Below are 57,671 nucleotides of genomic sequence, written 5' to 3'. Positions count from 1 at the left end.
GCGCATTTCCCGGCAGACGCGATTGCGGCCTGCGCCTCTCCGAGGGTCGATGCGCTCTTCCGGGTCGGAGCCTCGATCAGCGGCTTCGCGCCTTGTCCGGGCAACGTCGCCGAGCTCATGGCGGACAGCGATGCGACCATCGACGCCATCGTCGCCGACATCGATGCGGCGGCGGATCACGTCCACCTGATCTTCTACATCTGGGTCGCGGACGGCAACGGGCGCAAGGTGGCCGAGGCGCTCATGCGGGCGGCGCGGCGCGGGGTCACGTGCCGGGCGATGGCGGATGACATCGGGTCGCGCCGCCTGATCCGCTCGCCGCTCTGGCACGAGATGCAGGAGGCCGGGGTCAGGCTGGCCTCGGCCTACAAGGTCGGCAACCCGCTGCTGCGGATCTTCAACGGTCGCATCGACCTCCGGAACCACCGCAAGATCGTCGTCGTCGATGGCCGCACGACCTACTGCGGCAGCCAGAACTGCGCCGATCCGGCCTTCGTGCAGAAGGCGAAATACGCCCCCTGGGTCGACATCATGCTGCGCATCGAGGGGCCCGTCGTGCAGCAGGCGCAGCGGGTCTTCGCGGCCGACTGGATGGAAGCCGTCGACGAGGACATGTCCGCCTTCGTCGGCACCGAAATTGCGCCGATCCCCGGCGGCTGGCCGGCTCAGGTCGTGGCGACGGGGCCCAGCGTGCGGACCTCGGCCATGCCCGAGATGTTCACCAGCCTGATCTACGCCGCACGGCACGAGCTGGTGGTGACGACGCCCTACTACGTGCCGACCGAGGCGATCCAGTCGGCGATCTGCGCCGCCGCGAACCGGGGCGTGAGGGTGACCCTCGTGCTGCCTGCCCGCAACGACTCGGTCTTCGTCGGCGCGACCGCCCGCAGCTACTATGCGGGCCTGCTCGCCTCCGGGGTCGAGATCCGCGAGTATCTTCCCGGCCTCCTGCACAGCAAGACGCTGGTGGTGGACGGCAGGATCGCCCTGATCGGGTCGGCGAACTTCGACCGGCGGAGCTTCGATCTGAACTACGAGAACAACATCCTGCTGGTGGACGAGGCGACCTGTGCCGCGATCCGGCAGCGACAGGACAGCTACGTAAGCGATGCGCGGGAGGTGACGTCCGAGGAGGTCGCCTCGTGGTCGCTCATACGCCGGCTGGGCCACAACGCGGCGGCGATGATCGGTCCGATCCTCTGAGGCTTGTCTTTGCCGGCGCGGGTGATCGCCGCGACGATGTCCGCGGTCGCTGCGCTGGTTGTGAGCGGCCCCCGGTGCCAGTCCTGGTAGGGCGGGTCTCACGGGAAGCCGTCTCCGGCGACCGGCATCGTGTCGGAGGCGATCGCCCCCACGGCATCGTCAGCCAGTCGACGATGGCCTCCGGCGCCATCTTGCAGACCCGCACAAGCCGCGCCGGGTTCTTCCGGATCGTACCGGCGCGGTCCCGGTTCGAGATTGTGCGGAACTGCACCGCCTTCGACAGGCGCTCGGCGCCCTCGAAGTCGATCTCGACCGTCTCGGCATCGGTCATCCGGAGCGACGGGAACGCCGCCTGGCGTGCGCCGGGATGCCAGGCGCGCCACACCGGTTCCGATTTCAGGGCGAGGGGCATCTTCCGCGCGCGGAAACGGCCTCCGAAGCATGAGCCCTGGCCATCCCGCAAGACGCTGAGTCAGGCAGCGCCTGCGCCTCTTTTCCATTTATAGTTGTGCGACTCGGGCCGCATGCGTATCTTTGCAAGCAATTGAAAACCCGGTCGGAGGCCTTCTCGGGCGCGCTTTCCGGTGATTTTGCCGGCATGAGTTTTCAGGTTTCCGGCCCGTCGGCATTGTCCTTGAATTTATTCCATTGGGGAGACACGCCATGCCCGTGAACCCGACTTATCCCGGCGTCTACATCGAGGAGATCCCCTCCGGCGTGCGCAGCATCCGCGGGGTCGCGACCTCTGTCGCGGCGTTCATCGGCACCTTCGACCGGGGGCCCGAGAACGAGGCGGTGCGGGTGCTGAGCCTCTCGGATTTCGAGCGCGAATACGGCGGTCTGACCCGGGACAGCGAGGCCTCCTACGCGGTGCAGCAGTTCTTCCTGAATGGCGGGTCCGAGGCCTGGATCATCCGGGTCGGGCATCCGGGCGAGGAGGATGCCATCCCCGCGCTCACGGCGGCGACGGCGGCGATTGCCGATCTCGCGGGCGGTACCGACCTGCTCGACGTGGTCGCCGGGCGTCAGATCCGTGGTGAGCCCGCCCGCAATCCCGGCGACTGGGGCAATTTCCTGCGGCTCGAGATCAGCCACAATTCCAATGCCGCCGATGCCACCTTCAACCTCGGGATCAAGGAGGTGCGCGTCGACGGCGACCGCACCAGCGTGGTGCGGCAGGAGGTCTTCCGCAACCTGACGATGGCGCCCAACACCGCGAACAACGCGGTCGAGGTGGTGAACGCGGGGTCGCTTCTGGTCCAGCTCGCGGTCGACGATGCGTTCGGGACCGTGGACGAGGAGGACCTTCCCGAGGTCACCGGCACGCTCGGCGGCGATCTCGCCGCGGCACTGCCTGCGCTGTCGGCGGCAACCGCCGTGACCATCGGGGTAAATTTCGGCGGCGCGATCCCGAATATCGCGCCGGTCGCGGTGGATTTCGACGGTGCCGGGACGCCGGCGAGCCATGCGGCCTTCGCAGCGATCCTGCAAGAGCGGCTGCGGGCCACGGCCACCGATGCCTCGGTGCCGGTGGCGCTCAGGCCCTACCTGTCGGGCATCGTGGTGACGCTGACCGGGGAGGGCACGACCGCGGATCCGCGCCGGTTCCACATCCAGCTGGGGCAGGGCGGACGGCCCCTCGTGCCCGCGGCGGTCTTGGTCTTTGCCGGGGGCGATGCCGGCGCCTTCGGGCTCGACACGCCAACGTTCGAAGGGCCACTGCAGGTCGAGATGGGCGGCGGCAACAATGGCGGCATCGTGGATGCGGACGGCGTCTACCTGATCCCGGTGGCGTCGTTCACCGGCAATGCCGGGGCCCGCACCGGGCTTTATGCGCTCGAGGACGTGGACCTCTTCAACATCCTCTGCATTCCCGACGCGCCGCGGATCGACACGGCGAACAACGGCGCACTGGCGGTCTACAGCGAGGCGCTGGCCTACGTGACCGACCGCCGGGCGATGATGATCGTCGACATCCCCGAGACCGTGACGCGGATCGGGCAGATGGAGACCTGGCTCGGGGAAAACGCCAACCTGCGCTCGCCCAACACCGCCGTCTACTTCCCGCGGACCTTCAACCTCGACGCGCTGAACCAGAACCGGCCACGCTCCTTCGCGTCGTCGGGCACCATCGCCGGGCTCTGGGCGCGCACGGACGCCTCGCGCGGCGTCTGGAAGGCGCCCGCCGGCACCGACGCGCGGCTGAGGGCGGTGCGCGACGTGGTCTACGCGATGACCGATTCCGAGAACGGCGTGCTGAACCCGCTGGGCTGCAACTGCCTGCGCCAGTTCCCGATCTACGGCAGCGTCTGCTGGGGCGCGCGCACCCTCGACGGGGCCGACCAGATCGCCTCGGACTGGAAATACGTGCCGGTGCGCCGGACCACGCTCTTCATCGAGGAAAGTCTCTATCGCGGCACGCAATGGGTGGTGTTCGAGCCCAACGACGAGCCGCTCTGGGCGCAGATCCGGCTCAACGTCGGGGCGTTCATGCACGACCTGTTCCGGCAGGGCGCGTTCCAGGGCACCATGCCGCAGGACGCCTACCGGGTGAAATGCGACGCCGAGACCACCACGCAAAGCGACATCGACAACGGCATCGTCAACATCGAGGTCGCCTTCGCGCCGCTGAAACCGGCGGAATTCGTCATCCTGAAAATCCAACAGATCGCGCGGCGCGCGGATAGCTGAGGGAGGGAAGCCACATGGCCCAGTTCACCGTCAACCCGCGCCGTTTCGATCCCTACAAGGATTTTCGCTTCCGCGTGAAGTGGGACGGCCGCTACGTCGCCGGGATCTCCAAGGTCTCGGCACTGAAACGCACCACCGAGGTGGTCGAGCACCGCGAGGGCGGCGATCCCACGATCAGCCGCAAGTCGCCCGGCCGTTCGAGCTACGAGGCGGTGACGCTGGAGCGCGGCGTGAGCCACGATATCGAGTTCGAGCGCTGGGCCAACAAGGTCTGGAACCTCGAGGCGGCGGCGGGCGGGCAGGTGTCGCTGGCCGATTTCCGCAAGGAGGTGATCCTCGACGTGTTCAACGAGGCGGGGCAGCTGGTGCTGTCCTACCAGATCTTCCGGGCCTGGGTCTCGGAATACCAGGCGCTGCCCGATCTGGACGCCAATGCCAACGCCGTCGCCATCCAGATGCTGAAGCTGGAGAATGAGGGCTGGATCCGCGATGTCTCGGTGGTCGAACCCTCCGAGCCGAGTTTCGATGTCCCGGCATGACACCGGCGCGATCACGGCGGCGCCGGGGCAGCGCGTCACGGTCCCGCTGGCGCCGCCCCGCGGCGTGGCGGTTATGCACCCCCTGACCGGGGGCGACGAGCTCGATCTCTCCGACGCTTTGGGACCGCTGACGCCGGTGGCGGCGGAAACCGCGCTGCTGCTTGCGGGGGGGGCGGAGCTCGACGGGCAGCCGGCCGATGGCGGGGCGCTGGATGCGCTGGTCGCGGGTGACCGCAACCGCCTGCTGCTGGCGCTGCTCTGCGCCAGCTACGGCGCGCCGGGGCATCTCATCATGACCTGCGAGACAGAGGGCTGCGGCGCGGTGCACGAGGTGCCGTTCGAGGCGGCGATGTTCCTCGGCGCCGTGCCCGACGTGTCGGACGGCACGGTCGAGACGGAGGAGGGGCCGCTTGGTCTCAGGCTTCCCACGGGGGCGGACATTGCCGCGAGCGGCGGCTCGGCGGCGCGGCTGCTGGCGCTCTGTGCCGGCGGGCCGGTGGCGTCCGGCGCGGTGGCGCAGGCCGAGGTGTGGCTCGCCACCGCCGACCCATGCGCGGAGATCGCGCTTGCCGCCGAGTGCGACGCCTGCGGGGCGGCGATCGGCGGGCGGCTCGATCCGCTGGAGCTGCTGCGCGCCGAGATGGGCCGCTGGGGCGGGGTGCTGGCGGAGTTCGACCTGCTCGCCCGCCGTTATCACTGGAGCGAGGCGGAATTGCTGGCGATGCCGGCCCACCGCCGCCGCCGCTACGTGCGCATGGTCTGGGCCGAAGGCGGCGCGACCGCGCGGGGGGCGGCATGACCGGGTTGCTCGGCCGCCTCGCAGCCCGCGCGACCGGGCAGAGCCCCGGCGGGCCACCGACCCTGCGCGCCGCGGTCCCCCCGCGCTTCGCCACGCCAGAGGGGCTGGGTGGCGGCATGGGCTTCGGTACGGAGATCATGGCGGAGACCGAGGCGTCCGACGCAGAGGGCGGCGCAACGGCGCGCGGTGAGACCGGGCGCGATGCGGTCCCTCCACCGTCTCCGGAGCGTTCGGGGGAGGCGCCGGGAGCGCGTCGGGCGCCGACCGCCGGAACCGTCGTCACATCGGAAAGGGCGCAGAGGGCAGAGCCGGGCGGAGACCATCGGGCGATGTATCCCGAGGGGGCTAATCCGGCGGTTCCCAGGCAGGACATGCCACAGGCTGGCTTGGCGCAAGGGAGGCGAGACCCCCTGTCAGGCGCAGAGGCAGCGCGGCCCGAAGAGCCGCCGCACCCATCGTCGCCGGAGGGTCGCACCATGCCTGACGGTGCGATCCCGACCGGCACCGCCGAAAGGACGGCCGAGAGCCACACCGACGCCTCCAACCCTGTCTTTGCCCCCGCACCCAACACCGCCCGCAGCGCGCGCAGGGACCAGGGCACAGAGCCCCCAAACCGCCTCACCAGCGGCGAGAGCGCGCATCCGGCCCGAACCACCAGCCCCTCAACCGCCCAGCCCCCCGGTGTCCCGGCATTCCGCCATGAACCCACCGCGCCAGACCAAACGCCCCACGCCGACCTGGCTCCGCCCCCCGTTCTGAGCATCGGCCGCATCGACGTCACCTTCGAGGCCCCGGCACCGCAGCCCTCCGTCCCCCGCCGCAAGGCGCCCGAGCGCACCCGGGGCTTCGAGAAATACGCCCGCGCGCGGCTCGGGCAGCGGGGTTAGGGGGCGGCGATGGCGAGCTATCAGGTCATCGCCGCCGCGACCCGTTCGATCCGGACCCTGCTGCGCGACCGGATGGCCACCGGCGTCGGCGTCACGGTAGCGCCGCCCGACCAGACCGTCACCGGCTTCGATGGCGCGCGGGTGAACCTCTACCTGATCCAGGTGCTCGAGAACGCCAGCCTCAAGAACGACCACGGCCCGCATCGCGGCCCGCCGGGCAGCTACGGCCGTCCGCCGCTATCGCTGAACCTGCGCTACATGCTGACAAGCCATTCCGACAGCGAGGTGATGCCTGAATCCGATCTGACCGCGCAGGAGATCCTTGGCGACGCGCTGCATGTCCTGCACATGTTCGGCGCCCGGATGCACGAGCTGATCCAGGAAAACCTCGTGCCGCCCGCGCTCAACGAGCCGATCCTCGACCCGCTGCTGACGCAGGAACCGGAGCGCTTCAAGCTGACGCTCTATCCCGCCTCGCTCGAGGACGTGACCAAGATCTGGTCCGCGCTCAGCGAGGAGAACTTCCGCCGCTCGGTGATCCTCGAGGGCACCGTCGTGCAGATCGACGTCACCGAGCCGGTGCGGGTCGCGCCGCCGGTGACCGAGCGCCGGATCTTCGCCACGCTCGCCCGGCGTCCCACCATCGAGCGGGTCTTTGTGACCCCGCCGCCGGGCCAGCCCGAGGCCGAGATGCGCGTGGCGGTGGGCGAGGAGATCACCATCGTCGCGCGCGATGCCGCGGCGGCGCGGATCTTCGTGCAGTTCGGCGATCTGCCGCCCCTGCGCGTGGTGCCCGCGCCGGACGGGCGGATCAGGGTGCGGGTACCCGACGCGGTGCTCGACGTAGATTTCGACCCGCCGCTCAGCCAGCCGATCCTTCCCGCGCAGCAGCTCCAGCCCGGCACCCTGCAGATCCGCCTGATCGCCGAGCTGACGGTCGAGGGCGTCGCCGGGGCGCAGGGCCGCGGCACCCGGATCGAGGAGACCCGGCGCGTGCCCTCGAACATCGCGGTGATGCAGCTGGTGCCGCAGATCACCGCGGTGACGCCCGGCAATGGCGATGCGGGCACCGTTCTGACGGTGACCGGCACGCGGCTCTGGCACCCCGGCGCGCACGAGGCGCAGGTGGTGCTGGGCGACGCCGGGATCGAGATCAACCGCCCGCCGCCCAGCCCGCTGCTGCCGCCGGCGCCCGGTTCGGTGCAGGTGCCAGTCGCCGATGCCGGGCTGCCCGCGCAGGCGGGGGGCGACCCCGGCTACCGGGTCGCGGTGCTCGTCGATGGCGTGCGCAGCCGCGACGACGGCTTCACCTTCCACCTGGATCCCTGAGCGATGCCCGAGGCCGTCCACAAGCTGCGCCCCGCGCCCGATGCCGCCACCGAGCTGCCGCAGGTGCTGCGCTGGGTGCGGGGCGTGCTGGCGGGCAGTCCCGACGATGCGCTGCGCGAGGGGCTTTCGCTGCTCGACCCGCTGGCGCGGCAGTTCGCGCTGGCGCCGGTGGACGAGGACCTGCTGCTCTTCGCCCTCGCGCACCGGGTCGACGGCACCGTCGCCGCACTCTGTGCCGAGGTGGCGGGCGACCCGCGCCAGACCTACGTTACGCCGCACCTGCTGACCCGGCTGCGCGGCGGCTCGGCGCCCGAGTTCGCCGCGGCGCTCTTCGACCGGCTGGCCCCGGACGCGCCGCTGCGGCGCTGGGCACTGATCGAGATGCGCGAGACCCACGCGCTGGCGGCGATCTCGCTGCCCGAGGACCTGGCGCTGCGCCTCACCGGCGGCGGCGCGCCGATGTGCCCGCCGGGCTGCCTGCCACTTTCTCCGGTGCCGGGTCTTGCGCGGGTCGACACGCTCGCGGCGGAACTTGCACCGCAGCTCGCCCGGGGCGTCGCCCTGATCGGCCCCGCGGGCAGCGGACGGCGCGCGCTTGTGGCGGCGATGGCGGCGCAGGCGGGCTGCGGAGCGGTGCTGCTCGAGCCCGGGCGCGTGCCCGGGGACGAGGCGGGCCGCGACGCGGTCCTGCGCGCCGTCGCCCGCGAGGCGCGGCTTGACGGGCTGGTCGTCGCGCTCGAGGTCGAGGGCGACGCGGTGGCGCGGCGGTTGCTGCCGGGGGAAGAGGACGGCTCCGCGGCCCGCGCCGGTGTTTCCGGGCGCAGGCTGGCCGAGGCTGCGGCGCGGATCTTCGGCGGCGGGCTCGTGCTGCTGGCCGAGGTGCCGACCGGTCTGCCAGACGGCTTCCTGCGCGAGACCCTGCCGCCCTTCGACGCGCCGGAGCGGCGGGTGCTCTGGCAGGCCGCCCTGCGCGAGCCGGTCTCGGACGGAGAGCTCGACGCGGTGGCCCAGCATTTCCCCTACGGCCCCGCCGAGATCGCCGAGATCGCCGCAAGCCTGAGCCCCGGCGACCCGCCCGGCACGCTCTGGCGGCGCTGCCGCGGGCGCGGTGGCCGCGGGCTCGAGGCGCTGGCCCGCAGGATCGTGCCGCGGGTCGGCTGGAAGGACCTGATCCTGCCCGAGCCGGCGAAGCGCGAGCTGGCCGCCATTGCCGACCAGATCCGCCACCGCGCGCGGGTCTATGACGACTGGGGCTTCGGCGGGCGCATGCCCTCGGGGCGCGGGGTGACGGCGCTTCTGGCCGGGCCCTCGGGCGTGGGCAAGACCATGGCCGCCGAGGTGCTGGCGGGCGAGCTGGGGCTCGATCTCTACAAGGTCGACCTGTCGCGGCTGATCTCGAAATACATCGGCGAGACCGAGAAGAACCTGCGCCGGGTGTTCGATGCCGCCGAGGAGACCGGCGCCTGCCTGTTCCTCGACGAGGCCGACGCCTGCCTCGGCAAACGCTCCGAGGTCAAAGACAGCCACGACCGTCACGCTAATATCGAGGTCAGCTACCTGCTGCAGCGGATCGAAAGCTACAGCGGCCTGTGCCTGCTGGCGACGAACCTCAAGAACAACATCGACACCGCGTTCCTGCGCCGGCTGCGCTTCGTCATCGACCTGCAGCTGCCCGATCAGGGCGAGCGCCTGAGGATCTGGGAACGCGCCTTTCCGCCCGAGACCCCGACGCAGGGGCTCGACATGGTGGCGCTGTCGCGGCTCGACATCAGTGGCGGCTCCATCGTGGTGATCGCGGTCAACGCGGCCTTCCTCGCGGCCTCCGAGTCTCGGCCGGTGACCATGGGCGACATCGCCCGCGCCGCGCGTGGCGAGTACCGCAAGCATGACAGGGCGTTCCGGGCGCCCTGGGTGGAGGGCGCATGAGACCGCCCCCGAAACCGACCCTGAAACCGACCCCGGCCGCCGCCGCACAGAGCGTGCGCCGCGGCGTCGAGCGCGCGGCGGCTGCGCTACCCCCGGGCGTGTCGGGGCATATCCCGCGCCTGCGTCTGCGGGTGCCGCAGGGGGCAGGACCCGAAGAGATCGCGCAGGCGATGCGGAGCGCGCTCTCCCGTGCCCGCCGCGACGGGGAGGGCGGGGCATGACCGGCTGCGCCTGTTCCGTCCTGTCCGGTCGCCAGATCCGCGTCGCCCCGCGCGACAGCCGCGAGGAACGCCGCGCCGAGGCCATGGCCGATGCCGCCATGACAGGCCGTCCGGTTACGCATGGCGCGGGCGGGCGCGTGGACACGGTCTACCGCGCCTGCGCCGCCTGTGCCGCCGGCGGCAAGCCCTGCGCAGATTGCGAGGAAGAGGCGTTGCACCTCTCCCGCGACGGCACGGGCAGGGATGGCTCCGCCGCTGACGGTGCCGCTGCCGCGATCGCGGGCGGGGGAAGCCCCTTGTCCGGCCCCCTGCGGCAGTATTTCGAACCCCGCTTCGGTGCCGATCTGGGGACCGTGCGCGTGCACCGCGACGCCGCCGCCGGGGCCGCCGCGCAGTCGATCGGCGCGCGGGCCTATGCGCACGGCACCCACATCGGCTTCGCCCCCGGAGCGTGGGCGCCCGAGACGCAGGACGGCCGCCACCTGATCGCCCACGAGCTCGCCCACACGCTGGGCGCCGACGGCCAGCTGCACCGCGCCCCCGCCACCGACGAAGAGACGGCGCCGCGCCCGCCGCGCGACATGGTCCGGCCGGTGCCGAACGTGCATTCGGAGTCCTTCGAGGACGATGCGGGCGGCGGCGGCACCTCCTTCGAGGAGATCCTCGAGACCGAGCCCATCCGCGCCGGACACCACGTGCAGGGCAAGGTCCGCCGCCGCGAGATCGCGCCCCGCACCGCCACCGAGGACCGCGAGGTGATTGCCGACCACAAGGCGCTGGTCGATTTCAACACTGACACCTGCGAGGTGCGCCTGCCGTTCCGCTTCGGGTTCAGGCGCTCGGCCGGGGACCCGAACAACCACAATTGCCAGGGCGACCCGATGTCGGGCCGGCCCGACATCGACGCCATCGCCGCGCGCTACATCGCCGCCGTCAACAGCAGCCTCAACGACCAGTTCAAGGTCCGGCTCACCGGCTGCGAGAACGACTGCGCCGGGCGCGACATCCCGATCCGCGTCAGCGTCAGCCGCGACGACACCGACGCCGATAAGACGATCGAGGTGGTGCCGCGCAGTGGCCGGGGCAGTGCGCGCTATCTCTGCGCCGGCAACTTCGAGGAAGGCTTCGCCGCGCACGAGGCCGGGCACCAGGTGCTGGGGCGCGGAGACGAGTACCCCGAGACCGACCCCAAGTCGCTCGAGGCGCATCGCAACCGGCGCCGGACCGAGCGGGTGCGCCGCGACAACAACCGGATGGGCGAACGCCGCCGCTGGGGTCGCTTTGGCATGTTCCACGAGCGCGATTTCCGCCACGTGACGGTGTTCCTCAACCACATCTTCCCCGGCTGCACCGCCGAGCTGGTGCCGATCCGCCCCGTCATCCCGGAATTTCGTCCCTTCCTCCGGGCCGGGCTCGGCAGCCTCGACGGTGCGCTCTCGGGGCAATTGGGGGGCGGTCTCGACGTCGGCCTGCCGGTGACCCGCGACCGGCGCTGGCTGGCGCTGGTCGGGGCCGAGGCCAGCTATCTCGCCTCGCTCGACCTCGACAAGCGGCGCCTCGTGCTGGCGGGGATGCGGCTGGGGTTCGAGCGGCAGGTCCACACCGCCGGTCCCACGCTTCGGCTGTCGGGCATCGGCCAGTTCGGCGTCTCGCACGAGTTTGCCCGCAGCGAGTCCGCGGGCTTCGGGGCCGACATCGACCATCCCGACCGGACAAGCGCCTATGCGGGCGGCGAGCTCGGGTTCGGCATCCAGCCCGGGGCGGGGCTGTCGGTCGACTTGCGCCTGGGCGCGGGCGGCGAGCTCGGCAACGACCCGCGTGCGGCGCACTGGATAAACATCGGTCTCGCGCTCGGAGGGCGGTTCTGATGGCCGCCGCCGCCGCCCCGGCACAGACCAGTGCCGCGCCCGCGGTGCGCATCGCCCCGGCCGACAGCCCGGCCGAGCGCGAGGCCGACCGCATCGCAGACGCGGTGATCCGGGGCGGCAGCGTCTCGGCGCCGCCCGCGGCACCCGGCGGTCCCCCCGCGATCCACCGCAAATGCGCGGCCTGCGCCGCCGGTGGCCCGCCCTGCGCCCATTGCGCCGAGGAGGAGCTGATGCGCAAGGCTGTGGGCACCGCGATGCCCTCCGCCGCCGACGCCTCTGCCGCCGCGGCCGCGATCTCGGGCGGGGGCCAGCCGCTCTCGCCTGCCACGCGCAGCTACTTCGAGCCGCGCTTCGGCGCCGACCTCTCCGGCGTCCGCGTCCACACCGAGGCCCGCGCCGCGCGGGCCGCACGCGGCATCGACGCCAGGGCCTATGCCATGGGGTCGCACGTGGCCTTCGCACCGGGCCGCTACGCGCCGTCCACGGGCGAGGGCCGCCGGCTGCTCGCGCACGAGCTGGCGCATGTGGTGCAGGGCCACGGGACCGCCGGTCACGGGCCGTCGGTCTTCCGCGAGGGCGAGGACGATGCTGCAACCGCCGAGCCCGCCGCGCCGCTGAGCCGGCAGGAAGAGATCGCGCTGTCCCAAAGCTCTCCTGGCCGGGTGACCGCGACGCTGCGCCCGTTCCGCTTCGTGCTCGAGAACTTCGCCATCGACAGCGCAAGGCTCAAGGACGAGCACCGCGCCGTGCTGGCCGAGCTGCGCAGGCTCATCGCCGTAGCGGAGCCCGGCGCGCTGCGGGTCGTGATCGTCGGGCACGCGGACGAATCCGGCCCAGAGCTGCACAACAGCGGCCTCTCGGTGCGCCGGGCCCGCGCGGTGCGGACGGCGCTCGGGCGGGCGTCGGTCGCGGGGATCGCCGGGTTCGGAGAGGCCGCCCCGCTCGATCCCGCCGACAGTGTCGAGGCCCGCAGCCGCAACCGGCGCGTCGAGATCCTGCTGTTGCCCGGGCCCCGGCCTCCGCCGCCGGTGCGGGTCGAGGAGGACCCCCCGGTCGACGACGACACGCCCACACCGGTCGAGATCCGCGACCCTCCGCCGGTCGACGAGAGCTTCTGCGAGCGCTTTCCGCTGATCTGCGCGGCGCTGCTGGCGGGCGGCGGCATCGCCATCGGCGAGCTCCTGCGGCGTCTCCTGTGGAACGCCCTGCGTTCGGCGGCGGCAAGCCTCGCCGCGGGTGGCATCGCGGCGGGGCTCTCGACGCTGGCCACGGCGCTCAGCGGGCTTGGCGGCGCGCTCGCCGCGGCGGTGGGCTCGGCGCTGGCCTATTGCCTCGCGAACCCGTCGGCCTGCCTGCCCGACACCGACGGGCCGGGCGGTGACGACGACAACGATGACGACAACGATGACGACAACGACGAACCGCCCGAGCGCCACGCCTGCGTGGATGTGGTCAACCTGCCCGGCGGGGCGCTTCCGCCGGCGGTTCTGCAGGGCGCGGGCGTCAGGTATTTCCTTCAGCGCAGCTTCAACATGTCGATCATGTTCCGCGACGATCCCGAAACCGGCTGTGACTGCAGTTGCGGCGAGTACCTGCAGAAGGTCAACGGCACCTTCGAGAAGAACCTCGGGGCGGGCTGGGTGCGGATGCGCGCGCCGCCCACGGTGTCGAGTTCGCAGCTGCACCCGACCCGGCCCGAGGAGGACGCCCGGCACGGGCGGCTGCCCTATGGCCACAGGTTCAGCGACGCCGCGCGCAGCAGTGCCCGCGACCCGGAGGATTTCGACCAGTTCCTTCCCACCATGGAGGACGGCTGTCTCTATTCCGGCAGCGACTCGCCGGGGATCACCTTCGTGACCGATCCGCCGCCGGTGCCGGGCACGGAGTACCGGTTCCACCTCGAGTTCGCCGGCGTGCCGGTCGACGGCTGCCACGGGCGGCGCCCGATCCCTGGCCATCGCCACGAATGGACGGTGGACGGCTACGCCCGCATCCCCGAACCGACCGAGGAGCCGCCCGAGGACGACACGCCGGAGCCGGCCCCCGACACCGACGACACCCGGGCCACCGAAACCGCGCCGCCGCCGCGCCACGACGGGCCGACCATCGGCCCCGCGCCCGAGCACGCGGTCCCGGTCCCGACCGATCCGAACGCGTTCTGCGTCAACGACAACATCGCCTGCATCACGGCCGAATACCTCCTCGACCGCCGCCTCGTGCTGACCGAGGCCGAGATCGAGCGCGCCGTCCTGCTCGAGTTCCAGGCCCTGCGAAACCGTTGCCGGGTCCATCGCTGGCGGCCCACGCCGGTTCAGCCGGACCGGCCTCTGATCTGGGACGGCTACGTGCGCAGCCAGGCCCGGGCGCGGGTCCGCCGCTACCTTGCCGCCCGCGGCATGCTGTTCGACAGCGACCCGGGGCCGCTCTGCCCGTTCCCGTGAGCGCGGACACCCGCGGGGTGACGTCAATTTCTGCCAAGCGCCGAGTGACGGGTATGCAACTCAGGCGCGAGATGATAACCTTGGGGTATAGTTAAGAAAGCATTCCTACTTCTCGGCGCGAGCGGTGTCTGGAGGAGCAATGAGTTCGGATTTCCCCCGGTCTCCCCGGGTCATGAAGGGCGGTCTGGTCGCCTATCAGTTGCCAGAGCTGACGCCCACGATCATCGTCTACCAGTACAACCCTGACGAGGTGCAGCGACAGTTGCGGCTGCGCGGGGGCGGCGGTGGCGGCCGCGGCGATTCCAACCGGGTGAACGGCCCTCCGGAAGAGACACTCAGCTTCACGCTCGACATCGACGCGGCGGATCAGCTCGAGGTGCCCTCCGAGAACGCCATCACCGTCAGGAACGGTCTGCACCCGGTGATCGCGGCGCTCGAGGGGCTGCTCTATCCACCCTATCCGCTGGTCATCGCCAACGAGGCGCTGGCGATCGCCGGCACCGCCTTCATCCAGGGCGAGCAGGCCCCGATGGTGCTGCTGGTCTGGGGGCCGAGACGGGTGCTGCCGGTGCAGATCGACAGCCTGTCGATCCGCGAGCAGGCCTTCGACCAGCAGCTCAACCCGATCCGGGTGCAGGTCGAGATGTCGGCCAGCGTCCAGACCTATCGCGACCTCGACATCACCAACCCCGGTTACTGGGTCTACATGTCGTCCTTCACCCAGAAAGAGGTGATGGCGACGCTCAACACCTTCGGCAACCGGACCGGAATCCAGGGGCTGCTGCCCCTCTGAAGGAGACGCCATGTTCTTCCGCGGCTCGCGTTACGACCCGGTCCCAGAGGCCGAACATGTCACGCCGGACGGGCGGGTGCTGCGCTACAAGCGCCGCCGCGTGATCCCGGTCACGCCGGCGCCGCTGGGCACGCTGGTGCGGCCGGGCGACCGTCCCGACCTCGTGGCCTTCCGCACGCTGGGCGACCCCGAGCTGTTCTGGATGCTCTGCGATGCCAACCTGCAACAGCGCCCGGCCGAGCTGACCGCGAAGCCCGGAGACGTGGTCGGAGTGCCCGGGCCGGAAGGCGGGCGGCCATGATCTTTCCGACGTATTTCCGGGTCGAGGTCGGCTTCGCCCCGCTGCCGCCGCCATGGTTCACCGCCCTGCGCGAGATCGAGGTCGAGACCGCGGTCGGACAGGCGTCGATCTTCCGGCTGCATTTCGAGCTCTCGCGCAACGCCTTCGGCGATATCGACGCGCTGGCGCTGGACCTCTTCGCACCGCTGATGCCGGTCTCGATCTCGATTTCTGCCGGGCCGGGCGTGCCGCTGACGATCATCAACGGGCGGGTGGCCGACGGGCAGCTCGGGGTAACCAACACCCCCGGCACCTCGACCTACGAGGTGGTGGGCATGGACGTGCTCGGCACCGCCATGGCCCAGCAGCAGGCGCCGTTTCCCTGGACCAACATGTCCGACGACCAGATCGCGGCCTCGATCTTCGGCAGCCACGGGCTGGTGCCGGTGGTGATCCCGACGCCGCCGCTGCGCATCGACCCCGAGACGGCGACGGTGCAGCGCGGCTCGGACGCCAATTTCCTGCAGCAGCTGGCGCAGCGCAACGGCTACGCGCTCTACGTCCAGCCCGAGCCCGTCAGCGGCCGCGACGTCGGGCATTTCCACCCGCCGCTGACGCCACCGCTGCCGCCACAGGGGGTGCTGTCCATCGACTTCGGCGCACGTACCAACCTCGACAGCCTCAACGTTTCCAACGACATGCTGCAGCCGAGCGGCGTCATGGGCTCGAAGATCGACCCGCGCAGCGGCGTGCCGGTGCCGGTGGTCGCGCCCGCCGCGGCCGAGATGCCGATGGGGATGCAGCCGGCGCTGAGCAGGATCGTTCCGCCGCCGGTCGAGCGGATCCACGACACCGACGCCGACGGACCGGCCGAGGCGCAGTACCAGGCGTTGCAGCGCGCCACCGCGAGCGCCCGGGCGATCCGCGCCACCGCCGAGGTCGACGGGGTGAAATTCGCGCGACCGCTCTTTGCCGGGGTGCCCGTGCTGGTGCGCGGGGCAGGGCGGCAGCACAGCGGGCTCTACTACGTCGAAAGCGTCACGCACCGGATTTCGCGCGACGAGTACAAGCAATCGGTCGGGCTGTGGCGCAATGCCGTGGGGCTGACGGGGGCCGAGGTCTTCGTCGATCCCTTCGCTGTGGCCTGAAGACGCCGCGGCCTGACGGAGGACGACAAGGGAAAGGAGCACGACCATGCCCGACGGAACCCCGCGCGACCTGCGCGAAAGGGTCTACGGCAAGCACCGGGGTATCGTCCTGCGCTCGGACGACCCCGAGCGGCGCGGTCGCCTGACCGCCATGGTGCCCGAGGTGCTGGCGGAGGTCCCGACCGGCTGGGCCGATCCCTGCGTGCCCTATGCCGGGCCCAATGCGGGCTTCCTGTCGCTGCCGCTGCCCGGCGCGGGCGTCTGGATCGAGTTCGAGGGCGGCGATGTCTCGCGCCCGATCTGGACCGGCTGCTACTGGCGCACCGCCGAGGCGCCGATGCCGCCGCCGGCCGGAGCGGGGGGCGAGCAGGCGCAGAAGATCTGGCGCTCGGACCTCGGCTTCACGGTGATGCTGGACGATGGCGCGCAGCTCATGACGGTGACCGACCCCACCGGCCAGAACAAGGTCGAGGTCGACGTGGCCACCGGCACGGTGACGATCAAGGGGCTCGCGAAGGTCGTGCACGATGGCAAGCTCGTGCACATCGGCAGCGCCGCCGCGCGGCATCCGGCGGCCTTCGGTGACGACCTTCTGACCTACCTCAGCCAGCTGGTGACGATCTTCAACGCCCACGTGCACCCCGGCGAGCTGGCGCTGGGGGTCCTGCCGGTCACGCCTGCGCCGCCGGTCGGGCCGATGCCGCCGCCGACCCCCGCCCTGATCTCGACCAAAGTCTTCGTGGAGTAGCGCCGATGCCGAACCTTCGCCCCGGAAACCTGACCGACGTTCCCGCCGACGAGACGCAGTTCACCGGCTCGCTGGCGGATACGATCGAGCAAGAGCTCGACGCGCTCCTGACCCTCGACGGCCTGCCGCAGCTGCCCTCGGACCCGACCGACAGCGAGGTGCGCGCGCGCCGCCGCTTCCTCATCGCCATCGCCCGCGGCGTGGTGCGGCACCTGCACGAAAACCCCGAGGCTTTCGTCGTCACCGTCTCGGGCGGCGATCATCAGGTCGCCATCAACGCGGAGCAGCTCTGATGGCGGTCCTGGCCGATCAGCTCGACTATCCCTACGGCTTCGATCCCCGGGGCCGGTCGCAGCTCACCGGCAAGTCGGACCATGTGCGCGACCTCATCGAACAGGTGCTCTTCACCGCGCCGGGCGAGCGGGTGAACCGCCCGGAGTTCGGCACGCCCATCAAGGATCTGGTGTTCGAGGGCCTCTCGGATACGCTCGTCGCCACCACCGAGCAGATGGTCCACGGCGCGCTGATCCGCTGGCTCGACGCGCTGATCTCGGTGGAAGCGGTCGAGGTCGAGGCGGTGGAGTCGACGCTCACGGTCACCGTCATCTACGCCCTGCGCGGCGACGACGACCGGCGCACCGAGATCTTCGAACGCAGGACGGAGGTCTAGCCATGGTCCTGTCCCCCTCCGGCGAGCTGTGGTGCGAGGACGAGCGGCGCTCCGCGACGCTGCTCGACGCGCAGCACCCGCTGAACGGGCTGGACTACGTCGAATACCGCCGCGACCGCAACGCGCCCGCGGGTCGGCAGTTCTGGCTCGAGGCGACCTTCCTCAAGCCGGCCCCGGCGCTCGATGCACCGGGGGCCACGATCCTCGGCGGTGTGCGCAGCGTTGGCCTGCGCGTCGTGACCGTCGAGCCCGACGCCGCGAACCCGCTGCGCCTGTTGCTCTTTCTCGATGCCGAGGGCGATTTCTCGACCTACGTGCTGGCGCTCGAGCATGGCGATCTGGACCCGGAACGCTCGGAGGCGCGGTTCGGCTTCAAGGCCGGTTGCCCCACCGAGTTCGATTGCCGAGCCGTCGATCTCTGCGTGCCCGACCCGCTCGACGAGCCCGACCTCGACTATCTCGCCAAGGACTACCAGAGCTTCCGCCGGCTGTTCCTCGACCTGATTGCGGTGCGCAATCCCGACTGGACCGAGAGGCTGCCCGCCGATTTCTCGGTCGCGCTGGTCGAGATGCTGGCCTACGTGGGCGACTACCTGTCCTACCTTCAGGACGCGGGCCCCGCGACCGAGAGCTTTTTCGAGACCTGCCTGCACCGGGTGTCGATGCAGCGCCACGCGCGGCTCATCGACTACACCATGCACGACGGGCGCAACGCCGCGACCTTCGTGCAGTTCGATCTCGAACCCGCGCCCGATCCCACCCCCCGCGTGGTGCCTGCCGGCACCCGGCTGGTGACCCGCATCGCCCGCCCGCTCATCGGCGCGACCGGCGCGCCGGGAACGGTGCTGCCGGCGGACGCGGATTTCGACGGCGACCCGGCGCTCGAGGGGGCGAGCGTATTCGAGACCAGCGCGCTCATCGCCACAACCTCGGCCCACAACATGCTGATGGTCCACACTTTCGCGGATGTCGACTGCTGCCTTGCGAAGGGCACGCGCGAGGCGTTTCTCTACGGGCTCGACGGAGACGCGATCTACCGCCCGGCCTTTGCCGGGGGCGACTACCTGCTGATCGAGGAGGCCCGCAGCCCGACCACCGGGGCCGAGGCCGACGCCGACCCGCGCCACCGCCACGTGGTCCGGCTGGACGCGGTTGAAGACACCGACGATCCGGTGTTCTCGGACCGGCTGACCGGGGGCGAGCTGACCGCGCGGCTCGATCCGCTGACGCAGGATCCGCTGCCGCTGCAACGGGTGCGTTGGCGGGTCGAGGACGCGCTGCCCTTCACCGTCTGCCTGTCGAACGAGACCGCGCAGGCGGGGCTGGTGCGGAACGTGAGCGTGGTGCGCGGCAACGTGGCGCCCGCCGATCACGGCCGCACCGTGCGCCGCGACGGGCTGACTGTCGCGCCCGGCACCGGGCGCTGGCCGCTGGCGACGCTGCGCCTGCCGGACGCAGGGCTGACGCGGCACTCCGGCCCCTTCGACCCGGCGCTCTCCGCCGATGGCCGCCCGGTCACCGCCCGCCACGCGCTCGACGCACCGCCGCGGGCAGCCGCGCCGGCGATCCACCTGCGCGCCATCCTGACCAGTGCGGCGCGGCGGTTCTGGACCCCGGTGCCGCATCTCGGCGACAGCGGCGCCTATGACCGGCATTTCGTCGCGGAGACCGACGGCGACGGCAGCACCACGCTGCGCTTCGGCGACGACATCCACGGCCGCGCGCCGCTCAACGTCGAGAGCGTCACCGCCTTCTACCGCGTCGGGTCGGGGCGCCGTGGCAACCTCTCTGCCGGGGCGCTGGTGCACGCGGTCTCGCCCGACCTCGCCTTCTGGGCCGATCCCGGCGTCGCCACCGGCCCGGTCTCGCTCGATCCGGGCGACCCGGGCGCCAATGTGGCCTTCGCCGAGATCGCCCGCGTGCGCCAGCCGCTGCCCGCCACCGGCGGCACCGACCCCGAGACCATCGAGGCGGTGCGCGCACTCGCCCCCGAAGAGGTCAAGGCGATCCAGTTCCGGGCCGTCACCGCCGGGGACTGGCGCGAGATGGCGCTGCGCCACCCCGGCGTCGCCTCGGCCAAGGCCCGGTTCCGCTGGGTCGGGAGCTGGCATTGCGTCTTCGTCGCGATCCATCCCGTGGACACCGGCAACCTCGTCGCGCTGCCCGGCGGCGGGGTGCGGCTGGCGGACGATTTCGCCGCAGAGATCCGCGCGCATCTGGTGAAGTTCAAGCTCGCCGGCACCGATCTCGCCGTGCGCGCCGCGCAATATGTGCCGCTCGAGATCGGGATCCGGCTCTGCATCGAACCCGGCCACTACCGCGGGCAGGTGCTGCAGGCGGTTCACGAGGCGCTGTCGAACCGGGTCCGGCCCGATGGCAGCACCGGCGTCTTCTATCTGCCCGCACAGGATTTCGGCGCCGACGTCTACCTGTCGCGGCTCTACGCGGCGGTCGAGGCGGTCGACGGCGTCGAAAGCGCCGAGGTGCTGGTCTTCAAGCGCTACTGGGAACTGCCGGGCGACGCGCTCGACCGGGGCCGCATCGAGCTTGGCGATTTCGAGATCGCGCGGCTCGACAACGACCCGAACTTTCCCGAATTCGGCGTGCTGCGGCTTTCCGCGGTGGGAGGGGCATGATGGCGGTGCATCCCGATCCCCGCTTCTGCAACTGCTGCACGCCGGGCGTGGTGCCGGCGCCTGCGGTGATCTTCAACCGTCCCGGGCTTGCGCAGATCTCCTATCGCATTGGCACCTTCGGCACCTTCCGCAAGGCGATGCTCGACCAGATCCACCGCCAGCCCGAGCTTGCGGGCCTGTTGACCCGCGAGAGCGACGACCACGCGATCACCCTGCTCGAGCTCATGGCCGCGATGGGCGACGTGCTGACCTTCTACAACGAGCGCATCGGCAACGAGATGTACCTGCGGCAGGCGCTGCACAAGGCCTCGGTCGAGCAGCTGACGGCGCTGGTGGGCTACATTCCGCGCCCGGCGCTTTCGGCCACCACGGCGCTGGCCTTCGAGATCGAGCCCGGCAAGACCACGCGGCTGTGGCAGGGGCTCAGGGTAATGAGCGTGCCGGGTCCGGACGAGACCGCGCAGATCTTCGAGACGCTGGAAGAGATCCGCGGGGCGGGGCGGCTGAACGCGGTGCCGGTGATGGCGCCGTTCCTGCGGTTCAACGCCTTCGCCGAGGCCCGCAGTCGCGCGCCGCTGGCCGCCCCCGGCGGGCCGGCCCCGGGCGACCGATTCGCCATCTTCGGCGACCGTCTCATCGAGGTGAAGGAGGCCGGAGCCACCGAGACCGGACCGCGCGGCAGCTACCTGAACTGGTCGCCGCCGGTGCAGGCGGCAGATCTCGACACGATCTTCCTGCGCGCCGCACCGGTGCTCCGACGGCTGCTGTTCTTCGGCCACAACGCGCCCGACAGCTATACCGCCTACAATCCCGACAGCTCCGAGGCGCCCCAGAACCGCTGGCGGTCGCGGCCCATCGACGTGCATTTCCCGGCCTCGGCGCAGCTCTACCCGCTCTCCGCCAAGGTGGACGACCTCGAGCCCGGCGCCCACCTGCTGCTCGACGCGGGGCCCGGCACCGCGAGTGACGAGCCGCGCCTGCGCACTGCCCGCGTGATCGAGGTGACCGAGGGGCCGGTGCAGCTGCCGACGAGCCCGGTGGGTGATACGCCGCCCGCGATGACCGACACCGTGACCCGGATCCGGGTCCGCCGCACCATCCTTGGCCGGCCCGCGCTGGTGCCGCAGGTCGGCAGCAACCCGTTCATCGTGATGCGCGAGGGCGGCGGCACGCCCGCCCTTGCGGTCGCGGACCCGGGCCCGCAGAGCCTTTTCCCGCCCGCGGCCGTCCTGCCGGCACTGTCCTCGGACGTGGTGGGCGCGGCCCCTCCGGGCGACCTCTTCCTCTTTGCGCGCAACCGGCGGGGCGGGCTGTCCTACACCTCGGTCTCGAACGCGCTGAACTGGCAGGATCTCGGCGGGCTGCTGACGTCGCCCCCGGTGGCGGTGGCGCTCGCCGGTGCCCGGGTGCGGGTCTTCGTGCGCGGCGCCGAGGCGGAGCTCTGGATGTTCGACGTCACCGGCGGCCCGGCGCTGCCGCAGCCGCTGGGCGGCCTCCTCGCCTCGGACCCTACCGCGGTCACCCCGGACGGCATCCGCATCGCCGTCTTCGCCCGCGGCGTCGACGACGCGCTCTGGTGGCGCGAGCATGATGGCGCGGACTGGTCCGGGTGGGAGAGCCTGGGCGGTGCCATCGCAGGGACGCCCGCCGCCACGGCCACCGGGGCCGGGCGTTACGACGTCTTTGCACGCGGCAAGGCGGGCGGCGTGCTGCACTTCCGGCAGGCCTCGGGCGGCTGGCAGCCGCCCCGCGACATCGGCGGAGACCCGGCGGGCGACCCGGCGGCGATCGGAGGCGGCCCGGACTGGGCGCTCTGCGCGGTCCGCAACCGCGACGGCCGGCTCGCCCATCTCTACCGCTCCGCCGAGACGTGGTCCGGCTGGACCGATCAGGGCGGCACGCTGGGCTCGGACCCGTCGCTCGCCGCCTCGGCCTCGCAGCTTCATGTCGCGGCCCGGTTCGCCGACGGCACGCTGGCCACCGCGGTGCTCTCCACCGGCCTGCCGACGTGGGTTCGGCATGGCGAGGGCTGGGGCGGCATCGACGACCGCCGCGAGGCGCGGCTCTACGAGATCGGCGGCAGCGATATCGCCTTCCGCGACTACGACTACCCCGACCGCACCTCGGGCGGCTGGCTGTCGCTGCCGCTGGAGCCGGGCGAAGACCCCGACGACGCGGGCGGTCTCGGGCCGCTCGCCAAGGGGCGCAAGATCATCCTGTCGGACGGCATCCGCCAGCACCGGGCCGAGGTCGTGCAGCGCCTTGCCGTGCCCTCGGCCTTCGGGCGCGGCCCCGATCATCTGGCCGTGGGCATCGCGCCGCCGCTGCCCGGGACCGCGGCGCAGGTCACCCTGATGGGCAACGTGGCCGAGGCGAGCCACGGCGAGACCCGGCGCGAGGAGGCGCTGGGCGGCGGCGACGCGACGGTGCCGTTCCAGTCCTTCCGCGTGCCGCCCGGCGAGATCACCCACCTGCCGCAGGCGACCGAGGTCCGCCCCAGACCGCAGGTCGAGCTGCGCGTCGACGGGGTGCTCTGGCAGGAGGTCCCGCATCTCTATGGTCGCAGCGCAAAAGAACGGGCCTTTACCCTGCGCCTGCCGGCGGACGCCGAGCCCCGGGTGCGCGGCGGCGACGGACTGCGGGCGGGGGCGCGGTTCCCGACCGGGGCGCTGAACGTCCGCCTGACGCGGCGCCTCGGGGCGGGGCTCGCGGGGAACCTCTCTGCCGGGCAGCTCACGGTCGCGCTCGAGAAACCAGTGGGGCTGCGCGGTGTCACCAACCCGCTGGCGGCCTCCGGCGGTGCCCCGGGCGAGACCGCCGAGGACGCACGCACCGCCGCGCCCGACGGGATGCGCACCTTTGGCCGGATCGTCTCTCTGCGGGACTTCGCGGCGCTGGCGCTGGCCTCGGGGCTCGTCGCCAGGGCCGACGAGGCCTGGGTCTGGATGCGGATGCAACGCACCGCGCACCTGACCGTCGCGGGCCCCGGCGGTGCCGCGCTGCCGCCCGAGACGCTGGTGCTGCTGCACGGGATGCTGACCGCGAGCCGCGATCCCAACCGGCCGCTGGTGCTTGCCAACATGGTCCGCATCCCCGTCGCGCTGAACGCCAGGCTGCTGCGCGATCCCGCCTATCGGTCCGAGGACGTGGCCGAGGCCGCGCGCCGCGCCGTGCTCGAGGTATTCGATTTCGGCACCGTGGGCATCGGTCGGCCGGTGCACCTTTCGAACGCGCATGCGCTGCTGCAATCCGTGCCCGGCGTGCTGGCGGTGGACATCGACCTCCTGCAGCTCGCCGATCACGCGGACCTGACGCCCGCCGAGCGCAAGCTCCGCGCCGTCACCGCAGCACCGGTGCAGCCGCACATTCGCCTGTTCCGCGCCCGGCCCACGCCGCAGGACCCGGCCCGGATCGACCGCTACCAGTCCGCCGCCTTCGCTCCCGGCCCGCCGCCGCCGGTGCTGCCCGCCGAGCAGGCCTACATCGCCGATCCGGCGACGGACCTGCAACTGACCGTCGTGGAGGCCCTGTAGATGCCCGCATACAGCCAGGCCGCCGACCACAAGCTCTGGAACCTGCTTCCCTCGATCCTGCGCGAGCGCGACGCCGATCAGGGCTATCCCCTGCGCGCGCTGCTCGACATTGTCGAGGAACAGGCCGATGCGCTCGAGGCCGATATCGAGCAGCTTGGCCGCAATGCCTTTGTCGAAACCTGCGAGCCGTGGGCGACCCCCTACGTGGGCGCGCTGGTGGGCACGACGCTGCTGGCGGGCGACAACCGAGTGCAGGACGCGGCCACCGCCGAGGCGCTGTTCGAGGATCTCGAGGGGCCGTCCTTCGTCACCAGCACCGGGTTGCGCAGCCGCACCGACACGCTCAAGACCGTCTACTACCGCCGCCGCAAGTCGACCCTGCCGATGCTCGAGGAGCTGGCCCGCGACGTCACCGGCTGGGCCGCCCACGCGGTGGAGTTCTTCGAGCGGCTGGTCTGGTCGCAATGGGTGCGCAACCGGCTGCGGATGCACGCGCTGGCGACGCCTGACCTGCGCTCGGTCGAGGTCATGGACCGGATCGAGACCGCCTTCGACACCACCTGCCGCACCGTGGACGTGCGCCCGCCCTCGCAGTTCGGGGGGTGGGAGAACATCCCCAACATCGGCTTCTACCTCTGGCGGCTGCGTTCGCTCGAGCTGCCGCGGATCACCGCGCGGCGGCTCGGTGGGGCGGGCGACTTCCGCTACCACCTGTCGGTGCTCGGCAACGACGCGCCGCTGTTCTCGAAGCTGCGGCGCGAGGGCGACGAGACCGGGCTCGCGACCGAGCTGCACGTGCCGCAGGCGATCCGGCCGGCGAAGTTCTTCGACGACCTGTCCGCCTATTTCGCGCTCCCGCTGCCGCGTCCGGGCTTCACCGCCTTCTACGGGGCGCCCGCAGGCATGGGGGCGCTGCCGCCCGCGCCGGATGCGAGCCTCTTCGTGCTGATCGACGGCGCCGAGGTGCCGCCCGACGACATCCGCTGCCGCAACCTCGAGACATGGGCTCAGCCGCTGGCGAACCAGGTGGCCATCGACGTGGTGCGCGGCCGCATGACGCTGGGCGCGAACCGGGTACCGGCGGAACGCGTCGAGGTCTGGCGCTTCCAGGGCGTCCCGGGCGAGCTGGGCGGCGGCACCTACCGGCGCACCGCGTGGCTGATCTCGGATGACGTGCCCGCCCGGCGGCTGCGGGTGAACGCCTCGGGCGATGCCGACAGCTTCGCGAGCCTCGGCGATGCGCTGGCCGCGTGGGTGGCTGCCGGCCGCCCCGACACGATCATCCGGATCGAGGACAACCGCAGCTACGACGAGAACCCCACCATCCAGATCTCCGGCGCGCAGGGGCGGTTCCTTGCCATTGAGGCGGCGGACGGGGTGCGCCCGCACATCCGCCTCGCCTCGCGCCTGCGGGTGCAGGGGGCGAACCCCGACTTCTCCCTGACCCTCGGCGGGCTGCTGATCGAGGGCGCGGTCGATATCCCCGGCTCGCTCGGGCGGCTGCGGCTGATCCACACCACGCTGGTCCCCGGCGGTTCGATTGCAGAGCCGGACCCGGACACGCCGCCCGCGCCTGCGGGGCCGGTGGTCCCGTCGGTGCGGGCCTCGGCGGTGCTGAACGGCGATCCGGCCAACACCGAGCTCAGGGTCGAGATGGCGTTCTCGATCACCGGCCAGATCCGGGTGCCGGAAAGCGCCGAGGGCATCTTCGCGCTCGACTGCGCCATCGACGGGCAGGGGGCGCAGGCGATCCGCGGGCTCGGCCCCTCGGCCGCTGCTTCCGGCCCTGCGCTGCATCTCGAGCGCTGCACCCTCCGCGGGGATGTGAACGCCCGGCAGATCGACCTTGCCATCGAGACGATCTTCGACGGCGTGGTCACCGTCGAGCGCCGCCAAACCGGCTGCGTGCGTTTCTCCTACGTCACGCCGGGTTCCGGGACCCCGCGCCGCTACCGCTGCCAGCCGGGCCTTGCCGAGCGCGCAGAGATCGCCCGCATCGGCGCCGCAGGCCCGCTCACCGAGGCCGAGCGCGACGCCATCCGCGCGCGGGTCCGGGCCCGGGTGCGGCCCGAATACACCTCCGAGGATTACGGCGACCCCGCCTATCTGCAACTGGCGCTGCTGGGTGCGAAGGAGATCGCGACCGGTGCCGAGGATGGCTCGGAAATGGGCGTCTGGTGCCATCTGAAACAGCCGCAGCGCGCCGACAACCTGCGGACGAGACTGGAAGAATACCTGCCGTTCGGACTGGATCCCGGGATCATCTACGTGACCTGAGCAGCCCGCGCATTTGAAAGGACGACGTGATGAGCGGAGATTATTCGCGCGACACATTCGAAGAGCTCCGGCGCTACGCGGCGCTGCGGATGCAGCAGGGGCGCGTGCTGCTGGACGCCGATTTCAACGAGATGGTCGACATCCTCAAGACCCGCATCGAGAAGCTCTCGCTCGATGCGCTGGGCAACCCCGGCTATTCGCTGCACGTGAGCCCCGGCGCCTTCGAGGTGAGCCTCGTGCCCGGCCCGCAGCCCGATCTCGCTCTGTCACCGGGGCGGGTCTACGTCGACGGCAAGATGGCCGAGATCTTCGAGGGCGAGACGGTCACCTACACCGGCCAGCCCTTCTATCCCGAGCCGCCCGACCTGCCGGTGGGCGATGCGGCGGTCTACCTCGAGCTCTGGGAGGAGGAGCTCACCTGGGTCGAGGCGCCGCTGCTCGACCCGGCGCTCGGCGGGGTCGACACCACGACCCGGCTGCGCACCGACTTCCGCCTGCATGTCGAGGGCGTGCAGGCCGCCGAATGCGGTCTCGACGTGGGCCCGCCGCCCTCGGCCGGACGGCTGACCACCCGCGCCGTCGCGGTGCCCGCTCCGGACGATCCCTGCATCCTGCCCCCGGGCACCGGCTACCGCGCCACCGAGAACCGCTTCTACCGGGTCGAGGTGCACGAGGCCGGTCCGCTCGGCACCGCGCGGTTCAAGTGGTCGCGCGACAACGGATCCATCGTCTCGCCGGTGCGGCTGATGGCCGACAACGGCGGCCAGACCGAGCTTACCGTCGACCGCATCGGACGCGACCCGGTGCTGCGCTTCAGCCCGGGCGACTGGGTCACCGTCACCGACGACCACCGCGAGTGGATGGACGAGCCCGGCGAGATGGCGCGGGTCGCGGGCATCGACGAGGCGGCGGGCACGATCCTGCTCGAAAGCGCGATCCCGCAGGTCGGGACGCGGGCCTTCGGTGCCAACCCCGACGATCTCGAGGCGCGGCACACCCGGATCCAGAAATGGGACCAGACCGGCGCCACCAACACGCTCGACGCCGAGGGGCTGATCCTCACCGGGCCGGGGCCCATTCCCATCGACGACGTGGGCGTGGGCATCGAGATCGAATTCTCGGTCGAGCCCGCCGGCGGCACCTTCCGGCGCGGCGATTACTGGACCTTCTGGGCGCGCACCGCCACCGCCGAGATCCTCGAACTGACCGACGCGCCGCCCGACGGCATCGAGCGCCACTACGTGCAGCTTGCCGCCGCCAGCGATCTCGGCGGGCCGAACCCGGTGCTCAGCAACTGCCGCCCCGTCGAAGAGACCTCGGACGAGGGCTGCTGCACCGTCGTCGTGCATCCCGGCGAGAGTATCCAGGCCGCCATCGACTCGCTGCCGCCGCAGGGGGGATGCGTCTGCATCAAGGCCGGGCAGCACAGCGTGCCGGACACCATCACCATCGCCCGCGCCAACGTCCACATGCACGGCGAGAGCCCCGGCGCCATCCTGCGCGGCGCGGCCCCGCTTCTGCGCATCGACGCGGGCAGCGCCGCGGTGCGCATCGACATGCTCGACTTCGTGGGCCGGGCGCCGATCCAGCAGCTTGTCGGCATCGTCGAGGTGCAGGGCGCGCAGGGCGTCACCATCGCGGATTGCAGGATCGAGGGCTTCACCGACATCGGTGGCGGCGTCGGCATCCTTGCCACCTTCGCCACCCGGCTCACGCTGCTCGAGAACCAGATCGCCCGTACCAACTTCGGCATCGTGGTGCAGGACTACTCGCCGCGCCCGATCATCCGCGGCAACGTCCTGAGCTTCGGCGCGGCGCAGGCAGCGGACACGGCGGATGTGGGCATCTGGGTCGGCGACGTGATCGAGCCGGCGATGATCGACGGCAACACGGTCTCGGGCGCGCATCTGGGCATCGTGGTGAGCCGCAACCCCTTCGGCGCGCCGGTGTCCGTCGCGCGCGGCACCTCGGTCACCGACAACCTGATCCTCACCGGCGCGGGCGCGGGGCAGGGCGACCAGGCGGCGCTCGGCATCGACATGGCGGCCGAATACGGCATCGTGCGCGGCAATGTCGTGATGGTCGCCGCCTCGAACGGGGTGGGCATCCGGGTCGTGGGCTCGGGCTGCCTCGTCAACGGCAACGTCCTGAGCGCTCCGCGCGCGCTCGAGCTGCCCGCCTTCGGCATCCTGCTGGGCTACGACGGCGAGACCGGCAGCGCGGTGGCCGACATCCGGGTCTCGGACAACCAGCTTGACGGTCGCATGCACGGGATCGTCACGCTGCGGGCGGTCTCGCCGAGCATAACGGGCAACACGCTTCTCGCGGTCGAGGGCGTGCCGGTCTTCGGCATCCTCACGCTCGACACCACGCAGGCGACGGTCTCGGACAACCGCATCGAGGGCAGCTTCGTCGCCCTTGGCGGCAACGCGGGCCGCGAGACGCGCATCGCCGGCAACGACGTGTCGCGGGCCGGGGCGGGCGTGCTGCTCTTCAACGACCTGCGGCCCACGGTGTCGGACAACCGCCTGACCGGCTGCACCGCACTGGGCGCGGTCGCGGCGCTCACCCTCGGCCGGACGGAGTTCACCGGCAACCGCGTGGCCAATGCCGGGATCGAGGCGCCGCGCGCCGTCGCCCTCGGGGCCTTCGGGATCTTCGGCGAGTGGCACGTGCAGGGCAACGAGGTGCTGGACACCGGCGTCGCCCCGGACGGAGCGAACCCGCCCAACGAGGCCTGGGGCATCTGGGGCGACCTGATCCTCCAGGCGCGGATCGAGGGCAACCTCGTGACCTACGCCGACCCGTTCTCGCGCGATGTCACCCGCGAGGACCGCGCGCTGCTGATGCGCGGCCTGCTCGAGGTCCGTTTCGTCTTCGGTCCGGGGGAGCGGCTGGTCTTCGGCTATCCCGTTCAGATCCTCGGCAACAATTTCTCCGGAAACGGCGCCGGCGCGCTGGTGCAGCTTCTGGACCTGCCGCTGGCGGACCAGATCAACGCGCGGTTCGAGCGGGTGTTCTTTTCTGACAACTACTGCCTGCACGTGGCGGGCGACAGCAGCGACAACCGCGCGACGGTGGATCTTGTCGGGCGCGGCTGCACCGTGACGGGCAACCAAGTGAAGGCCACCAACCGCGGCTTCTTCTCGTTCAACTTCAACGGGATGCGCGGGCCCTTTGCGGATAACGTGACCTCCGGCGGAACGCTGGGCTACGCGCCCTTCGCCCCGGCACCGGACGGCCAGAACAACTTCATCCTCGTGTGACGGAGCGTGACATGGCACTGGAAGACGCGATTGCGGAACAGCTCAAGCGGATCGGGACGCTGCGCAAGGAGTTCATCGACAAGGGCGCGACCCCCGACACCGCGAAACAGGTGCAGAACCTGCGCGAGGAGCGGGTGGCGCTGCTCACCGGCAGCATCCGCCGGCTCCGGCGCGACCGCGAGGCGGCCATCGCGCGCTTCGACAAGGAGATCGCGGCGCGCGAACGCGAGCTGAAGGAGTTGCAGCGCCCCACCGACCTTGATCTTGTCCGCCGCTCCGGCGGCGGGGAGCCCGCGAAGGGCGGGAAGGACTGAGGTCTACGCAGGGGCTGGCTGGTCGGGCCGGGAGGCGGAGGCACGCGCCTCGACCGCCCGGGCGATGAGGCTGCCGTCGTCGCGGGCGACGAGCGTTTCGCGGCCCGCGCGCAGGACGTGGACCGCGGCGCCGGCGTCGAGATTGCCGAGGTAGACAAGCTCGCGCACCCGGATCGGTGCCGTGCTGCGGGCGGCGGTCTCGATAAGGCGGGTGAAGCTTGGGAAGTAGAGCAGCCCCACCGCGTTGAAGTCGAGGCCGTGGCACGGCTCGATCCGCTGTGCCCCGGCAAGGGGCACGGTCCGGCCCCGCAGCGCGCGGGAGGTGTCGCGGGCGCGGGCGTCGAGCGCCATGAGGTCCGGCTCTGCCATCGGCAGCGCGCAGTTGCGGGCGGGCCGGGCGCGCACGATCCGGCGGTTCGAGCCGGTCTCGTCATGCGCCACGAAGGTCGAGAGCATCCGCAGCGCGCCGATCTCGCGGCCCCGGTGCAGGAACCGGTGCCGCGAGCCGAGCCGCGACGCTCCGGCGGCGGCAAGATCGGAGCGGATCTCGAGCGCTTCGCCAAGCAGCGGGCCGGTGGGCGCGAGCTCGAGCCGGGTGGCGCAGAAAGCGGCGTAGAGCGGGCGGCCGTCGGCGGTGCGGAAGCGCAGGCTCTCCTGCCCGAGCGCGCCCGCGATCAGCCCCCAGTGCAGGTCGCCGCAGAAGCCCAGAAGCCACTGTTCGGAAAGCCCGTGCGGCCCGAGCTGCTGCATCCCGAGCATCTGCCGCGCGACGCGTGTCGTGGCCGCCGAGACGCTGGTCTGCGCGTCAAGCATCGCACACCTGCGTCGCGGCGGCGCCGAGCTGCGCTTCGATCTGGTCGGCGAGGTGGCGGCTGTCTTCCTCGATGCCAAGGAAACGCCCCGAGCCCCAGGTGTTCAGCCAGCCGAGCCCGATGAAATGCAGTCCTGCTTGGGCGGTGACGCCGCGGTCGAAGACCGGCTTGCCGCGCGCGTCGAAGACATCGGCCTCGATCCAGCGATAGTCCGGGCGGAAGCCGATGGCCCAGAGCACCGAGGTGATGCCCGCCTCGGCTAGGTCGATGCGGATACGCTCCTGCTCCGGCGACCAGAGCTTCTCGAAAGGCGGCTCCTCGGGCGCGTCGATGCCCTCGCGGGCGATATAGGCGTCGATCTGGGTGCGGATGCCGACGTAGGAGCGGTCGGCGTCGTCGAGGTTCTTGCCGAGGTCGGGCAGGAAACGCACCTCTGTGCCGTCCATGTCGGCGAGGGAGCCGTAAAGCTCGACTCCATGCTCGAGGTGGAAGCGGCGCAGGTCGATCTCCTTGCCGCCGTCGCGGCCGGACATGTAGTGGTTGGTCTGGGTCTGCGCCTTCACCGGGTCGGGATGCTCGGCGATGGTGACGGCATAGTGGCCGGCGTCGTAGAGCCAGTCGGTGGCGTCGCGACCGCGGTACTTGCGCGGACTGCGCGGGGCGGGACCCACGGCAAGGTGCACGTCGCGCCCGGCGCGGGTGAAATCCTCCATCAGCTGCACGCCCGACTGCCCGGTGCCAACGATCAGCACGCAGCCCTCGGGGAACTGGTCGACGTTGCGGTAATCGACCGAGTGCATCTGGAAGATCTCGGGGTCTAGGTTGCGCGCATAGGCCGGCTCGATCGGCATGTCGTAGCCGCCGGTGGCGATGACCACCTGGTCGCAGGTCCAGTCGCCCGCCGTGGTCTCGACGTCGAAACCACCCTCCGCGCGCGGCGCCACGCGGGTGACGGTGACATGTTCGCGCAGGTTCGGGCGGGTCTTTTCGGCGAAGGCGTCGAGATAGGCGGTGATCTCGTCCCTCAGCATGAAGCCGTCGGGATCGGTGCCGCCGTAGTCGCGCTCGTAGTGGAAATCGGGCAGGCGGCACTGCCAGTTCGGCGTCACGAGGCAGAAGCTGTCCCAGCGGTTGCGGCGCCAGGAGTGGAAGGCGTCGTGGCGCTCGAAGACGGTGCTTTCGATGCCCTTCTGCTTCAGGCACCACGCGGTCGAGAGGCCGGCCTGTCCGCCGCCCACGATGACGACGGGGATATGCGGGGTGTGGGTGTCCTTCATCGGATCGGTCCTCATTGCGAAATGTCCAGGCAGGTAATCTCGGCGCCGTCCCGGCCTTCGAACCCGGCGATGCGCGTCTCGATGCTGTCGAGCTGCGCCATGGCCGAGCTGCAGGCGAAGCCGTACTTGGCGGCGACCCGGTTCGAGGCGCGCTCCATGGCGATGCGGGCGCGGGTCAGGAAGTCGTCGACGGGGTAGCTTCGGCCGGGCTCGAAAAGCTCGGCGACCACCGAGGAGGGGGAGTAGAGCCGCTCTTCGGCGCCGTCGGGCCAGCGGACGGTCCAGTAGGTTTCAGGCATGGTGGCCTCCGAGATCGAGATAGGGGTGGGTGGCGTGGTCCCAGAACAGCGCGCTGCCGCTCTCGTCGCCCAGACGGACGGCGCTGCCGGGGGTGACGGCACCGATGGCGGAGGCCTCGATGCCGCGATGGGCGAAACGCTGGCAGACGGCGCCGGCATCTCCGGGTGCCACCGAAAGCAGGAAGCCGAAGCTCGGGAAGCTGCGCAGCCAGCGGTCGAGCGGGACGCCGGGCGGTGGAGTGATGGCGGTGGTGTCGAGGTCGATGCCCACGCCCGAGCATTCCGCCAGCATGAGCGCGGTGCCCACGATGCCGCCCTGGCTGATGTCCTTGCCGGCGCGCACGAGCCCGTCCTCCGCGAGCTGCGGCAGAAGTTCTAGATCGCCGCGCGGGCGCGGGCCGGGCGCCTCGAGGGCTGCGAAGAAATTGTCGAAGTTGCGGTAGGCGCCGCGGTGGTCGATGGCCGCGACCAGCACGTCGCCGGGCATCGCGTCGACGCTGGTGATGAGCCGCTCGGCCCGGCCGAAGACCGAGGCCGCGATGCTGAGCTGCGGTGCTGCGAAGTTGGTGTGGCCGCCGACCACCGGCACGCCATAGGCGGTGGAGGCGTCGCGCAGCCCCTGCAGCAGCGGCGCGGCAGAGGCCTCGTCCGGGGCCCAGATCTGGTCGACCAGCGCCACCGCGCGCCCGCCCATGGCGGCGATGTCGGAGAGGTTCACCATCAGCGCGCACCAGCCCGCGAACCACGGATCGTCGGCGACGAAGGCGGGGATGAAACCCTCGCCCGCGAGCAGGTCGTAGCCGCCGTCACGCGGCAACGGGGCGGCATCGTCGCCGGGGCGCCCGTCGGAGGACGCGCTGAGCCCGAGCGCCCGGGTCGCGCGCGCGATACCGAGCTTGGAGCGGATCGAGGGATGCGCCCTCAGCGCCTCGGCCAGCGTCGAAAGCGTCATGCCCGGACCCCGCGCAGGCGCGGCCGATGGTACCAGCCGGCGACCGGGTCGGGGCAGGGCGGGTAATGCGGCAGTTCCGCCTCCATGCGCATGTGCGGGGTGCCGTGGATCGTGACCTCGTCCAGCGCGCGCCAGTGCAGGCGGCGGAAAAGCGTCACGTTCTGCATCTGCACGTGCGCGAGGAAGCGGGTGCAGCCGCGGGCGTTGGCGGTGCAGACCGCCAGCCGGATGAGCTCGGCCCCGAGCCGTCCCACGGCGCGGAACTCGCTGTCCACCGCCAGCCGTGAGCCCCACCAGAGGCCCGGCGCCTCTTCGTGGATGCGCACCGTGCCCACCACCTGGTCGGCCTCGTGGGCATAGGTCGAGAGCGCCACGAGATGCGTGGCGATGAGGTCGATCCCGTCGCGGTCGTGGTCGCGGAAGATCCGCTGTTCCGCGACGAAGACCCGGTGGCGCAGGGCCTGCGCGCCCTCGGCCTCGAAGCGTTTCGATGCGGCGCGGATGTAGTAGCCGGGGCTCTGGTAGTTGCGGCGCTCGAACTCTATCATGCGGGCACCTTGAGCTTCTCGTAGGTGGCCAGCGCCGAGCAGGCGCCACACTTGCCGCAGCCTGCCTTCATGTCGCTCGACAGGATGCCGGCACGGGCGATCATCTGGCCGAGCGGGCGCAGGATCCCGGCCATGAAGGCGGCGGAGGGGGCGGGGTGGCTTTCCAGCGGCGTGCCCGAGATCGGCACGAAGGGCACGACGAAGGGATAGACCCCCATGGCGCAGAGCCTTTCCGACATCGCGAGGATCGCCTCGCGCGTGTCGCCGAGGCCCGCGAGGATGTAGGTCGAGACCTGCCCGCGCCCGAAGACCTTCACTGCGGCCTCGAAGCTCGAGAAGTACTTTTCCAGCGGCACCGAGGCCTTGCCGGGCATGATGCGCTGGCGGACCTCGGGCGTGACGGCCTCGAGATGCATCCCCAGCGTGTCGATGCCCGCGTCGAACATGCGCTGGTGCCAGGCGTCGTCCTCGGGCGGTTCGCACTGGCCCTGCAGCGGCAGGTCCACCGCAGCCTTGATCGCCTCGGCGCTCTCGCAAAGCACCTTTGCGCCGCGGTCCTTGCCCGCAGGCGTGCCGGTGGTCAGCACCATGTGGGTGACGCGGTCGAGCTCGACCGCCGCCCTGGCGACCTCGGCCAGCTGTGCGGGCGTCTTGTGGGCGATGGTGCGCCCTGCGGCGAGCGACTGGCCGATCGAGCAGAACTGGCAGGTCTTCTTGCGGCTCTCGTAGCGGATGCAGGTCTGCAGCACGGTCGTGGCGAGCACATCCTTCGAATGCAGCGCGGCGATGTGGCTGTAGGGGATTCCGTCCGCGGTCTTCAGCCGGTAGAACTTCGCCGCCGTCGGAAAGCGCACGCTGGCGACGAAGGCGCCGTCGCGGGTGACCCGTGCCTCGCCGGTGGCGTCGGGCGCCTCGACGAGGAAGGGGCTGTCGAAGCTGGGGGCGGTGTGCACCGGGATCATCACCGTGCGTTCGCCGATGGTGATCGCCTTGTGGTCGGACGGGCCCGCCCCGCCGCGACGGCTCTCGTGACCGGCGCGGGGATCGACAAGCCGCATGCCATGGGTCTGCAGGTCGTTGATGAGCTGGGCGTCAGACATCCTGCTCTTCCTCCTTGGGTTCCGGGAAAACATCGGTGACGTGGCGCGTCGGCGCGGGCCGCGCGTCGTGGTTCAGCGACAGCAGCTCGGGCCGGGCGTAATGGCCGACGCTGTCCATCATGCGCTTGCGCTTGGCGACGAGCTTCATGTCGAGATCGGCGATCAGGATGCCTTCGCCGGACGTCAGCGGCTCGGCGAGGTGGCGGCCTTCGGGCGAGACGATGCAGGTCATGCAGCCCGAGCGCATCGCCTTCTGAAGCTGCGGGTCGGGGTGGATCTGCGCGATCTGCCCTTCGGTCAGCCAGCCGGTGGCGTTGACCACGAAGCAGCCGGATTCCAGCGCGTGGTGGCGCATGGTGACCTCGATCTGGTCGCGGAAGACGTCGCCAACGAGGCTGCCCGGGTAGTGCCCGGCGTGGATTTCCTCGTGCTGGGTCATCAGCGCGTAGCGGGCGAGCGGGTTGTAATGCTCCCAGCAGGCAAGCGCGCCGACGCGGCCGACACGGGTCTCGACGACCTTCAGCCCGGCGCCGTCGCCCTGACCCCAGACCATGCGTTCGTGGTAGGTGGGGGTGATCTTGCGCCGCTTCAGCACCAGCGTGCCGTCGGCGTCGAAGACGAGCTGCGCGTTGTACAGCGAGCCGTGGTCGCGCTCGTTCACGCCCAGCACCACGACCACGCCGCGCTTGCGGGCGGCATCGGCCACCGCCTGCGTCTCGGGCGAGGGCACGACGACCGCCTCCTTCATCAGCTCGAGATGCGGCGCGCCCTGCTGGACCGGGGGCAGAACGAAGCTGAAATAGGGGTAGTAGGGCACGAAGGTCTCGGGGAAGACGATGAACTGCGCGCCCTTGTCCGCGGCTTCGGCGATGGCGTTCAGCACCCGTTCGATCGTGCCCGCGCGGCCCGAGAGGTCAGGGGCGATCTGGACGGCGGCGGCGCGGATGGTATCGGTTCTCATCGTGGCTCCTTGGGTGACGTGACCGGCTTCGGGGAAGGGGCCGGGCCGCGGTCGGGCAGCCCGGCGGCCGGAGGAACGGGGGGCGTCCTCCGGCGGGGTGGCTCAGACCGTCCAGGTGTCGAGGATCACCGCGTTGGCCTTCTTGTGCAGGAGGATGCAGTCGAGCACGTCCTGCGGCGCGATCGGAACGATGCCGGGCAACAGCGAGGGCTCGCCATGACCGTAGAGCGCCTGTAGCGCGAAACGGCAGGCATACACCTTGCCGCCTTCGCCCATGAACTTCTTGAGATTGACTGCAAAGTTCTGGTGGCCGGGGAAGGCCTCGTCGCCCAGCGTCGGGAAGCCGCGCTGGATGCCGAGGGTGACGCCGGGGCCGTAGAGCAGGATCGAGGTCTCGTAGCCCTTGCGGTTCAGGCGGATGGCATTGAGGATGTTGACGAGGCCGATGGAGCCCTCGAAGGCGACGGTGTGGAAGGTGACGAGCGCCTTCTCTCCTTCGTCCGCCTTGACGTCCTCGAAGACCTTCTCTTCGTAGTTGACGAAGACATCCCCGTCCTTGTGCGCTTCCTTGGTGACTTCAGGCATCGTGCCCTCCTTGTTGGTGGTGCCAACAGGGATGGCGCGGGTAAATTGATTGCATCAATAGTCAGTTCAATATACATACAATAAAAGGGGCATTGATTGCTAATCTTTGGCATCAATGCTGGTATTTTGTGCATCTCCGGATGGGTTTCCCGTCGTTTTCACTGGTCCGAACGACATTCCGGGCGGGTGATCCGGTCAATGATTCTGGCGAGGCCATACAATTACCCCTTCAATCTGGGGGCGGGGTGGCATACACATTCCGAAACGCGAAGGCAGGACTGATGATCGACTGGATCCCCGACACCCTCGACAGCGGCAAGCCGCGCTACCAGGCCATCGCCGATGCCATCGCGGGGGACATCCGCAGCGGCAAGCTGGCGGACGGCATGCGCCTGCCGCCGCAGCGGCGGCTCGCGGCGGCGCTGGGCATCGACTTCACCACCGTCTCGCGCGCCTACGCCGAAGCGCAGGCGCGGGGCCATGTCGAAAGCCACGTCGGGCGCGGCACCTTCGTGAAGGGGCGGGTGGTCAGCGACCGCCCCGACCCGTCGCGCAGCAACGAGGCCGACCTGTCGATGAACATGCCGCCCGAGCCGCAGGACCCCGAGCTGCGCCGGCGCATGCAGGAGGGGCTGGGTTACGTCTCGGCCAACCTCATCGACCTGCTGCGCTACCAGTCGGCCACCGGCTCCGAGCGCGACCGTGTCGCGGCGTCGAGCTGGCTCAGCATGCGCGGCATGGTGCCCGCGCTCGAGCGGGTGGCGGTGACGCCCGGCGCCCATGCCACCATGGCGGCGATTCTCGCGCTCATCACCCGCCCCGGCGACACCGTGCTCTGCGAGGCGATCACCTATCCCGGCTTCCGCAACGTGGCGGGGCGGTTCCGGCTGAACCTCATAGGCATCGAGATGGACGGGAGCGGCATCCTCCCCGAGGCGCTGGACGCGGCGATCCGCGAACACGGGCCCAAGGCGCTGTACCTCAACCCGACGCTGCAGAACCCCACGACGCTCACCATCCCCGAGGCGCGGCGCCTCGAGATCGCAGCGGTGCTGCGGCGGCACGAGCTCATGCTGATCGAGGATGACGCCTATGGCTTCATCCCCGCCAAGGCGCCGGCGCCCATCGCGCTCTCGGCCCCCGACCTGACCTGGCACATCGGCGGGCTCGCCAAGTGCATCGGGGCAGGGCTGCGGCTGGCCTTCACCATCGCCCCGACGCCGCGCTGCGCCTATCACCTCGTGCAGTCGATCCGGGCGCTGTCGGTGATGCCCTCGCCTCTGTCGATGGCGCTGGTCACGCAATGGATCGAGGACGGCACCGCCGACGGCATCCGCCGCTTCATCCGCGCCGAGAGCGCCGCCCGGCAGGCCATCGCCGCCGAGGTGCTGACCCACGTGCGCTACCGCGCCGCCGAAAACGCCTTCAACCTGTGGCTCGATCTGCCCGATGGCGTCGGGCGCGCCGACGTGGTCGCGCGCATGGCGCGGCGGCAGCTCGGGCTCATGCCCTCGGACGCCTTCACCGTGCTGGGGAGCCCGGGCGAGCAACTTCGGGTCTGTCTTGGCGGGCCGGCCACGCGCGAGGCACTGCGCGAGAACCTGCATTTCCTCGCCAACGCGCTGGCACCGCACAGCTTCATGGGCTGACGGCGCCGGGTCCCCGCCAAGCAAACGCACACGCGAAAAGTGTACATCGAAAATATAGGCGCACTCGCATAGGTAATGTGAGCGCAACCGCGGGTGAATGTGGTAAGGTCACCCCACTAGGGCGGTCTCGAATCGACCGGAGCATCCTGACTGTTCAGGCCGCGCCCGTTTCGCGATCTCGAGACCCTGTCCAGGAGGCTTCGTGGGGCCGTGTCGGTCGAAGGCCGGTCCCGAATTCTTCCTGTTGAAACATGGATCTGCCGCGAGACGCGCCGATCTCGGAGATTTTTCCGACAGCGCGCCGCGGCAGCGGTCACGAGTGATGTGCCGCGCCGCTTTCCGGTGTTCCGGCCCGACTGATTCCGGTCGGTCGTCACGAATGCCGACCCCGGGCCGGTCCACAGCGCACTGCATCGATATTTCAGAGCAAAGCGATTGAAAGGACCACGTGATGACCGTCGATTTCACCGGGACCTGGGCGTACCGAAGCCTCGTCAACTCTCCCGACCTGACTCTGCCATTCAATGACCTCGCCTTCGGGGCGGGCACGCTCGAGCTGACCGAACCCGCCGCCTGCGACATCGGCGGCACGCTTGGCGGCCCCGGCTGGTCGCTGGTGCTCAGCGGCACCGCGACGCCGGGCGAGCCGCCGCGGCTGCGCTGGCAGGGGCGGGGCACCATCGGCGGCGAGCTCTGGGTCTACGACTACCTCGGCTACCTCGTGCCGCACTGGGAAAACGGCGTCGGCCAGACCGACACCATCGTCGGCAGCATCGTCCGCAGCGTGCCGCATTCCGACGGCCAGGCCGAGGCCGGCGTCACCGCCACCTTCTTTGCCGTGCGCGCCTGACGCGCGGCCCCGCAACCGACCAGCAGAAGGATCCGTGTCATGTCCCAACTCAGAACCCGACAGAACGTCTACAAGCTCGGCAGCGCCTGGGCCGATCCGATCCTGTGGTATGCGCGCGGGGTACAGAAGCTGAAGGAGCGGCCGCTGGCCGACCGCACCAGCTGGACCTTCTACGGCGGCATCCACGGCATCTTCCGTGCGCTCTGGGATTTCTACGGCATCACCGACCCCAACGAGCCCGGGCCGAGCCAGGCCGACACCGACACCTTCATCGACCAGTGCCAGCACCAGAGCTTCTTCTTCCTGCCCTGGCACCGGGGCTACCTGATGGCGATCGAGACGCTGATCCGGTCCGAGATCGAGGCTCTGGGCGGCCCGCACGAGAGCTGGGCGCTGCCCTACTGGAATTACTTCGGCGACGGCCAGAACGCGCTGCCGCCCGAGTTTCGCAGCCCGGACTGGCCGGACGGCACCGGGGACAACCCGCTCTTCGTGGTTCAGCGCTGGGGGCCGATGGGCGGCACGCAGCCTTTCGACATCGCCTCGCGGACCAACCTCGACCCGCTGGGGGACCCGGTCTTCACCGGCCCGGGCGGCGGGGTGAGCACAGGGTTCGGCGGCCCCGCCACCGGCTTCAACTGGCAGGGCGGCAGCAGCGGCGGGCTCGAGATGAACCCGCACAACATCGTCCACGGGCTCGTGGGCGGGGGCAGCCCCACCGACACCTTCAGCGACGGCACGCCGCTGCCGGGGCTGATGTCGACGCCCACGGCCGCGGCGCTCGACCCGATCTTCTACCTGCACCACTGCAACATCGACCGGCTCTGGCAGAGCTGGAACGTCTTCCCGGCCGGCAAGCCCTCGGCGGCGCCCACCGACTGGCAGAACCCCAACAACCTCGACTGGCTGCAGGGGCCGGCGCGCAGCGGCGAGCGGCGTTTCGTGATGCCGAAGCCCGACGGCTCGGAATGGGTCTACACGCCCACCGAGATGCAGAAGATCGACGCTTTGGGCTATGAATACGATGACCTGACGCCGGGTGCCGCGGTGCAGGGCATGGACATGGCAGCGCGCCGCGCCGTTCTCGGCATTGCCGCCGCCGCAAGAGGAGGGCCCGCCGTGGCAGCCAGCAGTTCCGAGATGATGGGCGCAAGCGACAAGGGCCTCGCGCTCTCCGGCAGCGGTGCCACGCGCACCACGGTGCGCACCGATGCGGCGGTGCGCGGGCGGGTCAGCAACAGCCTTGCCGGGCGCGCCGCCACCGCGCCGGACCGGGTGTTCCTGAACCTCGAGAACATCACCGGGCTCTACGACGCGGTGATCTTCGAGGTCTATGTCGGGCTCGCCGCGGATGCGGATGACGCGACCCGGCAGGCCCATCTGGCGGGCAACGTCTCGCTCTTCGGGGTGCGGCAGGCGTCCGACATGGCCGGCAGGCACTCGGGCGGCGGCATCAACGCCACGCTCGAGATCACCGGCATCGTCGACAAGCTGCACCTCGCGGGCAATTTCGACGCCGACGAGTTGTCGGTCGAGATCGTGCCCATGGACGAGATCCCCGAGGCGGCGCAGATCCGTATCGGCCGCATCAGCCTCTACCGGCAGTTCGAGTGAGGCGGGGCACGGTGCCACAGGCGGGGCGCGAGCTGGGGCGGGTCGCCGCCCCGCTGGCGCTGCTGGCCGTGCCCGCGTGGCTGTTTCTGGCGCTGGGAAGGGGCGGCATCGCGGTGCCCGAGCTCTGCTCCTCGGCGCTGCTCTGGTCGGTGCCCTCGGCCGAGGGTCTGCGCTATGCCTTCACCTTCGTCTCGCCGCAGGCGCTCGCTTTGGGCTGGGTGCTGATGGTGGCGGCGATGATGCTGCCGACGCTTGGAGGGACGCTGGGATACGTGAGGGCGCGCAGCCTCGGGCGGTTCCGGGGGCTGCTCGTGGCGCTGGTGATCGCCGGCTATCTCGCGGTCTGGCTGGCGGCGGGGCCCGTCATGCTGGGCCTTGCGCTGGCGCTGCATCTGGCCGCGCCGGGCGGCGGGCAGGTGTTCATCGCGGCGCTGGCCGTCGCCGTCCTGTGGCAGGTCTCGCCGTGGAAGCAGGCGGCGCTCAACCGCTGCCACCGGCGCCCGGCCATTGCCGCGTTTGCACCGCAGGCCCATGGCGATGCGCTGCGACTCGGGCTGGGCTCGGGGCTCTGGTGCGTGCAGAGCTGCTGGGCGCTGATGCTGGCGAGCCTCCTGACGCCGGGCTGGCACTTCGCGACGATGGCTGTGGTGGCGCTCTTCATCTGGGCCGAGCGGCTCGAGCCGCCCCGGACCCCCGCATGGCGCCTGCGCGCGCCGCTTCGGGCGTGGCGGCTGGCGAGCTTCCGCCTCGCCTCGGCGGGGCGCTGAGCAGAGCGCGGAGACATTACCCTGCGAGGATCTCGCGGATTTTCTCGATCTCTTCTCTGGCGGGCCCGAGCAGCTCTTCGGCGATGCGGCACTCGGCGCGGCCGTCCCCGATCAGCACCTGCAGGGTCTTCAGACGTTCCAGCAGGTCGGGAAGGATGTCGCGGATCGCGGCCTCCTGATCGGCGTCGGGGCGGGCGCGGGTGATCAGCCGCTGCATATCGTCCGGCAGGGTGGCGAAGGCTGCGAATAGTGTCGCGTCTGTCTGGCCCCGGCAGAGCAGCACGGTGATCTTCTCGACCGTGTCCAGCACCCGCGGGAAATCGAGCTCGCCCTGCGGGTCGGGGATCAGCTTCGGCCCCGGCACGCAGGCGTCGTCGCGGCCATCCTGATCGCGGTCCTGGCCGCCCTCGACCGCGTCGGGGATGCCGTCGTTGTCGCTGTCCTCGTCGCGGAAGTTGGGGATGCCGTCGCCGTCCACGTCCTCGACGAAGCCGCGGCATTCGAGCTCGTCGGGAATGCCGTCGCCATCGCAGTCGCGGCCGTTGCAGGGCGGGTCCTCGCCGTCGACCACCAGAAAGCTCATGGTGGCAAAGCGCCGGAACGGCTCGACCCGGACCGCCGCGCGTTCGGGGCCCGAGAAGATCGGCTCGCCGGGCATCACCCGGGTGCCTGCCGGGGCGTCGCCGGTGACCGTCAGCTCGTAGAGGCCGTTGAGGACGAGCCCCGACAGATCTGCCTGGAAGACGCCGCCGACCCCGGGGGCGAAGGACACGATCGACGTGGCGCCGTCCGGCCCCTTGAGCAGCCCGCCGATCTGCACGTCCTCGCGATCGAGATCGACGTAGTAGCTGATGTCGGCCCTGGCAGTGCCGCGCGTGCCCACCGGCAGGATGCGCGGCCGCACGTCGGTGAAGAACGCGGGGCGCGGGTTCTCGATGAAGGCCAGTGCCGTGGCGAACTGCCCGCCGGGCCGCGCCGGGAAGGCCGAGAGCGTCCAGTCGCCGGGCTCGGGCGCCACCACCTCGATGTAGATGTAGTGGCTGTCCACCGTGAGCTCGGGCGAGCCGGGGCCGAAGGTGGTGCCGTCGGGGGCGGTGAGGCGGATGTTGACGCCCCATTCGCGCATCCGCACATTGCGGCCCGAAACGAAGGCGGTGAGCGCCTTGGCGCCCTTCTCGACGGGGATGCGGAACGAGCGGTTCTCGGTGACCCTGATGCCCTGCTCGGCCAGCTCGGGGTTGGTCTCCTGCACCCGGTCGGGATCGCGGGCAATGACGAAATCGGTGCGCGGCAGGGCAAGCGCGTTGGCGCCGTAGCTGCCTGCGAGCTCGGCGAAGATCCCGGTGAGGGCATTGACGTTGCGCGCCTCGTAGACCTGTCCGCCGGTGCCCGGGGCGATGTCGGTGAGCTCTTCGCGGTCGACGTCGTTGCCCGCGGGGATGGCGTGGATGCGCACGCCGATGTCGTCGAGTCGCTCGGCCGCCGCGACCGGGTCGCCGCCGGCGGTGTTGAAGCCGTCTGTCAGCAGGTAGGCGGTGCGGACCCGGCCGACCTCGGCCACGCGGGTGAACTCGCCGGTCGAGGCGTCGAACGCGTCGCCGATGGCGGTGTCGCCGCCGGGCGAGAGGGCGTCGATGGCGTCCTTGTAGTCCTGCGCATTGCCCGCGTTCAGCGTGTCGATGGGGCGCAGCAGGGTGTTGCCCTCGTTGAACTCGAGCAGACCGAGGTCGATGCCCTGGCTTGTCTGGAGGTCGACGAAGGCGCGCCCGGCGGCGCGCACGAACTCGATGCGGCTGTCGGCGCAGTCGCCCTCGTCCACGGTGCTGTCATTGTCGTCGTCGAGCCCGTTGAGGCAGACCTCGGCCTGCCCGGAATTGGATGACCACGACATCGAGCCCGAACGGTCGACGATCATCATGATCTGATCCGAGCCCACCACGTCATCGACAAAGCTGACCGCCCGGAAGCAGGTCGCGGGCGGGGCCTCGGCGGGCAGGGCGGGGGCGGTGGTGAACGGGTAGTTCCGCACCAGCGTGTCCCAGCCCGAGAGCCCGCCGTTGACCAGCGTCTGCTGGGTGGTCTCGAAACGGCCGGTGCCCGCGTTCCAGCGCTGCGCGCAATCGGCGGCGTTGCATTGCGAGGTGCCGTCGTGGGTATCTGAAACGCTGGTGATGCCGACGCCGGTGGTCAGCCCGTCGGTGCCGCCAATGGTGCCGAAATCCAGGGCGACGGTGAGGTCGCCGGCGCCGGTGGTGAGGCCGGTGACGTTCATCGAGGGCGAGGCCTCGGACACCGAGGCGAGCGAGCCGTCGGCGTTGAACTGCAACGTCCAGCTCTCGACGACGCTGATCACCCCCTGCGAGCCGCCGATGGCCGCGCCGTCCACCGCCGCGGTGATCTGCCATTCTGCCATGTCGGTGCGCGTGCCGAAGAGCGAGATGACGGCGGCGGGCAGGTTGCCGATGTCGTCGATGGCCTCGACGTCGCGCCGGAAGGTCGAGGTCGCCTCGGCGGTGGCGAAGCTGGTGCCGTCGAAGAGCTGCACGGTGTCGGCGGTCGAGAGGTTGCCGTCGAGGGCGATCGAGGTGATCGGCGCGCCCATGGGGCAGGTGCCCGAACCCTGCAGCGGGTCGTGGTTGGCGGCGACGCTCAGCTCGGACATGAGCACGAACTGGCAGCTGCCCGACGGGCAGTCCGCGCCGCGCAGGCAGGCGGCCCCGTCGTTGCCGCCGCCGACGCACTGGATCCGGCCGGATTGCTGCATGATCGAGTGGTTGCGTTCGTCGATGCTGCCCGCGTCGAAGCCCGGCCCGATGCCGCAGGAGCCTCCGAAGCGGCGCTGCTCGTCGTATTGTTCGCCGAGCCCAAAGGCGTGGTGGCCCCATTCGTGCAGCCAGACGTCGGCGCGCCGCAGGTCGACGTCGTACATGTTGAGATGCCGCCCGAGGGTGGTGAGATCGCTGCCGTCGGTGGTGAAGCTGCCGCCGGCGCGGCCGTTGATGGCGTGGATCCAGAGCGCCGCGCGGTCGAGATCCTCCTGCGCCTGCGTGAGCCGCACCTGCCGGACCCGCATCTGGCCGTCGGTGGCGTCGCAGATCCCCAGTGCGAGCTGTTCGATTGCCGCCTTGGTGTCGTCGATCTGTGCGGCGCTGGGCGGGAAGTTGAAATGGACGCTGAAGTCGAGGTCGCCGTTCGAGGGATCGACACTGCCGTCACCGGCCAGCGTTTTCGAGGCAATGCAGAGCAGAAATGCCGCAATACGGAAACGGGATCGTGTGAACATCGGAATCCCATGAATTTGTTTCGAATGGTCGCAAGTGTACCACGAAAACGGTGATCATAAAACGAGTCTCAGCAACCTTGGGGTGAAAGGGCTCTCAGATCGGGGCTGCGATGGCCCTGGCCCGGAGGGGCGGCGTGGGGCCAGCTGTTTGTTCCCACGGTTTGATGGTGCGATCCATTCGCTGGAATGGAAGGAAGCCCGATGGGACAGCTACGTCACGGCAGCGCCACGACCACGCACGCCATTTGCGATAGCCAAGGCCACAGAGGAAGAGCCTGTTTTCACGCATCTTCGGTCGCCAGTCCCTACGTTTTCTTCGTCCGCCATGCCGCCATACGCTGGAGGCGCGGAGAAGGTCGGAAGCGAGCTCAAACTGACGAGAGCCCGTCAGGCCGGTTTTTCACGCGCAGCGACGCGCTCAGCTTGTCGGCCGGCCCAGTGCTGACCTTGGCCTGCCTGACGATGCAACGCGATGCCATGGATGAGCGTCTCGGGAAAGCAGAGCGGCAGCGGCGGGCTGTTCCATCATCGTCAGGTCAGAGCCGCGACCTGCGGGCCCATTAGCGCTGATGCGAAATGCAGAGGGTGCCTCGCGGCTGGTCTGCCAATTGACAGCTCTGATGCCCGGCTTTACCTCCTGCATTCTTCAAGGAGGCCATCATGCCCAAACCGAAGTCTCGCAGTTTCGCCGTCATCGGCCTTGGAACCTTCGGCACAACCGTCGCGTCTGAGCTGGCCCGGTTCGGCAATCACGTGCTTGGGATCGACTTGCAGGAACGCAACGTCTCACGCGTCGCTGACACGATTGCCGAAGCGGCGATTGCCGACGGACGCGACGACCAGGCGCTGCGCGAGGTCGGAGTCGGCAGCTACGATGTTGCCGTCGTCGCCATCGGCGAAGAACTCGACGCCAACATCCTTTGCACCATGAACGTCAGGATGCTTGGCGTGCCCACGGTCTGGGTGAAGGCGATGAACCGCACGCACCATCGGATCCTGTCCAAGCTTGGTGCCGACCGGGTGATCTTGCCCGAGCAGGAAATCGGTCGCCATATCGCCCAGATGCTGCACAACCCGCTGGTCCGCGACTACGTGAGCCTCGGCAACGGCTTCCACGTGGTGGACTTCCGCGTCCCCCAAAGCCTCGACGGTACGCGCATCGACAGGATCGGCCTTGCCGAGAAGTTCGATCTTAGGGCCTTGGGGCTCATGCGCGGCAGCGACTATGTGGACTGCGAGGCCGGGACGACCGAACTCAAGGCCGACGACAAGCTGCTGCTCCTCGGACGCAGGGAGAACCTGCGCCGCTTCGCGGACGGGCTCTGAGCGCCGATGCGGCCCGTATGGTCCAGGGGGGTATGGCGCATGCAGCTGCCCCCGCCAGCGATCCTCGCCGGTCTCTACGCGGTGCTGATCGTCCTGGGTGGCGCTCTGCTGATGCTGCCTGCGGCGACGGCGATCCCGATAACCTGGTCGGACGCGATCTTCACCGCCGCCTCGGCCGTGACCGTGACCGGCCTCGTGATCTCGGACACCGGCAGCCAGTTCACCCTGTTCGGGCAGGGGATCATCATGGTGCTGATCCAGCTGGGCGGGCTGGGGTTGATGACCTTTGCGGTGCTGTTGCTGTCGATGCTGGGCCTTCCGGTGACGATCTCGCAGCGCATCTTCCTGCGCGAGGATCTCAACCAGACTTCGATCAGCGACCTGCTGGTCCTCGTCCGCGGGATCCTCAAGACCGTGCTGGCCTGCGAACTCTTGGGCGTCGCGCTGCTGTCCGTCGTCTTCGTGCCGGAATTCGGCTGGGGCGAGGGGCTGTGGCAGGCGCTTTTCCATACCGTCTCGGCTTTCAACAATGCGGGCTTTGCGCTCTTCCCAGACAGTTTGTCGCGCTATGTGGGCAACCCTGTCGTCAACCTCACGATCCCGGCGCTGTTCATCTTCGGCGGGCTGGGGTTCATCGTGGTGACCGAGGCCTACGGCAAGCGCCGCTGGCGGGCGTTCTCGCTGCACACAAAGCTCATGGTGGTCGGCACGCTGGCTCTGATCGTGTGGTCCGTGCTGACCTTCGCTGCGCTGGAATGGACCAACCCTGCGACGCTCGGCGGGCTCGCCGGTACCGGTGACAGGCTGTGGGCCAGCTGGTTCCAAGGAGTGACGACCCGCACCGCAGGCTTCAATACCGTCGACATCGGCGGCATCCACGACAGCACCTCCATGATGTTCATGTCCCTCATGGTGATCGGTGGGGGCAGCACCTCGACGGCCGGAGGCATCAAGGTGACCACCTTCATCGTCCTGTTGCTTGCGACCGTCGCCTTCTTTCGGCGTAGTCAGCAGCTGCACGTCTTCGGGCGGAGTATCGGCGCCGAAGAGGTCATGAAAGTTCTGGCGCTGACCATGGTAAGCCTGATGACGGTTCTGGTCGCGATCTTCCTCGTGACCCTGTCCCACGATGGGGACTTCATCGACCTTGCTTTCGAGGTGACCTCGGCCTTCGGTACGGTCGGATTGTCACGGGGAACCACCGGAGAGCTGGACGGCTTCGGTCGCGCGGTGATCATCGCCGTCATGTTCGTCGGCAGGGTTGGACCACTGACCCTGGGCTTCTTCCTCGCGACACGATCCAAGCCCCGGGTCCGGTACCCTGCGAGCAAAGTTTATCTCGGATAATCCTGCGCAAGAGCTTGCTTTTATTAGCCTTGACCGCGCCCCCACCTGCGCCTGGCACCCGTCGGGCGATACCTGCTAGGTTGAATCCTCCGGCGCAGCCTCTCAAAGTACCGTGCGCTGCGACGGCGAAAGCTCAGGTGTTTTCCACCATTCAATCGTCCGGTCAGTAGCCGTTACTTTCGTCGAAACATCCTTTGGGGGCCCGGTCGCTGCTCAGTGGGCCGTGTGTTGCCTCACTGCTCGAGGAAGAGCGCCGAGTTTTCCCCGCGGACCCGCAACTTGGCGGCGTGGGGAAACTCTCAGCTCTCATCGACCCCCCACCAGCGCATTGTCTGATGGCAGTGGTGGTCAATTGCCTTCGCAGCCTGTTCGGCGTCCTGGGCGCGCAGGGCTGAGATGATGGCGAGGTGCTCTTCCATGGCGCTCGCAATGCGGTCGACCAGAAAGGCGCGGGTGGCTTGAATGACAGCAAGACGGTTTCGGTTGGCCTCATAGACGCCGCGCAGAAAAGGGTTGTTCAGCCCGCTCGCCAGCAGGTCGTGCAGGCTGAGATCGGTTTCAAGGGCCTGCGCCGGCAGATCGCCATTCCTGCCGGATTGCGCCAGCTGCAGCATCGTTTCATGCGCGCCCCGCAAACGGTTGAGCGGCATCGGCACGCCGCCCTGGATCAGACGGCAGGCACCCTCCTTGTCCAGCAGGGCCCGCATGTCCAGGCAGGCGCGCGTCAGTTCAGGACTCGCGTCCATCACCACGATGCCGCGCTTGGGCAGGATGCTGACCAGGGATTGTGTCTCCGCCCGTTTGACCGCCTCGCGGGTGGCGGCAATCGGAAAGCCTACCAATTCCCCAAGTCTGGGCATGGAAATGAACTCGTTGGCCCTGAGGGCGCCTTGCCGCAAGGCTGCGAGCAGCGCCTCAAAAGCCTGGTCCGCCTGCAGTGCTTGTCCTGATCCGGTCGCGTCTTTCATCCTCAACCCTCTGAATATCAAGTAAATCAGGAAGTCCTTCAAGAAATCCAGATAGATGCCTTCGGTAATTCTTGATTGTGCCAACCATAGCATAGCACCTAACATTTTACAAAAGATGTCAGAAAACATTTGAAACGAGACAGCAAGGGAGGAACGCATGTCAACACAGCGACAGGAGATTGAAGCGGGAGTTCAGGAGGAGGGGATCCGGATGCCGCATATCTACGTGATCCTGTTCGTGTTCACGGCACTGGCCGCGCTGGCAACGCATTTCGTGCCGGCCGGGCTCTACGACCGGGTGATATTGCCCAACGGACGCAGTGCCGTCGATCCAGGCTCCTTCCGCTATGTCGAGGCCAGCCCGATAGGCTGGGAACAGTTCATGCTGGCCGTCCCGGAAGGGTTGGTGAACGCCTCGACGGTGGTGTTTTTCACCTTCATCATTGGTGGCATGTTCATGGTGATCCGCCGCACTGGCGTGATCGATGTGGTGGTGGACAAGCTGACCCGGCGCTTCGCGGCGCGCAGCGTGCTGATGGTTCCCGCGCTGATGGTGGTCTTTGCCGTTGTGGCGACACTGATCGGCACTCAGGAGTTGGCGCTGGTCTATGTGCCGGTGATCCTGCCGTTGATGATCGCGCTGCGGTTCGACTCGATCACTGCGGTTGGCACCGCGTTGCTGGCGACCACTGCGGGCTTTACCGCCGGAGTTCTGAACCCGATCAACACCGGGCTGGGCCAGACCATCGCTGAGTTGCCTCTCTACTCTGGCGCCGGGTTGCGGATGCTGCTGTTTGTTTGCCTTCTGGGGGCCGGGATCGCCTACCTGATGCGCTATGCGCTGCGGGTGCAGAAAAACCCGAAGACCAGCCTGCTGGCCAATGACCCCAAGGAAGCCGCCAAACGCGAAGCCTATGTACATGACCTGGATGCGCCGGCTATGCGCTTTACTACCCGTCAGGCCTGGGCCGGAGTGGCCGCGCTCATGTTCTTTGGTCTGATGGTCTGGGGTGTGCTGACCCGAGGCTGGTTCATGATGGAAATGGCGGGGCTGTTCGTGTTGATGGGCGTGACAGTCGGACTGATTGCGGGGCTGTCCACGGGGAAGATCTGCGACGCCTTCAATGAAGGTTTCCGCGACGTGCTGATGGGCGCGATCATCGTCGGCCTGGCCCGTGCGGTGGCAGTCATGCTGGAGCAAGGCCAGGTGATGGACACGCTGGTTTATGGCTTGGGCAATCTTGTCGGCGACTTCCCAAGCTCGGTCTCGGCAGTCGGGATGTTCGTGTCGCAGCTTGGCTTCAACTTCGTGGTGCCGTCAGGCAGTGGTCAGGCGCTGGTTACCATGCCGATCATGGCGCCGGTTTCGGATCTGATCGGGGTCACCCGCCAGAACTCGGTGCTAGCCTTTCAGCTGGGCGATGGCCTCTCGAACATCTTCTACCCGACTTCCGGCTATTTCATGGCAACGCTCGCATTGGCCGGGGTGTCCTGGGACCGGTGGGTCCGGTTCTTCCTGCCGCTGTTCGGGTTGTGGATCGCAATTGCAACTGCATTCCTGATTTACGCGCAAGCAGTGAACTGGACCGGCTGAAGCGAAGGCGGGACCTAAACGGAGCATGCGGCGGTCGCTTGGCGGCCGCCGTGTTGTGTTTTCAGTATTGCGCAAGGTGCAAACCGGCCTGCGTAAGATGATCTGTGCCTGCTGCTCCATTCCGGCTCGTGCGGAGCGGCACAGGGATGCTTCAGGGGCTTGATGATAGCTGGAACCAGGGGGTCGCTGCGGGAGCTGCCCTTACGCAGGCAGCCCGAAGCGGACCTTTCAAAGATGGCTACCGCCGGACGTGTTCACGGTCACCCCGGGCCTATTCCGTTGAAAACCTCGTGCGTGCCCTCTCGGCAGATTTGCTACGCAAATCGCCTGCCGGGTAACAGTACGTGGCGCTGCCGTGACGAACTTGTCCCATAGGGCTTCCTTCCATTCCAATGAATGGATCGCACCATCACACCGTGGGATCAAACACCTAGGGTCTGCAGGTCAGGCGCCTGCGGGGATGCCGAGCACGGCGAGGGCAAAGGTAAGCACGGCGAGAAGGCTGAACCAGACCGCCTTGCCGTTGTCGCCGCGGTGGCGGGCCACCAGGACGGCGACGATGCATTGCAGCGCATAGAACAGGGCGAAGGCGCGCGAGGCCAGGCTGACGATCGAGACCACGTCCGTCGCCCAGATCACGCTGACCGCGACCGCGCCGATCACGACATAGGCGTGCCGGGGGGTGATGTGCTTGTGCGTCGTGTCGCTGACCAGTTCGCTGGCACCGATACTGTCGGCGACCGACGCGCTGAACTGGCTGGCGATGGCACCGGCGGTGACGATGAACGGCAGCCAGGGCGTGACCCGCCCGATCACCTCGATGAACCCGGCGACATCTGCCGTCGAGGTGAAGAACGGGAACAGCGGGATCATCAGCAGGAAGAAGATCACGTAGACGATGGACGAAACGATCTGCGCCCGGGTCATTGCCTTGATCCGGGTTTCGCCGTCGTAGAGATCGCCCATGAACCGCGTGGTTTCGAACCCCTGCACGATGATCAGCAGACCCATCAGGAAGCGCAGCGAATCCCAGTCGAAATGATGCGGCACGGCGGCTGCGGCAGTCCAGCTGTAGCCCTGCGGCAGCGTCGTTCCGAAGATCACTAGTCCGGCCAGCAGGGCGACAATCGCCGCGAGGTTGGCGCTGACGGTAAAGACCTCGGCCCGCTCGACACCCTGCAGCCCCTTGGTTGCGCCCAGCAGGCAGATGGAGGAGATGATCACCGTTGCGACGACCTTGCCCAGCAGAGGATCCTCCCAGCCCAGCAGTTTCAGCCCGAAGGCCGCCAGCAGCACGAGGTAATAGGCGACCGAGATGAAATAGGCGCCGATCAAAACCAGATGCGACATGGTTTCGAAGGATTTGAGCGGGTGGCCGGCCTCGGCGGATTCGAACTCCGGCTCACCGTAGCGGATGTTGTAGCGGATCGCGCCACCGATCAGGAATGCCAGCAGGGTCAGCCCGATCACCGCGGGGATCGCCCAGATGCCGATTGCGCTGGCCAGCAGGGGCACCGAGACCAGGAAGCCGCTGCCGATGATCGAGGCCAGGGGCGTGACCGTGGCCAGCCAGTTCCGGTTCCGGCGCACCGGGCCGCTGATCAGGACTGCAAAGGCGATCACGGCGACGACGATCAGTGTGCCATCCAGCCAAGTCATGCCGTGATCCTTCAATATGCGCGCAGTGACGTCCACTGCTATACGTATAGCCGCTTCTTTGAAAGCGGATCCTGCCGGTGTGCATGCGGCGCCAGGGCAGGGGCGCGACTCAAGCCCTCGGGATGCCAGACCGTGCTGACGATGCCACCAGTGGCCGGTTTGGGGACGCTGCGCCGCAGCGAAACCCGACCTGGCGAACGACGGCAGCTCTGGGCCGTGAGCGACGCGCGCTGCGCCCCTCCGGGTGTTCGACTCGCTGCGCCGCCGCAGGTCGGCTTCGAGCCCTTGCGGAAGTGCCAAATATCCACTGCGCGCGCTCGCAGCGGCATTTGCGCTGTGACGCGGCAGATCCCCAAGTCGCATCGCAGCTGCAGATCCGGTCGTTTGTCCGCCACGCACCGAAACCTTCGAGAGCAGCGAGGCGTTGTTGCAGAGCTCTGTCTGCGAAGGATTCACATTGTGAATCCATGCGCCTAGACGGGGTGCGCTGCGCCGTGTCGCAGCGTTGCCGATGAGGAAAACTTGTCGCTTCCGATTGAACTCAGGCGCATCATCCGAGGTCGAAGTGACTGCGCCAGATGTCCGCTTTCCGGGTTTCATGTTCCGTATAGGCTTCTATGGCTCGACCAAGGTCTTCGCTGGTGAGTGCGGCGTGGCCGTCGGCAATTTCGGCTATCCGCATCGTGTACCAAGCGGTCACGCCGCCTTCAGGCGGGGCGGCGAAACGCGGAAAGGACGGTGTCGCCGCATCGCCGCAACGCCACAGCTCGGGGAGATCCGGCGCTATCGCGAAGGCTCGGGCGAGGCCGACTGCGTCGGCAACTCCGCCGGCGACGATCTCCCCAGCCTGGGACCTGGTCTTGATCCCGCCGGTCAGGAGCAGGGGCTTTGTCGTGACCCCGCGCGCGGACCGGGCGAACGCGGTGAAATACGCCCCAGCCCCCCGGTCCTCCGACGTCGCAGGAGCGCCCGGAAAATAGGTCCCGCCGCTGATTTCGATGAGGTCGATCGAGGTATGATCGAGCGCGGCAACGACGTGCAGGGCCTCCGCTTCGCTCAGTCCACCATCAAGGCGATCCGTCGCGTTGATCTTGATCCCGATGGGAAAGGCAGGGCCGACGGCCGATCGAACCTCATCGATGATCCTGATGACGATCTGCAAGCGGGCACCGATCGGGCCGCCATACTCATCGCCCCGCCGGTTGAAGAGGGGCGATAGGAGCTGGCTGAGCAGGAACCCGTGGGCCGCATGGATCTGGACGCCCCCGAAGCCGGCTTCCTGCGCCAGGCGAGCCGTATGCGCAAAGGCTCGCGGCAGGGCAGCGATCTCTTCCGCATCGAGCGCCCCGCACGTCAGTCCTGGAAGATCGAGGGCACTCGGCCCTTTCAGCGTGCCGATTGCCGGATCCGTCAGCGCACCGGCATGGCCGAGCTGAAGCCAAAGATGACCGCCGCCGGCAGCACCCTCCTTCGCCAAACGAGCGAACCGGCTTGGATCGGCCCGATCGTCGAGCACAAGGTTCCCCGAAGCCTCGGCAAACCGCGGATCACCCTGAACCTCACCAACGATGGAAAGCGCAGCGCCGCCGACGGACCACCGGCGGTAGAGGGCGATCTGCGCGTCAGTCGGGTGTCCTGTCCCGTCTCCGAGGCGGTCGGACATGGCGGACTTCACAATACGGTTCTTCAGACGCGCGCCACAGGGAAGCTGCAGCGGGGTGAAGAGGGCATCGCAATTCGGGCCGGCGGAAGGCTCGGCCGCATAGATCGAGAGGGGCATGGATTATCCTTGTCGTCTTGGAATGAATAATACCTGCCATGTGCTTCTGAGCGTGATAATCCCTTCATGAGGCAATGGACATGTGAGCTGAGGGCACGAATGTCACAGGATGGGGATCTCGCGATCTTTCACGCCATTCTCGATGCCGGGAGTTTCGCCGGCGCGGCGCGACATCTCGGGGTGACGCCTTCTGCGATCAGCAAGCGCATCGCGCAGATGGAGGGGCGTCTGGGCGCGCCACTGTTCGTCCGCACGACGCGCCGCATGACGCTCACGGAGGCTGGCCAGACCTACGCTGCGAGGACGAAAGATCTTTTGACACAACTGTCGGCGGCCGAGGACGAGATCGCCGAAGGCATAGGAGCCATCCGTGGGACGATCCGCCTCACGTCCTCGATTGCGCTCGGACGGCGGCATGTCCTGCCCATCGTCCTGGATTTCAGCGAGGCCTATCCGGACGTGGCGGTGGACCTCACGCTGACCGACGCGCTCGTCGATCTCATCGAGGACGGTTATGATCTCGCAGTGCGCAGCGCGGCTCTGCCGGATTCAGGGCTGATCTCCCGCCGGCTGGCGGGCAATCGACGGATCATCTGTGCCGCTCCCGGTTATCTGGCGCGGCATGGCGCACCGACGCTCCCGCACGATCTCGCTGGACATGCTTGCCTGACCCTGAACATGCGGGGGCCTTTCAACGCGTGGCGGCTCGGGGATGATTGGGATCGCCCGCTTGAGTTGGGGCGCGGGTTCAGCTGCAACTCCCTCGATGCCTTGCATGCCGCCTGCCTCAGAGGATTGGGCATCGCGCGCCTCCCGTCTTTCCTCGTCGCCGAAGATATCGCGAACGGGCGCCTCGTCGCCTTGTTCGACGATGTTGAAGGTCCAGCTGAACGCTCCACGATTTCGCTGCTGCACCCTTACACCACCGTGGTTCCGCGCCGGGTTCGCCTTCTGGCCGATGCTCTCGTGGAGGGGTTTCGTCACCAGGTCTGAGGAGCTGAAGCTCGCCAAGTCGGGCTCGACGCCCGCATCGGTGTGCAGGGTCGTCGCTGGTCTCGAAGATTTCGGTGCGCGGCGGGCACGTCAGGTCAGACCAGTCTTGTCTTCCCGGTCAAATGCGCTGTGCCATCCGGTATTGTGCGGTGGCTGTGCGCCGCTTTTTCAAGGTCGTCGCGTAAGCCACGAGTGCCGCAGTCTTCAGGATATCGTTGTCGCCCGGATATTCAGTGCGAAGAAGAGATGGAGGGCAGTAGCCCTTAACCGCCCCGGACGCAGGGCCGTCTTCCAGGGGGCCGGAGTGCCCTTAACCGGGCCTCATTCTGGACGCTCGGTGTCCGTCGCCCCGGGCGACCATCTGGGCGACCATTTGAACCAGTCAGCTTGCCTGCAGATATGGTCGACCCGCCCACGTGGATCTCGGCAGGAGATCTGATCCTGACGGCTTGGGTTCGTCGGCATCGCATCGCGCATTTGGAATGCTGCCGAGATTCCGACAAAAACACTCTTGTATCTGCGAAGTGAAGCTTGTACCCGATTTCCGACAAAACAGCTCAAGTAAGAGATCATCTCTGATGAACACCGCCTACACCGTTGCATTTTCAACCGCTTTGGCGTTGTCAGCGGCTGCCGTTCAGGCGCAGACCAACTATCCTCTGACGATCGAGAATTGCGGCCAGTCGGTTACCTTCGACGAGGCGCCGCAGAACGCCGTGGCTTTGGGTCAGAACAGCGCTGAGATCATGCTGTTGCTGGGCCTCGAAGACAGGATGGCCGCCACCGCCTTCTGGCCCAACTCGGTGTTGCCCGAACTGGCCGACGCCAACGACAAGGTCGAATTGCTGACAGTGGAATTTCCGACACTGGAATCAGTGCTGTCGGCCGAACCAGACTTCGTGGCGGCCATGCTCACCACCCTGCTTGGTCCCGACAGCAAGGTCGCCAAGCGGTCTGATTTCGAGGAACTGGGCATTCCGACATATCTGTCGCCAAGCGCCTGTTCCACAACGCTGGACGCGAACGATGCCTACGGCTCGCGTGATGACCTCTGGAGCATGGATCTGCTCTACAAGGAGATCGAGGACCTCTCACGGATCTTCGACGTCGCTGACCGCGGGCAAGCCCTGACCGAGGATTTCAAATCGCGCGAAGCGGCACTGCGCGAGCAATTCGCAGAGAACGAGGATCTGACCTTCCTCTTCTGGTTCTCCAGCCCGTCGCCCGCCGACGATGCCTATCTTGGCGGCGGCAATGGCCCGTCGGGCTACATTGCGGACATCCTTGGTGGCTCGAACGCCATCACGACCGAGGCTGACTGGCCCGCCGTGGGCTGGGAAGGTATCATGGCCGCCGACCCGACGGTGTTTGTCGCGGCACAGGTAGATCGCAACCGCTGGGATCTGGACGCAGCCGAGACCAAGATCGACTTCCTGACGTCGGATCCCACCGTCAGCCAGATGGATGCGGTCAAAAATGGCCGGATCGTCGTCATGAGCGGCGCAGCGATGAATCCCAGCATCCGCACCCTCTACGGCGCCGAGCAAGTGGCCGAACAACTGAAGGCGCTTGATCTTCCGTGATGACGTCTGAGACGACAGAGAGCGGAACCGCGCGGCTCGCCCTCTTCCTTTGCCTGTCGCTGATCGTCCTGGTCTTCGCCGTCGCTGCCGCGACGGCGATTGGCGATTATAACATCCCCTTGCGGACGGTCTTCCTGTCCGTGACCAACGAACTGGGCCTGACCGGCGCCGAGATCGCGCCCATCCAACAAAGCGTCGTCTGGAACCTGCGCCTGAGCCGCGCCCTGATTGCGGCGCTTGCGGGCGCGGGTCTGGCGATCTGCGGCGCGATCCTGCAGGCGCTTCTGCGCAACGCGCTGGCCGAGCCTTTCGTGCTGGGCGTCTCGGCGGGCGCCTCGACCGGGGCGGTCTGCGTCATCGTGCTGGGGATCGGCGCGGGCAGTCTGTCGCTGTCGCTTGGGGCGTTTGCCGGGGCTTTCGCAGCCTTTGCCCTGGTGGCGCTATTGTCGAACGGGGCGACCAGCGGGCCGAACCACACGATCCTCGCCGGGGTTGCGGCCTCGCAGCTGTTCAATGCGCTGACCTCCTACATCGTTACGACGTCGGGCAATGCACAGCAGGCGCGTGATGTGATGTTCTGGCTCCTGGGCAGCTTTGGGGGGGTACGCTGGCCGGATTTCCAACTCTTGCTCGGCGTCGTGATCCTCTGCTTCACAATCTGCATCTGGATGGCGCGGTCGCTGGACGCCTTCACCTTCGGGGATGAGGACGCGGCTTCGCTTGGTGTTCCGGTGGCCCGCATCCGCATCGTGCTGTTCGGCGTGACCGCGCTTTTGACCGCGACGATCGTCAGCATGGTCGGAGCCATCGGCTTTGTCGGTCTGGTCGTACCCCACGCGGCGCGGTACGTCGTGGGGACCTTGCACATGCGGCTTCTGCCGGCCTGCGCCATGACGGGCGCGGTCTTCATGGTGCTCGCCGACATCGCTTCGCGCATGATTGCGACACAGCAGACGGTGCCCATCGGGGTTGTCACGGCGCTGGTCGGTGTGCCTTTCTTTGCCATCATCCTTTATCGTGCGAGGCCACAGACATGAGCGTTGTTGCCCAGAGCCTGATATGGGGTGTCAGGCGCCGAACCATCGTATCAGACGTGTCGTTTAAGGTCGTGCGTGGTGAGACGCTGGGGCTGATCGGCCCCAACGGATCGGGCAAGTCGTCCCTGTTGCGGCTGCTGGCCGGGTTGAAGCGCCCCATCTCGGGCCGGGTCGAGATCAACGGGCAGGACATCGCGCAGGTCCCGCGCAAGGCGCTGTCGCGGCAGGTCGCCTTTGTCCAGCAAAGCGCGGCCACCGACACCAATGTCACCGTGGCGGATGTGGTGCGGCTTGGCCGGACACCGCACAGATCTGCCCTTGCAGGCTGGTCCGATGGCGATGAGGCCGCCGTGGCCCATGCGCTCGATCGCGTCGACATGGCATCGCGCAAGAGGCAGTCGTGGCAGACCTTGTCGGGGGGTGAGCGTCAGCGCGTGCATATCGCCCGCGCTTTGGCGCAGGCCCCGCAGGTGCTGTTCCTGGACGAGCCGACAAACCACCTCGATATCCACCACCAGATCGAGATCCTGCGCATGGTCCGCGATCTGGACCTGACCAGCATCATCGCCCTGCACGACCTCAACCTCGCCGCCATGTTCTGCGACCGCATCGTCGTGCTCGAGGCCGGGGCGGTCCGCGCCTGCGGCACGCCCGACGCCGTTTTGACGCAAGAGACCCTGCACGACGTCTTCCGCGTCAAGGCTCATATTGTCCCAACACCCGAGGCCCACCGGCCGCATATCCGGTTCAGCCCGGAGTGAAGCGGACAACGGTGCTGCCGAAAGGCCTCGCGGCGCACTCACGGCCCGAAACGAACGAAACCCGGCTCTGTTGCACAAATCGGCTGAACGCCGAGGTTCCCCTTTTCCCAGACGGACTTATCCTACAGCTTCCGTGACGGGTATGCCGAGCGCGGTGTAGCCGTTCAGGACGACGATGCGGACTTGGAGCTCGGCGACCTGTCGGTCGAAGTCCCGTGCCATGAGCCGCTGGCCCAGCAGTTTCACACAATGCATCTTGGTCTCGACGCGGCTCCTGGGGTGGTATCCGCTCCCTCGTCGCCAGGGGGCCCGGCCGAGGTATTTCGCGGCGCGCAGGGCCTCGTTTCGGGCGGCCGC

General features: G+C 69.1%; 43 protein-coding genes and 1 pseudogene (1 of these 44 running past the window's edge). 31 read left to right on the top strand and 13 right to left on the bottom strand.

What is annotated here, in order from left to right:
- The 20 genes from cls to BLQ77_RS23880 form a co-directional block, all read left to right on the top strand.
- Positions 1–1,203: the 3' portion of a cardiolipin synthase gene (cls, locus tag BLQ77_RS23975; RefSeq protein WP_089963379.1), read on the top strand. 219 nt of this gene lie to the left of the window's left edge; 1,203 of the gene's 1,422 nt are visible here — the last part of the coding sequence; its start codon lies beyond the left edge, outside the window; its stop codon occupies positions 1,201–1,203.
- 663 nt (positions 1,204–1,866) lie between these two features.
- Entirely contained in the window at positions 1,867–3,894 is a 2,028-nt protein-coding gene (locus BLQ77_RS23970; RefSeq protein WP_089963378.1) for a phage tail sheath family protein, read from the top strand.
- 14 nt (positions 3,895–3,908) lie between these two features.
- Complete coding sequence (locus tag BLQ77_RS23965) at positions 3,909–4,433, top strand: phage tail protein (protein WP_089963376.1); 525 nt, start codon at positions 3,909–3,911, stop codon at positions 4,431–4,433.
- Positions 4,420–5,232 carry a hypothetical protein gene (locus BLQ77_RS23960; RefSeq protein ID WP_089963374.1) on the top strand — a complete coding sequence of 271 codons (813 nt, stop codon included), beginning with the start codon at positions 4,420–4,422 and terminating at the stop codon, positions 5,230–5,232. Before BLQ77_RS23965 ends, BLQ77_RS23960 begins: the two co-directional genes overlap by 14 nt.
- 476 nt (positions 5,233–5,708) lie before the next feature.
- Positions 5,709–6,119: a hypothetical protein gene (locus BLQ77_RS28515; RefSeq protein WP_131822052.1), complete on the top strand. Its 411-nt coding sequence runs from the start codon at positions 5,709–5,711 to the stop codon at positions 6,117–6,119.
- Positions 6,120–6,128: 9 nt separating this feature from the next.
- Positions 6,129–7,448: a Pvc16 family protein gene (locus BLQ77_RS23950; RefSeq protein WP_089963370.1), complete on the top strand. Its 1,320-nt coding sequence runs from the start codon at positions 6,129–6,131 to the stop codon at positions 7,446–7,448.
- Between the two features lie 3 nt (positions 7,449–7,451).
- Positions 7,452–9,374 (top strand): AAA family ATPase, encoded by a 1,923-nt coding sequence (locus tag BLQ77_RS23945; RefSeq protein ID WP_089963369.1) that lies wholly within the window; start codon positions 7,452–7,454, stop codon positions 9,372–9,374.
- A 217-nt stretch (positions 9,375–9,591) separates the two neighbouring features.
- Entirely contained in the window at positions 9,592–11,463 is a 1,872-nt protein-coding gene (locus BLQ77_RS23940; RefSeq protein WP_110476942.1) for an eCIS core domain-containing protein, read from the top strand.
- Entirely contained in the window at positions 11,463–13,904 is a 2,442-nt protein-coding gene (locus BLQ77_RS23935) for an eCIS core domain-containing protein (RefSeq protein WP_089963365.1), read from the top strand. Before BLQ77_RS23940 ends, BLQ77_RS23935 begins: the two co-directional genes overlap by 1 nt.
- Positions 13,905–14,043: 139 nt before the next feature.
- Positions 14,044–14,697 carry a hypothetical protein gene (locus BLQ77_RS23930; RefSeq protein ID WP_165617189.1) on the top strand — a complete coding sequence of 218 codons (654 nt, stop codon included), beginning with the start codon at positions 14,044–14,046 and terminating at the stop codon, positions 14,695–14,697.
- A 10-nt stretch (positions 14,698–14,707) separates the two neighbouring features.
- A complete protein-coding gene (locus BLQ77_RS23925; RefSeq protein WP_089963361.1) occupies positions 14,708–14,998 on the top strand; it encodes a hypothetical protein in 291 nt (96 codons plus the stop codon).
- A complete protein-coding gene (locus BLQ77_RS23920; protein WP_089963359.1) occupies positions 14,995–16,125 on the top strand; it encodes a phage late control D family protein in 1,131 nt (376 codons plus the stop codon). Before BLQ77_RS23925 ends, BLQ77_RS23920 begins: the two co-directional genes overlap by 4 nt.
- Positions 16,126–16,171: 46 nt before the next feature.
- Positions 16,172–16,873, top strand: coding sequence for a phage baseplate assembly protein V (locus BLQ77_RS23915; RefSeq protein WP_089963357.1), 702 nt, complete (start codon positions 16,172–16,174; stop codon positions 16,871–16,873).
- 5 nt (positions 16,874–16,878) lie between these two features.
- Positions 16,879–17,166 carry a hypothetical protein gene (locus BLQ77_RS23910; RefSeq protein WP_008886186.1) on the top strand — a complete coding sequence of 96 codons (288 nt, stop codon included), beginning with the start codon at positions 16,879–16,881 and terminating at the stop codon, positions 17,164–17,166.
- The gene (locus BLQ77_RS23905; RefSeq protein ID WP_089963355.1) at positions 17,166–17,543 is read left to right on the top strand and encodes a GPW/gp25 family protein; all 378 of its coding nucleotides are present in this window, start codon (positions 17,166–17,168) and stop codon (positions 17,541–17,543) included. The genes BLQ77_RS23910 and BLQ77_RS23905 overlap by 1 nt, the downstream gene beginning before the upstream one ends.
- 2 nt (positions 17,544–17,545) lie before the next feature.
- Positions 17,546–20,179: a baseplate J/gp47 family protein gene (locus BLQ77_RS23900; protein ID WP_089963353.1), complete on the top strand. Its 2,634-nt coding sequence runs from the start codon at positions 17,546–17,548 to the stop codon at positions 20,177–20,179.
- Positions 20,179–23,712, top strand: coding sequence for a DUF8189 domain-containing protein (locus BLQ77_RS23895; protein WP_089963352.1), 3,534 nt, complete (start codon positions 20,179–20,181; stop codon positions 23,710–23,712). Before BLQ77_RS23900 ends, BLQ77_RS23895 begins: the two co-directional genes overlap by 1 nt.
- Positions 23,713–25,989 carry a hypothetical protein gene (locus BLQ77_RS23890; protein ID WP_089963350.1) on the top strand — a complete coding sequence of 759 codons (2,277 nt, stop codon included), beginning with the start codon at positions 23,713–23,715 and terminating at the stop codon, positions 25,987–25,989. It abuts the gene before it with no gap.
- A gap of 29 nt (positions 25,990–26,018) precedes the next feature.
- Complete coding sequence (locus BLQ77_RS23885; RefSeq protein WP_089963348.1) at positions 26,019–29,255, top strand: DUF6519 domain-containing protein; 3,237 nt, start codon at positions 26,019–26,021, stop codon at positions 29,253–29,255.
- Between the two features lie 11 nt (positions 29,256–29,266).
- Positions 29,267–29,569, top strand: a complete 303-nt coding sequence (locus tag BLQ77_RS23880; RefSeq protein ID WP_089963345.1) for a hypothetical protein — start codon at positions 29,267–29,269, stop codon at positions 29,567–29,569.
- A 3-nt stretch (positions 29,570–29,572) separates the two neighbouring features.
- Here the strand turns inward: BLQ77_RS23880 and BLQ77_RS23875 are convergent, their stop codons facing one another.
- From BLQ77_RS23875 to BLQ77_RS23840, 8 genes are all read right to left on the bottom strand, one after another.
- Entirely contained in the window at positions 29,573–30,382 is an 810-nt protein-coding gene (locus BLQ77_RS23875) for a Pnap_2097 family protein (RefSeq protein WP_089963343.1), read from the bottom strand.
- Positions 30,375–31,673 (bottom strand): MSMEG_0569 family flavin-dependent oxidoreductase, encoded by a 1,299-nt coding sequence (locus BLQ77_RS23870; RefSeq protein ID WP_242661843.1) that lies wholly within the window; start codon positions 31,671–31,673, stop codon positions 30,375–30,377. Before BLQ77_RS23870 ends, BLQ77_RS23875 begins: the two co-directional genes overlap by 8 nt.
- Entirely contained in the window at positions 31,670–31,957 is a 288-nt protein-coding gene (locus BLQ77_RS23865) for an MSMEG_0570 family nitrogen starvation response protein (RefSeq protein ID WP_089963339.1), read from the bottom strand. Before BLQ77_RS23865 ends, BLQ77_RS23870 begins: the two co-directional genes overlap by 4 nt.
- Positions 31,950–32,909 (bottom strand): sll0787 family AIR synthase-like protein, encoded by a 960-nt coding sequence (locus BLQ77_RS23860; RefSeq protein ID WP_089963337.1) that lies wholly within the window; start codon positions 32,907–32,909, stop codon positions 31,950–31,952. Before BLQ77_RS23860 ends, BLQ77_RS23865 begins: the two co-directional genes overlap by 8 nt.
- Positions 32,906–33,457, bottom strand: a complete 552-nt coding sequence (locus BLQ77_RS23855) for an MSMEG_0567/Sll0786 family nitrogen starvation N-acetyltransferase (protein WP_008886357.1) — start codon at positions 33,455–33,457, stop codon at positions 32,906–32,908. Before BLQ77_RS23855 ends, BLQ77_RS23860 begins: the two co-directional genes overlap by 4 nt.
- Entirely contained in the window at positions 33,454–34,557 is a 1,104-nt protein-coding gene (locus BLQ77_RS23850; protein ID WP_089963335.1) for an MSMEG_0568 family radical SAM protein, read from the bottom strand. Before BLQ77_RS23850 ends, BLQ77_RS23855 begins: the two co-directional genes overlap by 4 nt.
- On the bottom strand, positions 34,550–35,518 hold the full coding sequence (locus BLQ77_RS23845) for a Nit6803 family nitrilase (protein ID WP_089963333.1): 969 nt from the start codon (positions 35,516–35,518) through the stop codon (positions 34,550–34,552). The genes BLQ77_RS23850 and BLQ77_RS23845 overlap by 8 nt, the downstream gene beginning before the upstream one ends.
- Positions 35,519–35,620: 102 nt before the next feature.
- The gene (locus tag BLQ77_RS23840; protein ID WP_089963331.1) at positions 35,621–36,103 is read right to left on the bottom strand and encodes an MSMEG_0572/Sll0783 family nitrogen starvation response protein; all 483 of its coding nucleotides are present in this window, start codon (positions 36,101–36,103) and stop codon (positions 35,621–35,623) included.
- 281 nt (positions 36,104–36,384) lie between these two features.
- On the opposite strand from BLQ77_RS23840, the gene BLQ77_RS23835 reads away from it, so the two are divergent.
- From BLQ77_RS23835 to BLQ77_RS23820, 4 genes are all read left to right on the top strand, one after another.
- Entirely contained in the window at positions 36,385–37,752 is a 1,368-nt protein-coding gene (locus BLQ77_RS23835; protein ID WP_089963329.1) for an aminotransferase-like domain-containing protein, read from the top strand.
- A 451-nt stretch (positions 37,753–38,203) separates the two neighbouring features.
- Positions 38,204–38,602 carry a hypothetical protein gene (locus tag BLQ77_RS23830; RefSeq protein ID WP_089963327.1) on the top strand — a complete coding sequence of 133 codons (399 nt, stop codon included), beginning with the start codon at positions 38,204–38,206 and terminating at the stop codon, positions 38,600–38,602.
- A gap of 39 nt (positions 38,603–38,641) precedes the next feature.
- Entirely contained in the window at positions 38,642–40,216 is a 1,575-nt protein-coding gene (locus BLQ77_RS23825) for a tyrosinase family protein (protein ID WP_089963325.1), read from the top strand.
- Positions 40,217–40,227: 11 nt separating this feature from the next.
- On the top strand, positions 40,228–40,983 hold the full coding sequence (locus BLQ77_RS23820; protein WP_089963323.1) for a copper chaperone: 756 nt from the start codon (positions 40,228–40,230) through the stop codon (positions 40,981–40,983).
- 16 nt (positions 40,984–40,999) lie between these two features.
- Here BLQ77_RS23820 and BLQ77_RS23815 read toward each other — a convergent pair whose 3' ends face one another.
- Positions 41,000–44,266, bottom strand: coding sequence for a VWA domain-containing protein (locus BLQ77_RS23815; protein WP_089963321.1), 3,267 nt, complete (start codon positions 44,264–44,266; stop codon positions 41,000–41,002).
- Between the two features lie 660 nt (positions 44,267–44,926).
- On the opposite strand from BLQ77_RS23815, the gene BLQ77_RS23805 reads away from it, so the two are divergent.
- Positions 44,927–45,592, top strand: a complete 666-nt coding sequence (locus BLQ77_RS23805) for a potassium channel family protein (protein WP_089963317.1) — start codon at positions 44,927–44,929, stop codon at positions 45,590–45,592.
- A 39-nt stretch (positions 45,593–45,631) separates the two neighbouring features.
- The gene (locus BLQ77_RS23800) at positions 45,632–46,939 is read left to right on the top strand and encodes a TrkH family potassium uptake protein (RefSeq protein ID WP_089963315.1); all 1,308 of its coding nucleotides are present in this window, start codon (positions 45,632–45,634) and stop codon (positions 46,937–46,939) included.
- Positions 46,940–47,238: 299 nt separating this feature from the next.
- On the opposite strand, the gene BLQ77_RS23795 is transcribed toward BLQ77_RS23800, so the two are convergent.
- Positions 47,239–48,066 carry a GntR family transcriptional regulator gene (locus BLQ77_RS23795; RefSeq protein ID WP_242661842.1) on the bottom strand — a complete coding sequence of 276 codons (828 nt, stop codon included), beginning with the start codon at positions 48,064–48,066 and terminating at the stop codon, positions 47,239–47,241.
- 52 nt (positions 48,067–48,118) lie between these two features.
- Here BLQ77_RS23795 and BLQ77_RS23790 point away from each other — a divergent pair, with 52 nt between their 5' ends.
- Entirely contained in the window at positions 48,119–49,501 is a 1,383-nt protein-coding gene (locus tag BLQ77_RS23790; protein WP_242661841.1) for a YfcC family protein, read from the top strand.
- A gap of 444 nt (positions 49,502–49,945) precedes the next feature.
- On the opposite strand, the gene BLQ77_RS23785 is transcribed toward BLQ77_RS23790, so the two are convergent.
- Positions 49,946–51,160 (bottom strand): Aq_097 family APC-type transporter, encoded by a 1,215-nt coding sequence (locus tag BLQ77_RS23785; RefSeq protein ID WP_008886178.1) that lies wholly within the window; start codon positions 51,158–51,160, stop codon positions 49,946–49,948.
- Positions 51,161–51,710: 550 nt separating this feature from the next.
- Positions 51,711–52,940 (bottom strand): oxidoreductase, encoded by a 1,230-nt coding sequence (locus tag BLQ77_RS23780; protein WP_089963311.1) that lies wholly within the window; start codon positions 52,938–52,940, stop codon positions 51,711–51,713.
- Positions 52,941–53,039: 99 nt separating this feature from the next.
- On the opposite strand from BLQ77_RS23780, the gene BLQ77_RS23775 reads away from it, so the two are divergent.
- The 4 genes from BLQ77_RS23775 to BLQ77_RS23760 all read left to right on the top strand — a co-directional run bounded on the left by BLQ77_RS23775 (position 53,040) and on the right by BLQ77_RS23760 (position 57,314).
- A complete protein-coding gene (locus tag BLQ77_RS23775; protein WP_089963309.1) occupies positions 53,040–53,933 on the top strand; it encodes a LysR family transcriptional regulator in 894 nt (297 codons plus the stop codon).
- Between the two features lie 578 nt (positions 53,934–54,511).
- Entirely contained in the window at positions 54,512–55,516 is a 1,005-nt protein-coding gene (locus tag BLQ77_RS23770) for an ABC transporter substrate-binding protein (RefSeq protein ID WP_165617188.1), read from the top strand.
- Positions 55,516–56,553 carry a FecCD family ABC transporter permease gene (locus BLQ77_RS23765; protein WP_008886116.1) on the top strand — a complete coding sequence of 346 codons (1,038 nt, stop codon included), beginning with the start codon at positions 55,516–55,518 and terminating at the stop codon, positions 56,551–56,553. Before BLQ77_RS23770 ends, BLQ77_RS23765 begins: the two co-directional genes overlap by 1 nt.
- On the top strand, positions 56,550–57,314 hold the full coding sequence (locus tag BLQ77_RS23760; RefSeq protein ID WP_089963305.1) for an ABC transporter ATP-binding protein: 765 nt from the start codon (positions 56,550–56,552) through the stop codon (positions 57,312–57,314). The genes BLQ77_RS23765 and BLQ77_RS23760 overlap by 4 nt, the downstream gene beginning before the upstream one ends.
- A gap of 117 nt (positions 57,315–57,431) precedes the next feature.
- On the opposite strand, the pseudogene BLQ77_RS23755 reads toward BLQ77_RS23760, so the two are convergent.
- A pseudogene (locus BLQ77_RS23755) lies at positions 57,432–57,671 on the bottom strand (IS5/IS1182 family transposase); the annotation flags it as partial.

It is taken from the genome of Salipiger thiooxidans (genome assembly GCF_900102075.1).
Lineage (GTDB): Bacteria > Pseudomonadota > Alphaproteobacteria > Rhodobacterales > Rhodobacteraceae > Salipiger > Salipiger thiooxidans.
Note: the sequence above shows the minus strand (reverse complement) of the source record. Positions and strands in the feature narration are given on the sequence as shown.

Excerpts from the sequence above, each read along its gene's own strand:
- BLQ77_RS23970 (WP_089963378.1), top strand. The coding sequence starts at position 1,867 with ATGCCCGTGAACCCGACTTATCCCGGCGTCTACATCGAGGAGATCCCC.
- BLQ77_RS23965 (WP_089963376.1), top strand. The coding sequence starts at position 3,909 with ATGGCCCAGTTCACCGTCAACCCGCGCCGTTTCGATCCCTACAAGGAT.
- BLQ77_RS23960 (WP_089963374.1), top strand. The coding sequence starts at position 4,420 with ATGTCCCGGCATGACACCGGCGCGATCACGGCGGCGCCGGGGCAGCGC.
- BLQ77_RS28515 (WP_131822052.1), top strand. The coding sequence starts at position 5,709 with ATGCCTGACGGTGCGATCCCGACCGGCACCGCCGAAAGGACGGCCGAG.
- BLQ77_RS23950 (WP_089963370.1), top strand. The coding sequence starts at position 6,129 with ATGGCGAGCTATCAGGTCATCGCCGCCGCGACCCGTTCGATCCGGACC.
- BLQ77_RS23945 (WP_089963369.1), top strand. The coding sequence starts at position 7,452 with ATGCCCGAGGCCGTCCACAAGCTGCGCCCCGCGCCCGATGCCGCCACC.
- BLQ77_RS23940 (WP_110476942.1), top strand. The coding sequence starts at position 9,592 with ATGACCGGCTGCGCCTGTTCCGTCCTGTCCGGTCGCCAGATCCGCGTC.
- BLQ77_RS23935 (WP_089963365.1), top strand. The coding sequence starts at position 11,463 with ATGGCCGCCGCCGCCGCCCCGGCACAGACCAGTGCCGCGCCCGCGGTG.
- BLQ77_RS23930 (WP_165617189.1), top strand. The coding sequence starts at position 14,044 with ATGAGTTCGGATTTCCCCCGGTCTCCCCGGGTCATGAAGGGCGGTCTG.
- BLQ77_RS23925 (WP_089963361.1), top strand. The coding sequence starts at position 14,708 with ATGTTCTTCCGCGGCTCGCGTTACGACCCGGTCCCAGAGGCCGAACAT.
- BLQ77_RS23920 (WP_089963359.1), top strand. The coding sequence starts at position 14,995 with ATGATCTTTCCGACGTATTTCCGGGTCGAGGTCGGCTTCGCCCCGCTG.
- BLQ77_RS23915 (WP_089963357.1), top strand. The coding sequence starts at position 16,172 with ATGCCCGACGGAACCCCGCGCGACCTGCGCGAAAGGGTCTACGGCAAG.
- BLQ77_RS23910 (WP_008886186.1), top strand. The coding sequence starts at position 16,879 with ATGCCGAACCTTCGCCCCGGAAACCTGACCGACGTTCCCGCCGACGAG.
- BLQ77_RS23905 (WP_089963355.1), top strand. The coding sequence starts at position 17,166 with ATGGCGGTCCTGGCCGATCAGCTCGACTATCCCTACGGCTTCGATCCC.
- BLQ77_RS23900 (WP_089963353.1), top strand. The coding sequence starts at position 17,546 with ATGGTCCTGTCCCCCTCCGGCGAGCTGTGGTGCGAGGACGAGCGGCGC.
- BLQ77_RS23895 (WP_089963352.1), top strand. The coding sequence starts at position 20,179 with ATGGCGGTGCATCCCGATCCCCGCTTCTGCAACTGCTGCACGCCGGGC.
- BLQ77_RS23890 (WP_089963350.1), top strand. The coding sequence starts at position 23,713 with ATGCCCGCATACAGCCAGGCCGCCGACCACAAGCTCTGGAACCTGCTT.
- BLQ77_RS23885 (WP_089963348.1), top strand. The coding sequence starts at position 26,019 with ATGAGCGGAGATTATTCGCGCGACACATTCGAAGAGCTCCGGCGCTAC.
- BLQ77_RS23880 (WP_089963345.1), top strand. The coding sequence starts at position 29,267 with ATGGCACTGGAAGACGCGATTGCGGAACAGCTCAAGCGGATCGGGACG.
- BLQ77_RS23875 (WP_089963343.1), bottom strand. The coding sequence starts at position 30,382 with ATGCTTGACGCGCAGACCAGCGTCTCGGCGGCCACGACACGCGTCGCG.
- BLQ77_RS23870 (WP_242661843.1), bottom strand. The coding sequence starts at position 31,673 with ATGAGGACCGATCCGATGAAGGACACCCACACCCCGCATATCCCCGTC.
- BLQ77_RS23865 (WP_089963339.1), bottom strand. The coding sequence starts at position 31,957 with ATGCCTGAAACCTACTGGACCGTCCGCTGGCCCGACGGCGCCGAAGAG.
- BLQ77_RS23860 (WP_089963337.1), bottom strand. The coding sequence starts at position 32,909 with ATGACGCTTTCGACGCTGGCCGAGGCGCTGAGGGCGCATCCCTCGATC.
- BLQ77_RS23855 (WP_008886357.1), bottom strand. The coding sequence starts at position 33,457 with ATGATAGAGTTCGAGCGCCGCAACTACCAGAGCCCCGGCTACTACATC.
- BLQ77_RS23850 (WP_089963335.1), bottom strand. The coding sequence starts at position 34,557 with ATGTCTGACGCCCAGCTCATCAACGACCTGCAGACCCATGGCATGCGG.
- BLQ77_RS23845 (WP_089963333.1), bottom strand. The coding sequence starts at position 35,518 with ATGAGAACCGATACCATCCGCGCCGCCGCCGTCCAGATCGCCCCTGAC.
- BLQ77_RS23840 (WP_089963331.1), bottom strand. The coding sequence starts at position 36,103 with ATGCCTGAAGTCACCAAGGAAGCGCACAAGGACGGGGATGTCTTCGTC.
- BLQ77_RS23835 (WP_089963329.1), top strand. The coding sequence starts at position 36,385 with ATGATCGACTGGATCCCCGACACCCTCGACAGCGGCAAGCCGCGCTAC.
- BLQ77_RS23830 (WP_089963327.1), top strand. The coding sequence starts at position 38,204 with ATGACCGTCGATTTCACCGGGACCTGGGCGTACCGAAGCCTCGTCAAC.
- BLQ77_RS23825 (WP_089963325.1), top strand. The coding sequence starts at position 38,642 with ATGTCCCAACTCAGAACCCGACAGAACGTCTACAAGCTCGGCAGCGCC.
- BLQ77_RS23815 (WP_089963321.1), bottom strand. The coding sequence starts at position 44,266 with ATGTTCACACGATCCCGTTTCCGTATTGCGGCATTTCTGCTCTGCATT.
- BLQ77_RS23805 (WP_089963317.1), top strand. The coding sequence starts at position 44,927 with ATGCCCAAACCGAAGTCTCGCAGTTTCGCCGTCATCGGCCTTGGAACC.
- BLQ77_RS23800 (WP_089963315.1), top strand. The coding sequence starts at position 45,632 with ATGCAGCTGCCCCCGCCAGCGATCCTCGCCGGTCTCTACGCGGTGCTG.
- BLQ77_RS23795 (WP_242661842.1), bottom strand. The coding sequence starts at position 48,066 with ATGCGTTCCTCCCTTGCTGTCTCGTTTCAAATGTTTTCTGACATCTTT.
- BLQ77_RS23790 (WP_242661841.1), top strand. The coding sequence starts at position 48,119 with ATGCCGCATATCTACGTGATCCTGTTCGTGTTCACGGCACTGGCCGCG.
- BLQ77_RS23785 (WP_008886178.1), bottom strand. The coding sequence starts at position 51,160 with ATGACTTGGCTGGATGGCACACTGATCGTCGTCGCCGTGATCGCCTTT.
- BLQ77_RS23780 (WP_089963311.1), bottom strand. The coding sequence starts at position 52,940 with ATGCCCCTCTCGATCTATGCGGCCGAGCCTTCCGCCGGCCCGAATTGC.
- BLQ77_RS23775 (WP_089963309.1), top strand. The coding sequence starts at position 53,040 with ATGTCACAGGATGGGGATCTCGCGATCTTTCACGCCATTCTCGATGCC.
- BLQ77_RS23770 (WP_165617188.1), top strand. The coding sequence starts at position 54,512 with ATGAACACCGCCTACACCGTTGCATTTTCAACCGCTTTGGCGTTGTCA.
- BLQ77_RS23765 (WP_008886116.1), top strand. The coding sequence starts at position 55,516 with ATGACGTCTGAGACGACAGAGAGCGGAACCGCGCGGCTCGCCCTCTTC.
- BLQ77_RS23760 (WP_089963305.1), top strand. The coding sequence starts at position 56,550 with ATGAGCGTTGTTGCCCAGAGCCTGATATGGGGTGTCAGGCGCCGAACC.